Origin of the sequence: Streptomyces tyrfis, from assembly GCF_037034285.1 — a bacterium.
Taxonomy (GTDB): domain Bacteria; phylum Actinomycetota; class Actinomycetes; order Streptomycetales; family Streptomycetaceae; genus Streptomyces.
Window position 1 is genome coordinate 1 of the sequence record NZ_JBAGJZ010000030.1, and the last position, 56,539, is coordinate 56,539.

Consider the following 56,539-nt stretch of genomic DNA (forward strand, 5'->3'; position numbering starts at 1 on the left):
GTTCGGCAACGCCGCGAGCGTGCGTGCCGGACCCCGCGACGCCGCAGGTATTCGTCAGACACCCCCTAGGAGGTCCGGGTGTTGCGCGTGTTGCGGATGGTGCTCGCGGCCTGGTCGTAGATCTGTGCGTACCGCTCGTAGCGTTCGACCCGGCGGCGGTTGGCGCGGCGGAATCTGCGGGCCACCAGCCGGGCGAGGTCGGCCGCGCCGACCATGCCCGCCTCCGGGCCCAGCTGCGCCCTGGCGATCCGGGCCTCGGGGCGGTAGCCGCGGCCGGTGAGGTGCCGCTTGAAGGCGTCCCTGGCCGGGCCGATCAGCAGGTCGTCGGCGGCGCTGACGCCGCCCCCGATGACGAAGCAGGACGGGTCGAGGGCGGCGGCCAGGTTGGCGATGCCGACGCCCAGCCACTGGCCGATGTCCTGGAGGAGTTCGACGCACATCGCGTCGCCCTCGCGGGCCAGCTCGGTGATGAGCGGTCCGGTGATGTCGGGGATGTTCCCCTTGACCCGCTCGATGAGGCCGTGCGCCACCGGGGAGTCGGCGGCGGCCAGCTCCTTGGCCTCGCGGACCAGGGCGTTTCCGGAGCTGTACTGCTCCCAGCAGCCGCGGTTCCCGCACGGGCAGCGGTGTCCGCCGGGCACCACCTGCATATGGCCGAACTCCCCGGCGACCCCGTACTTGCCGCGCTTGACCCGGCCCTCCTCCAGGATCGCGCCGCCGATGCCGGTGCCCAGCGTGATCATGACGAGGTGGTCCTCGCCGCGGCCCGCGCCGAAGCGCCATTCCGCCCAGGCGGCGGTGTTGGCGTCGTTGTCGACCATGACGGGGACGACCAGGCGGGAGGCGAGGGCGTCGCGCAGCGGTTCGTCGCGCCAGGCCAGGTGCGGGGCGAACAGCACCTTGGAGCGGTCCGCGTCGACCCAGCCGGCCGCCCCGATGCCGACGGCATGGACGTCGTGCCGGTCGGAGAGGTCGAGGACCAGCTCGACGATGGTGTCCTCGACGACCTTGGGGCTCTTCGACTTGTCCGGCGTCTCCGCGCGCAGCTGCTCCAGGATGTTCCCGTCCGCGTCGACGACGCCGGCCATCACCTTGGTGCCGCCGATGTCGATGCCGACGGTGGGCACTCTCGGCGCGGTGAGGTGCGAGCGGCGCTCGCGGGTGCCCACGGTCCGCAGGACGGTGGCGCGGGCGGAGCCGCGGTGGGTGAAGTCGCGGTACGTGCTCATCGTCCCTGCGGGGTCGGGGAGCCGGGGGCGGGTGCTCCCGGCGGCGGACTGCGCCCGTCGGGCTCGATTCTGCCACTGTCCGGACCCCCCGGACGGCGCGCCCGCCGGCGGCCGGGCCGGTGGCGGGCGGGCGCCGGGCCGTGCCGGGACCGGCCTAGGGACGCTCCCCCGGCTCCGGGCGGTCCGGGCCCGGGGCCCGTTCCAGCTCGTGGCTGAGCTCCTCCAGCTCGCTCCCGCCCGCCATTTGGCGGGTCAGTTCGTCCAGCGTGATGCTCGCCCGGGTGTGGCTGCCGGCCATGGTGCCGCGCTTGAGCAGCACGAAACGGTCGCCGACCAGGTACGCGTGGTGCGGGTTGTGCGTGATGAGGACCACGCCGAGACCGGCGTCGCGGGCGGCGGCGACGTACTTGAGGACGACCCCGGACTGCTTGACGCCGAGCGCGGCGGTCGGCTCGTCCAGGACGAGGACCTTGGCGCCGAAGTGCACGGCCCGCGCGATGGCCACGCACTGGCGCTCGCCGCCGGACAGGGTGCCGATCGGCTGGTCCACGTCGCGCAGGTCGATGCCCATGCGCAGCAGGGCGGCGCGGGTCGTCTCGCGCATCAGCCGTACGTCGAGGCGCTTGAAGGGGCCCGCGCCGGTCGTCGGCTCGGAGCCGAGGAAGAAGTTGCGCCAGACCGGCATCAGAGGGACGACGGCGAGGTCCTGGTAGACGGTGGCGATGCCGCGGTCGAGGGCGTCGCGCGGGTTGACCAGGGCGGTCTCCTCGCCGTCGATCAGGAAGGAGCCCGCGTCGTGCCGGTGCAGCCCCGCGATGATCTTGATCAGGGTGGACTTGCCGGCGCCGTTGTCGCCGAGGACGCAGGAGATCTCCCCCGCGTGGACCTCCAGCGAGACGTCCGCGAGGGCCTTGATGTTGCCGTAGAACTTGCTGACGCGGTCCAGCTCGACGAGGGCCCGGCGGGAGGTCTCCGGGCCGGCCGGTGCCTGGGGGGCCGTCATTTCGTCGCCTCCGCGCGCTTGCGTACCCATGCGTTGAGCAGGGTGGCCAGCAGCAGCATGGCCCCCAGGAAGAACTTGAACCAGTCCGGGTTCCACTGCGCGTACACGATGCCCTTGCTGGTCATGCCGAAGATGACGGCCCCGACCGCGGAGCCGATCGCGGAGCCGTAGCCTCCGGTGATCAGGCAGCCCCCGATGACGGCGGCGATGATGTAGATCAGTTCGTTGCCGACGCCCTCGCCGGACTGGACCACGTCGTACGAGAACAGCAGGTGCTGCCCGGAGACCCAGGCGGCGAAGGCGACGCCGAGGTAGAGCCCGATCTTGGTGCGGATCACCGGGACGCCGACCGCGCGGGCCGCGTCGGCCTCGCCGCCGACGGCGTAGATCCAGTTGCCGAAGCGGGTGCGGAGCAGGATCCAGGTGGCGATCGCGACGAGCACGGCCCACCACAGGATGGTGACCTTGAACTCGACGCCGCCGATCGTCCACTGCGAGGCGAAGACCCGGCGGGCCGAGTCGAAGCCCTCCATGTCGCCGATGGTCTTGGTCGACACGGTTCCGCTGATCAGCTTGGTGAAGCCGAGGTTCAGGCCGGTCAGCATCAGGAACGTGCCGAGCGTGATGATGAAGCTGGGAAGTTTCGTCCGGGTCAGCATGAAGCCGTTGAACGCGCCGATGGCGAGCGTGACCAGCAGCGACACCAGGACGCCGACCCAGACGTTGGCGGTCATCTGGTAGCTGAACATCGAGGAGACCAGTGCGGAGCTGGTGACCAGCACCCCGGCGGAGAGGTCGAACTCGCCGCCGATCATCAGCAGCGCCACCGGGGCGGCCATGATCCCGATGGTGGAGGCCGCGTAGAGCACCGTGCCGAGGCTGGCGGGGCGCAGGAAGCTGTCCGCGACGAGCGCGAAGAAGACGAACACGGCCGCGGCGCCGACGACCGAGCCGAGCTCGGGGCGGCCGAGGAGCCTGCGCAGCGGGGAGGTGCGCAGCAGCCGTTCGTCGGTCCCCGCCGGGACCGCGGGATCCGCCGCCGCGCTCATCGGGTGCCCCGCTTCGTGTACGGGGCCAGCGCGGCGGCGTCCTTCTCGGTGACGATCTGCGGGCCGGTGAGTACCGGGCGGCCGCCGCCGAGCATGTCGCCGTTGTACCGGTAGAGCCAGAGCAGGTCCACGGCCTCGTAGCCCTGGAGGTAGGGCTGCTGGTCGACCGCGAAGCCGAGGGACTTGTCCTGGAGCGCGGCGGCGACCTTGGCGTTCAGGTCGAACGTGTCGATCTCGGCGCCGCTGCCCGCGCTCCGCTTGGCCTTCACGGCGGCGTCCGCGAAGGGCGCGCCGAGGGTGACGACCGCGTCGATGCTCTTGTCGGCCTGGAGCTTGGCCTCGATGGACGACTGGACGTCGGGCATGTTGGTGCCCTCGACGTACAGGTTCTCCATCTTCCCGTCGAAGGTCTTCCGCGCGCCGGCGCAGCGCTGTTCGTGGCCGACGTTGCCCTGCTCGTGCAGGATGCACAGGGCCTTCTTGCGGCCGCGCGCGTTGAGCTCGTCGCCGACGGCCTCGCCCGCGATGGACTCGTCCTGGCCGATGTGGCCGAGCGCGCCGAACCGCTCGGACTCGGCGGAGCCCGAGTTCACCGTGACCACCGGGATGCCGGCCCGGACGGCCTTGGTGACGACGTCCTTCATCGCGTCGGGCTTGGCGAGCGAGACGATCAGCCCGTCGACCTTCTGGTCGATGGCGGCCTGGACCAGCTGGGCCTGCTGCTGCGCCTCGTCGTGGTGCGAGTAGAGGAACTTGATGTTGTCCTTGACGGCCGCCTGCTCGGCGCCGCGCTGGACGATGTCCCAGAAGGTGTCGCCGTCGCCGGAGTGGGTGACCATGGCGAAGGTCCAGCGGGGCGTGTCCACCGCGGCGCGGCCTTCGGCGGCGGCGCGGGCCGCGCGTTCCTCCGCCCGCTTGCCACCGGTGCTGCTGCATCCCGCGAGGGAGGCCGCGAGCACCGCCGCAAGCACGGCGCCCATCGCACGTACCCCTGTCCGAACCCTTGCCACGACGCCGTGCCCTTCTTGTGCTGCTCGCTGTGCCCTGTGGTCGCCGGGGAGCTTTCCGCCCCGGCCCGGCTGGCCAAGTATCCCCGAGCCGACGACGGGGCCGCCCGGCAGGGCGGGGTGCCCGGGTCGACGCGGGGCGTGCCCGGCGGGGTGCGGGAGGGGCCGCGGGCGCGGCGCGGGGCGGGTGTCCCTCCCGCCGCGGTGCGTGGTTCCCGGGGCGGCGGACGGGCCGGAAGGTCCCGTGTCCGGCCGCCCCGACCGCAGTTGTAGCGGCGGGCGGCCCCGCCGTCAACGGTGCGCGTGACGGTCGTCGGCGTTCCGGCCGATGCCGGGCCGGACGCCCCGGCCGGCCGGTCCGCCGCCCGCGGCGGGGGTCCCGCACGTGACGGTCGTCACCGTACGAGGAGCTGGAAGTCGAAGGAGTAGCGGGAGGCCCGGTAGAGGTGGGACCCGAATTCGACCGCGCGCCCGGTGTCGTCGAAGGCGGTGCGTTCCATGGTCAGCAGGGCGGCCCCCTCGGTCTCCGCGAGCGGGACGGCCTCCTCGGCGGTCGCCGTCCGGGCGCCGATGGTCTGGCGGGCGCTGTGCAGGGCGACCCCGGCGCCGCGCAGCATCCGGTAGAGGCCGGTGGACTCCAGCCGCGCGGTGTCCAGGTCGACGACTCCCGGGGGCAGGTGGTTGCGCAGGAGCGCCAGCGGCTCGTCGTGCGCGTACCGGAGCCGTTCGACGAGGCGGACCTCGCTGCCCTCCGCCACGCCGAGCGCCTCGGCGATCCGGGGCCCGGCCGGCTCCACGGTGTTGCGCAGGACCCGGGTGGCGGGGCGCCCGCCAGCGGCCTCCAGGTCGTCGTAGAGGCTGCTCGGTTCGAGCGGCCGCCGGACCCTGCTGTGCACGACCTGGGTGCCGACGCCGCGGCGGCGGACCATCAGCCCCTTGTCGACCAGTGACTGGATGGCCTGGCGGACGGTGGGCCGGGACAGGCCGAGCCGGGCGGCGAGGTCGATCTCGTTGCCGAGCAGGCTGCCGGGGGCGAGTCGGCCCTGCTCCACGGCGGCCTCCAGCTGCCGGGCCAGTTGGTAGTACAGCGGGACCGGGCTGGAGCGGTCCACGCCGAGTTCGAGCGCGGCGGGGTCGGTGGCGGGTCTGGGCACGCGTGGAGCGTAACGCCGATGTCAGAACCTCCGGAAGTCATGATGCCCGATGGTCATGACGTCGGATTGCCGGGGCATCCGGTTGTCCGGACAGCATGACCACCGAACAAGCCGGAGTTTGTCCGGACATATAGTTGACAGTGCGGGTGCCGGGCGGCACGTTGAGTCCATGCGCATCGGACTCATCGGCACCGGCCGGATCGGCTCCTTCCACGCGGGCGTGCTGGCCCGCCATCCGGAGGTGGACGCCCTGGTGGTGACCGATCTCGACGGGGCGCGGGCCGCCCGGGTCGCCGGCCGCGTGGGCGCGACGCGCGCGGAGAGCGCGGACGAGGTGTTCGGGGCGGGGGTGGACGCCGTGGTGATCGCCTCGGCCACCTCGGCGCACGCGGATCTGATCGGGCGGGCGGCGCGGGCGGGGCTGCCCGCGTTCTGCGAGAAGCCGATCGCGCTGGGGCTGCCGGGGACGCTGGGCGCGCTGCGCGAGGTCGAGCAGGCGGGAAGCGTCCTCCAGATGGGTTTCATGCGCCGGTTCGACGCGGGGTACGGGACGGCGCGCGAGGCCGTGCGGTCCGGCTCGCTGGGCCGGCTGCACACGGTGCGGGCGATGACCATGGACCCGGCGCCGCCGCCCGCCGCGTATCTGCCGCTCTCCGGCGGGCTGTACCGGGACTGCCTGGTGCACGACTTCGACATGCTGCGATGGGTGACGGGCCGGGAGGTGACGGAGGTGTACGCGGCCGGATCGGATGCCGGGCCCGGCATGTTCCGGGCGGCCGGTGATGTGGACACGGCGGCGGCGCTGCTGACCCTGGACGACGGGACCCTGGCCACGGCGACGGCCACCCGATGCAACGGCGCCGGATACGACGTGCGCATGGAACTGGCGGGCGAGACCGGCCAGATCACCGTCGGCCTGGACGACCGCACGCCCGTCGCCTCGGCGGAGCCGGGCGGTCCGGCCGCGCCGTCCCGGCCCTGGCCGGGGTTCCTGGAGCGGTTCGCCCCGGCGTACGAGGCGGAGCTGGACGCGTTCCTGCGGCTGGTGCGGGGCGAACTGCCCAACCCCTGCGACGGCCGGGAGGCGTGGCGCGCGCTGCTGGTCGCGGAGGCGTGCGAGACGTCCCGCCGGGAGCGGCGCCCCGTGGAGATCGCGGAGGTCTCCGACGGGGCGGCCGGGCGGTCCGGGACGCGCGCCCCGGGGTGAACCGAGGTCCCCGGCACTCGCGACGGGACGTCAGTTCCGCGCGGCGGAGAGCACCGTGCCCTGGGCGACGGCGCAGAGCGTCCTCGCCCCCTCCTCCCCCGCCGCGAAGAGTTCGCAGCGGACCACGGCCTGGCGGCGGCCGCTGTGCGCCACCTCCGCGTGGGCGATCAGGGTGCGGCCGGTGGCGGGCCGGACGTACTGGATGGAGAAGCCGCCGGTCAGCACGGCCGGGCCCAGGGTCGTCCCGGCGGCGAAGGTGATCGCGTTGTCGGCCGCGTAGGCCAGCACGCCGCCGTGCAGAAAGCCGTTCTGCTGCCGGAGTTCCCGGCGCATGTCCACTTCGAGCGTGGCCGCGCCCGACCCGAAGGCGGTGATCCGTGCGCCGACGAGCCGGCTGAACGGCTGGTCGTCGAGGACCTTCCGCGCCGTGTCCAGGTCGAGTTCGGTCATGACGGACTCCCTTTCGTCACCAGCGGACGGGCAGGGCGCGCACCCCGCGGATCAGCATGCCCGGCAGCCAGTCCGGCCGCGCCGCCTCCTCGTCCGGCGCGAGCCCCGGACACCGCTCCAGCAGCGTACGGATCGCGATCCGGCCCTCCATCCGGGCCAGCGGCGCCCCCAGGCAGAAGTGCGTGCCGTGGCCGAAGGCCAGGTGCCCCTGGGTCTCGCGGCGGATGTCGAAGCGGTCCGGTTCGGGGTAGCGGGCGGGGTCGCGGTCCGCGCCCGCCAGGCAGACCAGCACCGGCTCCCCCGCCGGAATGACCCGCCGGCCGATCCGGACCGGTTCGCGGGGGAAGCGGAACGTGGCGGTCTCCACCGGGCCGTCGTACCGCAGCATCTCCTCGACCGCCCCGTCGATCAGGCCGAAGTCGGCGCGGAGCGCGGCCAGTTGGTCCGGATGGTCGAGAAGGGCCCGCACCCCGTTGGAGATCAGGTTGACGGTGGTCTCGTGTCCGGCGACGAGCAACAGGAACGCCATGCCGACGAGTTCCTCGGGCGACAGCGCGTCGCCCTCCTCGTCGCGGGTCCTGACCAGCGCGCTCATCAGGTCGTCACCGGGCGAGCGCCGCTTGTCCTCGATGAGTTCGCCGAGGTAGGCGCCCATGGCGGCGACGGCCTCGATCTCCTGATCGGGCGACGTCGGGGTGACGATGGCGTTCGACAGCCGGCGGAAGGCGTTGCGGTCCAGGTCCGGTACGCCGATCAGCTCGCAGATGACGGTCATCGGCAGCGGGAAGGCGAGCGCGTCCACGAGGTCGGCGCGCCCGGCGGGCACCATCGCGTCCAGGAGCTCGTCGGTGATCTGCTGGACGCGCGGGCGCAGCGACTCGACCCGGCGCGCGGTGAACTCGCGGGTGACCAGCTTGCGCAACCGGGTGTGACGCGGGGCGTCCAGTTCCAGCATGTTGGCGAAGATCGGGTCGTTTCCCTCGGGCCAGTCCATCCGGCCCTGCCACTCCTTGGAGAACCGCTGGTCGGCGAGGGCGGCGCGGGCCTCGTCGTACCCGACGACGAGCCAGACCCGTTCGAACTCGTCGGTGCGGACGGTGTGGACGGGCCCCTCGGCGCGCAGCTTCTCGTAGGACGGATAGGGGTTCGCGGTGAAGTCCCGGACCTCCCGCAGGTCGAGATCGACATGGCTGCTGACGTCGTGCATGGGATCGCCCCTCCCGGTCTGATCGGTCCGATCACTGGAGATCGACCGCTTCACCCTACGGCGGTTCCGTACCCGCACGGCCGTTTCCGATCACTTCGGTCCGCGGACCCGCCGCGCCGGGCGAACCGGGCGGCGCGGCAACGGGGTTGACCATGCCGCCCGGCGGCCCGGGCACGGCCGTCCGGGGAGGCTCAGTCCTCCAGGGCGAGCGATCCGTACCGGGGGCGGCCGACCGGCCGGTAGGTGTGGATGGCGATCCCGCTGGAGGTCGTGCGCGCCCCGGTCGGCTCGAAGGACGTCGGCGGGCCGCCGTCCGGGAAGAGCCGCCGCCCCCGGCCCAGCACCACCGGGTAGATCAGGAGGTTGTACTCGTCGATCAGGTCGTGCGCCATCAGGGAGCGGGCGAGCGCGCCGCTGCCGTGGATCTGGAGCTCGCCGCCCTCGGTCCGCTCCTTGAGCCGGGCGACCTCGGCGGGTACGTCGGCGGAGACGACGGTCGTGTGCCGCCAGTCCGGGTCCTTCAGCGTGGTCGACACGACGTACTTGGGGTGGGCGTTGAGGCGGGCGGCGACCGGGTCGCCGGGGTCGGTCACCTTGGGCCAGTGCGCGACGAAGATGTCATAGGTGCGGCGGCCCAGCAGGAACGCCGCGGAGCGGTCGAAGACCTCGGACATGAACCGCCCCATGTCCTCGTCCGCGAACGGCGCCAGCCAGCCCCCGTGGGCGAACCCGTCGCCGGGATCCTCGTCGGGTCCTCCGGGGCCCTGCATGACGCCGTCGAGGGTGAGGAAGGTGGTGAGGGTCAGTTTCCCCATGGCACTGCTCCTGGTCGTGGACCCGGTCCCGGCCCTGCCGCCGGCCCCGGCTGAAGAGATCATTGCCCTCTTCCGACCGGGCGGCCGGCCGAAACTCGTCGACTCGACGGGAACAAATTTTCGAACCATGACCGCTCCGGCGCGCGCGGACCACTCACTGGCCCGCGCCGCGCACGGGGTCGTCACGGGCGCCCGGTCAGACCACGACCGGGGTCACCGCGGGCGCGAGGTCATGCCGGGCGGGGTCACGCCGGGCGCGGGGTCACGCCCGGGCGCGGGTCACCGCGAGCGCGGAGCGACCTCCGCCATCCGGGACCAGCCCTGGCCCGGCACCTCGACGTTGATGATCTCCGGGACGTCCGCGACGAGGTCGGCCATCCGGTCCATCGCGGCCGTGAAGTGCGCCGACTTCACATGGGCCGCCCCCGCCTCCGGAGAGGCGAACGCCTCCAGCAGGACGAACTGGTCGGGGTTGTCGACGCTGGTCGACCACTCGAAGAACACGTTGCCGGGCTCGTCACGAGTGGCACGGGTGAAGTCCTCGACGGCCGGGAGCCAGTTGTCGCGCTCTTCGGGACGAACGGTGAACTTGACGGCGATGAAAATCATGACATCAGGGTCTCATGAGTGATCTGCTCCGACTCGTCGGGTATGCCCGTACGCCCGGCCCTCCAGCCCGCCCCGCACGCCCGCCTCTCCCGTACGGCCGAGTGGTCCGCTACCCGCGCGCCCTCTCGGCGCGGTTCCGTTCGAGGAGCCGGCCGGAGGGCTCGGTGAAGACGCCGTTCGCCGCGACCCGCACGCCGCGCAGCCAGGTCGACCGCACGACGCCGTACAGGGTCCTGCCCGCGTAGGCGGTGACCTGGTTGCGGTGGAAGAGCTCGGCGGGGTCGACGGTGAACGAGTCGTCCGGGTCCAGCACCGCGAAGTCGGCGTCGCGTCCGGCCTCGACGGCGCCCTTGCTGGTCAGCCCGGCCAGTGCGGCGGGGGCGGACGACATCCAGCGGGCCACGTCGTCGAGCGAGTGCCCCCGCTTCCGGGCCTCGGTCCAGATGGCGGGAAGACCCAGCTGGAGGGAGGAGATCCCGCCCCAGGCGGAGGCGAAGTCCGGCGTCTTGAGGTCGGCGGTGCACGGCGAGTGGTCGGACACGATGCAGTCGATCGTCCCGTCGGCCAGTCCCGCCCAGAGCGCGTCCCGGTTGGCGGCCTCCCGGATCGGCGGGCAGCACTTGAACTCCGTCGCCCCGTCCGGGACCTCCTCGGCGGTGAGCGTGAGGAAGTGCGGGCAGGACTCGACGGTGACCCGGACCCCCTCCCGCCGGGCGGCGGCGATCATCGGCAGCGCGTCGGCCGAGGAGAGGTGAAGGACGTGGACCCGGGCGTCGAGCCGCCGGGCGTGTGCGATGAGTCCCTCGATCGCGACGTTCTCCGCGTCACGGGGCCGCGAGGCCAGGAAGTCGGCGTACGCGGGGCCGCCGCGCCCCGGGGCGGCGGCCAGGTGGCTCGGATCCTCGGCGTGCACGATCAGCAGACCGCCGAACCCGGCGATCTCGGCCATGGAACGGGCCAGCTGCTCCTGGTCCAGCTCGGGGAACTCGTCGACGCCGGAGGGCGAGAGGAAGCACTTGAAGCCGAACACCCCGGCCTCGTGCAACGACCGCAGGTCCTTCACGTTGGACGGCACGGCCCCGCCCCAGAAACCGGTGTCGACGTGCACCCGGACCGCGGCCACCTGCCGCTTGGTCCGCAGATGGCCGACGGTGGTGGTCGGCGGGAGGGAGTTGAGCGGCATGTCGATCAGGGTGGTGACGCCGCCCGCCGCCGCGGCCCGGGTGGCGGTGCGGAAGCCCTCCCACTCGGTGCGCCCGGGATCGTTCACATGGACATGGGTGTCGACGAGTCCGGGCAGCAGCACGTCGTCGCCGAAGTCCTCCAGCCGGGCGCCGGCCGGCGCCTCGGCGTCATGGGGCAGAACGGCGTCGATGATCCCGCCGGCGACGGCGACCGACGCGGGACGCGTCCCGTCCGGGGTGACGACGCGCGTCGAGCGCAGTACCAGATTCACGTCCGCACCGGACACGCCGTGCTCCTCACTCCGGACCCTTGGCCATCGAGAAATTCAACGAACTGTTGAAGGAGTTTTCACGCGGGGCGCGACCCCGTCAAGACCCCGCCCGCCGCGTTCCACCCGCCCGCCGCACCCCTCCGCCGCACTCACGTAATTTCCATAACTCGGAAGGATGATTTCGACCTTCGGAACGTACGATGGGCTCAGCACCCCCTCCCGAGACCCTCCGCACCGACCCGCGACGCCCTGGCGAACGGGCCCTGACCGGCCAGGACGCCCCACCCGGAGCGGTGGGCCGATCGGGGACCGCCCGGTAGGCTGCGGGGTGCCTCGCCCGGGCGAGGCGCCCGCTCTTCCGCCCCGAAAGGACCGTTGACGTGCCGCCGTCCCACGCCAGCACATCCGACTCCAAGCCCGCCGCCTCCAGCGGCGGAGTGCAGTCCCTCGAGCGTGCCTTCGATCTGCTGGAGAGGATGGCCGACGCCGGGGGCGAGGTCGGGCTGAGCGAGCTCTCCGCGAGCAGCGGGCTTCCGCTGCCCACGATCCACCGGCTGATGCGCACCCTGGTGCTCTGCGGCTATGTGCGCCAGCAGCCGAACCGGCGTTACGCGCTCGGCCCCCGGCTGATCCGCCTCGGCGAGTCCGCGTCCCGGCTGCTCGGCACGTGGGCCCGCCCGTACCTCGCCCGGCTGGTCGAGGAGACCGGCGAGACCGCGAACATGGCGCTGCTCGACGGCGACGAGGTGGTGTACGTGGCGCAGGTGCCGTCCAAGCACTCGATGCGCATGTTCACCGAGGTCGGCCGACGCGTGCTGCCGCATACCACGGGCGTCGGCAAGGCGCTGCTGGCGCACACCCCGCCGGAGGAGGTGCGGGCGCTGCTCGGCCGTACCGGGATGCCCGCCGCCACCGAGAAGACGATCACCTCGCCGGACGGCTTCCTGGAGGCGCTGGAGCAGGTCCGCCGGGTCGGCTACGCGGTGGACGACAACGAGCAGGAGGTCGGGGTGCGGTGTCTCGCGGTCCCGGTCCCCGACTCCCCCACCGCCGCGGCGATCTCGATCTCCGGTCCGGCGGGCCGGGTCACGGAGGCGGCGACGGAGCGGATCGTGCCGATCCTCCAGCAGGCCGCGAAGGAGCTGTCCGAGTCCCTGGCCGGCAACGGCATGGCGGGCTGAGCCCGGCGGGCATGGCGGGCTGAGCCCGGCGTGCACGGACGCGTGGCGCCTCGCGGCGCGCCGAGACGTGCCGCGAGGTGCCACGACCTGCCGCGCCGCCCCCGACGGCGGGGTCGCGGGGGCACGCCGCGGCGGCGGCACGGCGAGGCCGTGGCTCCCCGGCGAAGGGGCCCACGGCCACCCGTGCGGCCGGCCCCCGCACGGCCCGCGTCCGGGCGGCAGGCCTCCCGCGCCGGCCTGCCTCCCGCGCATGCCGGGCGGCCGGGCCGCTCAGGCCGGTGCGGGGGCCGTCAGCCGTCCGTCGTGCATGGTGACGGTGCGGTCCACCCGGTCCAGATGCGTCCGGTCGTGCGTGACCAGCACGGTCGCCGTGGACCGCTGCCGGGTCAGCGTGATCAGCAGGTCCAGCACGGCGGCCCCGCGCTCGTGGTCGAGCGCGCTGGTCGGCTCGTCGACGAGCAGAAGCGCCGGTTCGTTCATCAGGGCACGGGCGATGTTCACCCGCTGACGCTGTCCGCCCGACAACTGGTGGGGCCTGTTCCCGGCCCGGTCCGCGAGGCCGACCGCGTCCAGCAGCTCCATCGCCCGTTCCCGCGCGCCGCGTGCGGAGCCGCCCGACAGATGGGTCATCACCTGGAGCTGCTCGACCGCGGTGAGCGACGGCAGCAGGTTCGGCTGCTGGAAGACGATGCCGACGTGCTCGCGCCGCAGCTCCGCCTGCCGCGCCCGGCCGAGTCCGGTGACGTCCGCGCCTGCGACGACGACCCGTCCCTCGTCGGGGGTGACCAGGGTCGCGGCCACCGCCAGCAGGCTGGACTTTCCGGAACCGGACGGTCCGACGACGGCCGTCAGGCAGCCGGCGGGCACGTCCAGCGACACCCGGTCCAGGGCGGTGAGCCTGCCGTCGCCGTCCGGGTAGGTGAGGGTGACATCGGTGAGGGCGAGGGTCATCGGGCACTCCCGAGCGCGGTGAGCGGGTCGACGGCGGTGATCCGCCGGATGGAAAGGGCCGCACCGGCGGCCCCGAGGACGGTCATGACGGCGGCCGGGACCAGGACGGTCGCCGCGTCCAGGACGAACGGCACGTCCCCGCCGCCGATCAGCACGCCGACGCCCGCGGCGAGCGCCGTGCCCGCCCCCGTCCCGGCGACGAGCATCACGACGGCCTGTCCGAGCGCGTCGCGCAGCAGATAAGGCGTGGAGGCGCCGAGCGCCTTGAGCACGGCGACGTCGCCGCTGCGCTGGATCGTCCAGACGGTGAAGAAGGCGCCGACGACCAGGGCGGAGATGGCGAAGAGGAAGCCGCGCATCAGCTGGAGCGAGCCGTTCTCGGCCTGGTAGGAGCCGATGGCGGTGAGTGAGTCCGCCAGGGTGAGCGTGCGGGTGCCCGCGGCCCGGTCGCCCGCGGCGATGTCCGCGTCGCCGGTGGTCGTCAGGGCGATCACCGTGGCCCCGCGTGCCCGGTCGGCGCCGCCGGTCCCGAGGCGCTGCCAGTCCTGGAGCGAGGTCCACACGACCGGGGTGTGGCTGTACGAGGCGTCCCCGGCGACTGCGGCCACGGTGACCTCGGTGCCGGCCAGCCGCAACCGGTCCCCGACGCCCGCTCCCAGGTCGTCGGCGGCCCCTTCGGACAGCACCACCGCGCCCGCTCCGACGCGCCCCGCGCCGCCGGGGGCCAGGCCGCCGTCCGGTTCGACCCCGAACGCCGACACCGCGGCCGTGCGCCCGCCCGTCCCGGCGGACGCCTCCAGTGTGCGGATGCCGAGCGGCTCGGCGCGGCGCACCCCGGGCCGCTCCGCCCAGCCGCGCCAGGCACTCTCGGGGACGACCGAATCGGTGAAGGACACCGATCGGCCGTCGGGCGGCGCGGCGAACGCCAGACGGTCGGCGTCCAGCCCCGTCACGGCCGAGGTGTTCTCCCTGGCCAGTCCGGCCGTGAGCCCCGACAACAGGCCCACGAGCAACGTGATCAGCACCACGACGGCGCCCATGAGCGCGAACCTTCCCCGGGCGAACCGGAGATCTCTCCATGCGACGAACATGCCCCCAGCCTCGGCGCACGGGCCGCCGGGGGCATCGCTCGCCGGTGGGCTTCGGCATCAACCTTTCGATTGACCGCGCCCGGTCCGCTCCCGTCTACGCTGGACGCGTCATGGATTCCCGCACCCACCCCCCGGTCACCGCCGCGCTGCGGTTCTGTCTGCACGCGCTGCTGGTGGGCCTGCTCGCGCTCGTGGCGGTGCGGGCGCTCGGCGACGGCTCCCCGCGCACCGCCGCGATCGTCGCGGTGAGTGCCGTGATGGCCGCCGGGTACGCGGCGGGCGCCCTGGCTCCGCCCGTACGACCGCGCTCGCCCGCCGCCGCGCTCTGGCTGGCGCTGCTGGGCGCGGTCTGGCTGACCCTGCTGGTCCTGTCGCCGGACGCCCTGTGGGTGGCCTTCCCGCTGTACTTCCTCGAACTGCATCTGCTGCGGATCCGCTGGGCGCTGCCGACCGTGGTGGTCACCGCGGGCGCCGCCATCGCCGGTTTCCTGCTGCACAGCCCGACCGCGACGCCCGGCACGTTCCTCGGTCCGCTGCTGGGCGCGGCGGTGGCCGTCGCCACGGTCCTCGGCTACGAGGCGCTGTTCCGGGAGAGCGAACGGCGCCGGGCGCTGATCGAGGAGCTGGTGGCGACCCGGGCGGAGCTGGCCGAGGCGGAACGGGCGGCGGGCACGCTGGCCGAGCGGGAGCGGCTGGCCCGCGAGATCCACGACACCCTGGCGCAGGGCCTGTCCAGCATCCAGTTGCTGCTGCGGGCCGCCGAGCGCGGCCTGTCCGCCGATTCCCCCGCCGCCGCGCACGTCCGCCGGGCCAGGGAGGCCGCCCAGGACAATCTCGCCGAGGCCCGCCGCTTCGTCCGCGCCCTGTCGCCGCCCGATCTGGAGAACGGCTCGCTGGCGGCGGCCCTGGAACGCCTGTCGTCGCGCACCACGGCCCCCGGTCTCACGGTGCAGTTCGCGGTCAGCGGCTCCCCGGTGGAACTGCCCACCCCGTACGAGGTGGCGCTGCTGCGCACCGCCCAGTCGGCGCTGGCGAACACGGTGCGGCACGCCGGGGCGCGGCGCGCCGAGATCACCCTCAGCTTCATGGACACATCGGTGTCGCTGGACGTCGTCGACGACGGCCGGGGGTTCGTGCCCGGGAGCGCCGGCGCGGTGGCGGACGACGCCGGGCCGGGCGGTTTCGGGCTGCCCGCGATGCGCTCCCGGGCCCGTTCGCTGGGCGGCACGCTGAGTGTCGAGTCGGCGCCGGGTGAGGGCACCGCCGTCGCCCTCACCCTCCCGTTGCCGCTCCCCGACGGCCGTACCGGACAGGAGGACGCCGCATGACCGACCCCAGCGACATGACCGCTCCCGGCGGCATGACCGGCCCCATCAGGCTGCTGCTCGCCGACGATCATCCGGTGGTACGGGCGGGGCTGCGGGCCGTGCTCGACGCCGAGCCCGATTTCCGGGTGGTCGACGAGGCGGCCACCGCCGAGCGGGCCGTGGCGCTCGCCGCGACCGGCGGTTTCGACGTCGTCCTGATGGACCTTCAGTTCGGTGCGGGCATGCACGGTTCGCAGGCGACCGCGGCGATCACGGCGCGGCCGGACGCGCCACGGGTGCTGATCCTCACCACGTACGACTCGGACGCCGACATCCTGGCGGCGGTGGAGGCGGGCGCCGCCGGCTATCTGCTGAAGGACGCGCCGCCGGAGGAGCTCGCGGCGGGGGTCCGCACCGCCGCGGCCGGCCGGTCGGCGCTCGCGCCGGCCGTCGCCCACCGGCTGATGGACCGCATGCGGACCCCGGCGCAGGCCCTGACCAGGCGCGAGCTCGAAGTGCTGCACCTGGTCGGGGAGGGTCTGTCGAACCTCCAGATCAGCAAGAGGCTCTTTCTCAGCCAGGCGACGGTGAAGTCCCACCTGGTGCACATCTACGCGAAACTGGGCGTGGACTCCCGCACCTCGGCGGTCGCCGCGGCCACGGCGCGCCGGCTCATCCGCCGCTGACCGGCGTCCCGGCGCCGTCGGCTCCGCCGCGTCCGCCGGCCGGTCAGCCGCGGGGCGGCTCGCCGAAGAGGTCCACGGCCACCCGCACGTCTCTGAGCGCGGCGGCCAGCGCGCTCATCGAACCGATCGCCCCGGCGATCAGCAGGAGCGAACGCCGGAGCCGCGGGATCTCCGGCTCGCCGCTGATCGCCATCGCGTCCAGGGCCGCCAGCTCGTCCTCGGCGATGCCGCGGTCGGGGAACTCCGAGGGGTGTCCCGCCAGTTCCCTGCGGAGCCGGGAGACGGCCGTGCGCAGCTCCGTCACCCTCGGGTCTTCACCGCTGCTCGTCACCCGCGTCTGTCCCACGCTTCGCAACAAAGCACTCCCCCTCGCACGTCCGTGTGCCAGTGTTCCGACCGGGTCCCGGATCGCTGCCAAGTGTCCGGGGGTTCCCGCAAGTTAACGCCATCGCGGGTGCCGTGCGCCACTCCGCGGACAGAATTCGGCGGTCCCGTACGAGTGATCCGCGCGGCGCGTTGTGGACCCCGCCGTCCCAGGTCATCGCCCCTCCCGGCACCGCCGTCCCAGGCCGCGCTCCGCTCGCGCGGCCGGGACGCCCGGACCCTCGTACGCCGTTCGAGGGCCCTGCCGGGAACGCCGTTCGAGGCCGCCGTTCGGGTGGGATCCGCACAAGCGTTCCGGGTGGGCAGCGGGTATGCAGTCCGCATGACTCGAACGGATCGGATTCCGGTGGTCGCGGGCCTGCTGCTCGCGGCGGGCGGCGGGCGGCGGCTCGGCGGACGCCCCAAGGCCCTTCTCGCGCACGGCGGCCGCCCGCTGGTGGAGCACGCGGCGGGGGCGCTTCGGGCGGGCGGCTGCGACCGCGTCCAGGTGGTGCTGGGCGCCGCCGCCGAGGAGGTACGGGCCCGGGCGGACCTCGCCGGGTGCGCGGTGACCGTCAACCCCGGCTGGGCGGAGGGCATGGGCTCGTCGCTGCGGGCGGGGCTCGGCGCGCTCGCCGGCACGGACGCGGACGCGGCGCTCGTGTTCCTGGTCGACCAGCCGGGCATCGGCCCGGAGGCGGTGGCACGGGTGCGGTCGGCATGCCGTTCCCGCGCCTCGCTCGCGGCGGCCTCGTACGACGGCCGGCGCGGCCATCCCGTGCTGATCGGGGCCGACCGGTGGGCGGAGGCCGCGGCACGGGCGACGGGCGACCGGGGGGCCCGCGCCTACCTGCGGGCGCACCACGACGCGCTCACCCTCGTGGAGTGCTCGGACGTGGCCCGGCCGTACGACATCGACCGCCCCGAGGACCTGCGGCGCCTCGCGTGAGGCCGGCAGCGCCGGAACCGGGGACGCCGCACGCGCGAACGACGGCCCGGCGGCGCCCCCTCCCGGAGGCGGCGGGCGCAACGCCCCTTCCGGGAGGGGCGGCACTCCGCGCCACCGGCGCCCCGTCGCCGTCCCACTTCTGTCGACTCGGAGCATCTCGACGTCAACAGACGATTGAACTTCCACCATAAGGAAACTAATATCCACTGATCAGAAGCCCTCTGCGCCCCAGACGGCGTCCGCGCCCCTTTCCCCGGAGCCGTGGCACCCCGTGCCGTTCCGGGCGGCCGGCGGTCGTGGGGCGCCGACCGCACCGCCCGCTGAAGGAGTGACAGCTCATGTCCGCACCAGCGCCGTCCCCGCTGGCCATCGTCGATGCCGAGCCCCTGCCCCGGCAGGAGGAGGTCCTGACCGGCCCGGCCCTCGCGTTCGTGGCCGAGCTGCACCGCCGGTTCACGCCCCGCCGTGACGAGCTGCTGGCCCGCCGCGCCGAGCGCCGCGCGGAGATCGCCCGCACCTCCACGCTGGACTTCCTGCCCGAGACGGCGGCGATCCGCGCGGACGACTCCTGGCGGGTCGCGCCGGCCCCGGCCGCGCTGAACGACCGCCGGGTGGAGATCACAGGCCCCACCGACCGGAAGATGACCGTCAACGCGCTGAACTCCGGCGCCCGGGTCTGGCTCGCCGACTTCGAGGACGCGTCCGCCCCCACGTGGGAGAACGTGATCCTCGGCCAGCTCAACCTGATCGACGCCTACACCCGCGCCATCGACTTCACGGACGCGAGGACCGGGAAGTCGTACGCGCTGAAGCCCGCCGAGGAACTCGCCACGGTCGTCACCCGCCCGCGCGGCTGGCACCTGAATGAGCGTCACCTCCAGCTCGACGGCGCCCCGGTGCCGGGCGCGCTGGTCGACTTCGGCCTCTACTTCTTCCACAACGCCCAGCGCCTCATCGACCTCGGCAAGGGCCCGTACTTCTACCTCCCGAAGACGGAGTCGCACCTGGAGGCCCGGCTCTGGAACGACGTCTTCGTCTTCGCCCAGGACTACGTCGGCATCCCGCAGGGCACGGTCCGCGCCACCGTCCTCATCGAGACGATCAGCGCCGCGTACGAGATGGAGGAGATCCTCTACGAGCTGCGCGACCACGCCTCCGGGCTGAACGCGGGCCGTTGGGACTATCTCTTCTCCATCGTCAAGAACTTCCGTGACGGCGGCGCCAGGTTCGTCCTCCCGGACCGCAACGCGGTGACGATGACCGCCCCGTTCATGCGCGCGTACACCGAACTGCTCGTCCGCACCTGCCACAAGCGGGGGGCGCACGCCATCGGCGGCATGGCGGCGTTCATCCCGTCGCGCCGGGACGCGGAGGTCAACAAGGTGGCCTTCGAAAAGGTCAGGGCGGACAAGGACCGGGAGGCCCGCGACGGCTTCGACGGTTCCTGGGTCGCCCACCCGGACCTGGTCCCGATCGCCCTGGCCTCGTTCGACGCGGTCCTCGGCGAGAGGCCGAACCAGAAGGACCGGCTGCGCGAGGACGTGTCGGTGGCCGCGGGCGACCTGATCGCCGTCGACAGCCTGGACGCCAGGCCCACGTACGAGGGACTGCGCAACGCGGTGGCGGTCGGCATCCGCTACATCGAGGCGTGGCTGCGCGGCCTGGGCGCGGTCGCCATCTTCAACCTGATGGAGGACGCGGCCACGGCGGAGATCTCGCGCTCGCAGATCTGGCAGTGGATCAACGCGGGCGTCGTCTTCGAGAACGGCGAGCGCGCCACGGCGGAGCTGGCCCGCGAGATCGCCGCCGAGGAACTCGCCGCGATCCGTGCCGAGACCGGCGACGAGGCGTTCGCCGCCGGGCAGTGGCAGCAGGCCCACGACCTGCTGCTCCAGGTCTCCCTGGACGAGGACTACGCGGACTTCCTGACCCTGCCCGCGTACGAGCGGCTGCGCTGACCCGCCGCGTCGACGACGTGCCCCGCCGCGGGACGCCTCGCGGCTCCGGGCCGGGGCACGTCATGGCCGGGGCACGTCATGGCCGGTCACGTCATGGCCGGTCGCGTCACGGGCGGGACGGTCACCGGGGCGGGGCCCCGGTGAGCGCGTCGACCACCCGGGCCGGTCATGGCGTCGTCGGCGTCCATCGTCGTCGGCGTGCAGACGAGCACGAAGCGGCGCCGCCGGTCGCGGGTGGAGAACATCCGGGTGCGGCAACCGTGCCACTCACCGGTCTTGCCCCAGAAGGTCACGCCGTTCACCGTGGCCGTCTGCAGCCCCATGCTGTAGCGGGCCGGACCGCCGTCCAGCATCCGCACGTCCCCGGGCGGCAGGGTGAACAGCCGCTCCGTCATCCGCGCCGGCAGCAGCTCACCGCCGAACAGCGCGTCGAGGAACCGGTCCAGGTCGTCGACGGTCGAGACGAGTTCGCCCTCGCCCCAGCTGGACGACGGGTCGTACACGGTGACGTCCCGCAGGGAGCCGTCGGTCATCCGCAGGTAGTTGTGCACATGCGGGCCGTGCAGCCGCGGGTCGTCCCCCGGGAACAGCGTCCGCTCCAGCCCCAGCGGGCGCAGCAGCCGGTCCCGGATCGCCGCCCCGTAGGGCTGCCCCGTCACCTCCTCGACGAGCAGGGCGAGCAGGACGTAGTTGACGCCGCGGTACTCCTGGGCGGTGCCCGGTGCGAACTTGAGCGGATCCCCCGTCACCGTGGCCACGATCTCCCGGGGCGTCCACCGGTCGAACCGGTGGCGGACGACGTCCTCCGGCGTGCGGATCACGGGAACGCCCCGGTGGTCGGGGAGTCCGCTGGTGTGGTCGAGCAGTTGGGCCACGGTGATGCGGCCGAACGCCGGCGGCAGCAGGCCGGGCAGCTGACCGCCGACGGGTGCGTCGAGCTCCACGCGTCCGTGCGCGGCCAGGCGCAGGACGAGTGTCGCGACGAACGCCTTGGTGACGCTGGCCGCGCGGAACCGGTCGCCGGGCCGGACGGGACGGCCGCTGCCGAGGTCGGCCGCGCCCGCGGCTCCGTACCAGCGCCCGGCCGGTCCGGCGACGCGCAGTTGTGCGGAGGTGGCCGCCGGGTGGTCGAGGTCCGCCACGCAGGCGCGCAGCGTCGACGGGTCGAGCGGGGGAAGCGGGGTGAGCGGCGGGGCGTCCGCCGACCGGACGGGCGGGGCGAGGGGCGCCGCGACGGCCCGCGCCGCGCCCCCTCCCGTCAGGACCGGCGCCGCCCCGGCCAGGGCGTCGCCGATGAGGGAGCGGCGGGCGAGAGGGTGAGGTGTCATGCCGCCATGCTGTCGACGCCACGGCGGCCGCTCATCGGGGATGCCCCCGATCTCCGTCCGGGGAGCCCCCTCCCCCGTGGCTCGGGAGGCGGGAGGGGACTCCGAACGGGCCGGAACGGACGGCGAACGGAAGGGAACGGACGGAGAGTTGGCGGGAGACGACGGTCCGTCAGCCTCCCAGTCCGGTGTCGACGGCCTTGAGCAGGGTGCCCTGCGGGGTGTCGCCGGACATCTCCCAGATCATCATGCCCAGCAGGCCCTTGTCCTTGACGTAGGCGGTCTTCCTGCCGATGGACCAGGCGTCGTCGAAGGACCACCACTGGCTGCCGGTGAAGCCGTACGTGGAGACCGACTGCTCGTCATGACGAATCGTCATCGTCGGGAAGGCGCCGATGAGGTTGGCATACCCGCGGGTGCCGGCCTCCTCCGCGAACTGGCCGGGGGCCGCGCCCTGCGCCGACTGCCATTCACCGGCGACGCCGCCGTCGGTGACGCCCTGCCAGCCGCGCCCGTAGAAGGGGACGCCGAGGGTCAGCTTGCGGGGTTCGACGCCCGCGTCGGTGTACGCCTTGATGGCGGCGTCCGCGCTGAAGTGGAAGTCGTAGGGGTCCTGGTCGTCGACGTAGAGGTTGGCCTGGTGGCCGGTGCGGTCCGGTTCCCAGGAGTTGTCGCTGCCGGAGCCGTGGAAGTCGTAGCCCTGGACGTTGGCGACGTCGAGCGAGTCGAAGACCTTGTCCAGCTCCCAGCCCTCGCCGATCTTCTGCGGGTCGGCGGGGGTGAAGGCGGTGAGCAGCCGGTGGCCGCCGCCGAGGGCGTCCATCTGCTTGCGGAACTCGGCGAGCAGCAGGGTCAGGTTGGCCTTGTCGTCGGGCGAGTAGTGGTTGCCGGGGTGCCCGGTGCCGGTGCCCGGCCATTCCCAGTCGACGTCGAAGCCGTCGAAGATCCCGGCGGCCGTGCCCGGTCCGCCCGCGCCGTTGTACTGGGGCAGGTTGCCCTTGAGGTACATGTCGACGCAGGAGGCGACGAACTTCTTCCGGGAGGCGTCGGTGGCCGCCACGTCGGAGAAGTACTTCGAGTACGTCCAGCCGCCGAGCGAGACCACGATCTTCAGGTTCGGGTGGAGCTGCTTCAGCTTCTTCAACTGGTTGAAGTTGCCCCGGAGTCTGCCCCAGCCGTCGTCCGCGACGCCGTCGACGGACTGGGCGGCGCTGAACGGGCGGGCGTAGTCGGCGTCGGCGTCACCGGCCCCGGTGCCCTGGTCGGGGTCCTGGGGGTCCTGGGTGGTGGCCTTGGTGACGCCGTTCAGGCAGGTGAGGTTGGTGGGGTCGATGTTGGCGAAGGAGTAGTTGACGATGTCGAGCTTGTCCGCGGCGCCGGAGTCGTGGAGGTTCTTGACGAAGTACTGGCGGCCGTAGATGCCCCACTGGACGAAGTAGCCGACCTTGGCGTACTTCCCCTTGCCGACGATGTCGTCGGTCTTCACCGTGAGCGTGTTGCTGGCCGGGGAGGCGTTGTCCGCCGCGTCCCGCGCCTTGACGGTGAAGGTGTACGAGGTCGAGGGCGAGAGGCCGCCGACGGTGGCGGTGGTCGTGGCGCCGGAGACGGTGGCGGCGAGCCCGCCGCCCCGGTACACGTCGTAGGCGGCGACCCGCTGATCGTCCGTGGAGGCGGTCCACGCCAGGGTGACGGAGGAGGAGTCGGTCGCCGTGGCGTGCAGCGAGCCCGGTGCGGTCGGCGGGGAGGTGTCGGTCGCCGGGTCGACGGTGGTGACGGTCAGCGGGGCGCTCTCGGCGGAGGTGTTGCCGCGGGTGTCCCGGGCCCGGACGGTGAAGGAGTACGCGGTGGCCGGGGTCAGCCCGGTGACGGTGGTGCTGGTCGTCGCGGTGGCGGTGCCGACCACCTCGCCGCCGGCCAGCACGTCGTACGACGCCACGGGGAAGTCGCCCGCCGCGGCCGCCGTCCAGGACAGCGAGGCGGTGCGGGCGGTGACGTCGGTCTGCTTCAGCCCGCCGGGCGCCCCCGGCGGCGCGTCCGGCGAGCCGTCGCACTTGTCGCCGTTGATCCGGCAGCCGGTCGGCTCGGCGACGGGCCCCTTGGCGACGAACCAGAAGCTGTACGGCTCGGTCGTGCTGTGCGCGGCGACCGTGCCGTTGTAGTGGGCGTTGACCGCGGTGACATGGCTGCCCTGCGTGGTGACCGTGCCGTTGTACGAGGTGTCGATGGTGACCCCGGCCGGCAGGTCGAATTCGAGGCTCCAGCCGGTGACGGCGCTGTCGGTGTCGTTGCGCAGGACGTAGGTCCCCTTCCACCACGACCCGTTGTCGGCGGTGGCGAAGGTGGCCGTCAGCTTGCCCGCCGCGTGCGCGGGCGCGGATTGGAGCGACAGCAGCGCGAGGAGGAGTCCGAGAACGGCGACGACGGCGGTCGCGGTTCTCCTTCTGAGGGGCAGGTGCTCGGACATGGTGTTTCTCCCATGAGGCAGGGACCGGTGAGGCGGTCCTGAAGGGGAGCTGGGGCGTTGCCTGGTGCCATGGAGCACAGGGGAACCTAAAAGGTCTGGACCAACTCGTCAATAGGTACAGACCAATTGGGGCGCCATTCGTCCCGTTCGGCCTTCACGCAGGGCCGAGCCGGGCGTCGATGCGGCTGATCAGTTCGGCACGGAGAGCTCGCAGTTCGGTGGGTGCGCAGACCACGGCGATCCGGTGGGCCTCGATCAAGGGACCGAGTTCCGGCGAAGGCTCCACCACCCCGTTGAAGAGCGGCGCCGCCCATGAGGCTGCCTGTGCCCCGCTCCCGGTCCCGCTCGGCAGGACGGCCGGAGCGGGCGGGGTGTGGCCCGCCTGCCCATGCAGCATGCGGGCCGTGAGGATGGCCGCCTCCCAGGCGCGCATGCTCTCCAGGCGTACGTGCGAGGCGAGTTCGTCGCGCAGCGCACAGAGGTCGCTCCAGGCCCGCTCGTGTTCGCGCAGGGCACGACCGACCCGCCGCACGAGCCAGGCGTACGTCAGCGTGGCCCGCAGTAGGGTGCGGCGAGCCGCAGCGGCACTGTCGGCATAGGGGTTGTGGGCGATCACCTTCATCGCCACGGCAGTGATCGCGAGTACCAGCATCAGCACCGCGACCCAGCCGGGCGCGTAGCGGGCGCCCTCGACCTCGTCCACTCCGGTGTCACGGGCCCGCAGGACCGCCCACACGGTGACGGTGGACAGCACGGCGGTCAGATAGAGGACGGGCAGGGTGAGCGAACCGAGCAACGACAGCACGGGGCGGCGGTCCCGCAGGGCGTGCAGCCCCTCGCGCACCCGGTGCAACGGAGCCGCGATCGCGTGCCCGGACAGCATGAGCGCCAGGGCGAGAACGACCCCCGGCAGGAAGGAGACCGTCTGTTCGAAGAACGAGACTTCCTCCTCGCTGGTGGTGAGGTACTGGAAGACCCGCATGAAGTACCACGCGTCGAACATGGCCATGGCGGCGACGACGGGCCACCGCAGCACCCGTATCCACATGTCACGACGGCGCCGGTCGTGGGCCCCGTCCCCCGCATGCCGCGACTCGACCGCGTCCTGGGCCTCCCGGCTCGCCCGGAGAGAAGCGGCGGCCTCGAAACGAGCCAGAGACTGGACCGCTTCCTCGGTCCGCGCGTGCGCGTCGATCGTTCGAGCACGCGCCGCGGCGAGCCGGTCGCGGTTGTGGCTGACGAGTTCGGCGACCTCGCGGGCCGCGCGGAGCAGCATCCGCATCTCACCGTTGTCCAGGTGCTCCGGGTCGCGTTCGGGGCCGTATTCGGCGCTCTTCACCAGGCGTCTGATGTCGCATCCGCAGCCGTGGTGGCACGGGATGCCTCGGTGGTTCTGGGACATGGTCGTCGTCCTCTTTCGCGATGAACTTCTCGAAACAGCCAAGGGATTCCCCGCGTCGATCAGCGGCGGACGGTCACGGCGATCTCCACCCGACGGTTGCACGCCATGGCCGCGTAGTCGGGCACCCCGCCGCGGTACTCGGGGGTGCACCGGGGCCGGGAGTCGGAGTAGCCGCGGGCCGAGGCCACCGCGATCCCGCGCTCCGCGAGACCGGTCCGGACCGCTCGTGCGCGGGCCAGCGACAGCTGCCGGCCTCGCTGCTCGCTGCCGCGCGAGTCGGTGTGCCCGGTGACGGCCACCGTGACGGGGCCGAGGTCCTGGATACGGCGCGCCGCTTCGTCCAATGTGCTCCGTGCCGCCGGGGACAACTCGGCCCGGTCGGTCGCGAACAGCACGGAGCCGGGCAGGACGATCGTGGTGACCCGGTCGGCCGAGCGCTCCGTCACGGCCGGGAAGGTTACTTCAGGTTCGCCCTTCCCCGTGTCGGTGGTCTCTCCCGCCGCGCGGACGCGGGTGGTGGTGGCCACCTCGCAGGGGGAGGCGCCGGTCGCCTCGCACAGCCGGGTCCAGAAAGCGGCCAGCCAGGCGGTCTGCTGGGAGGACGGCGTCGCGCCCCGGGCAGCGCGCCCTATGCCGACGAGATCGACCTCGGCACCCGCCAGGTCCGGCAGTTCGCCGGCCTTCCGGCAGCGCTCCACCGCCTCCTCGATCTCCGCCGTGCCGTCGAACCCGGCGGAGCGCAGGTCCGCGCAGCCGGTGTTGGACAGTCCGTCGGTGGCCACGACGATCCGGCGGCGCCCATCCCCGCTGCCGAGTTGTTCGCCGGCCGCGGCAAGCGCTCCCAGCACGTCCGTACGAGCGGTGCTCGACGCCTCGGCGGACAACTGCCGCAGTCGCCCCTCCAGACAACCGAGCCGGCCCGCCCGCCGATCCTTCTTCAATGTGTCGTTGCCTTTCACAGGCGCGACGAACGCGCGATTCACCTCCCAGTCGACCGTGGCCCTCGTACCGTCGAATCCGGCCATCGAAAGGACCCCGCCCTCCAGCACCGGCAATGTCAGCCCCCGAGTGCCCAGCAGGGTGGCCACCCAGTCCGGGACCCGGTCGCCCGGCGGGGCGGCTTCGTCCGGTCTGGTGGACGAACTCCGGTCCATGAGAACGACAGTCCTCTGCCGTGTGTCGTCCGCTCCGTCGGAGCTGTGGTCCATCCAGGCGCAGGGCCGGGCTGCGGGCGCGTCGAACGCGCCGCAGCCACTGCACGCCGCCACGGCGATCAGCGAAAGCGCCCACGCCAGGAGTCGGCCAGCGCGTGCTTGGTCCAAGAGTCTCACCGAGCTCTCCAAACTAGGGAAATCCGCATTTGTGCCTTTTCTTCGGCCCCGTCAAAGGGGTTACTGGGAGTCCTCGACCACTCGGTGCCAGGAGGTCTTCCGTGTCCCGTTCCGCCCCCGTCCCCGCGACCGTCCCCGCGGGAGACGAGAAAGCCGCCGGCCTCCGGTCCGGTCTGACCGTCTACACATCGCTCCAGGCGTCCGCCCAGTTCGCCGACACCAAGGTCGGCGTCCTCGGCGCCGTTCAAGCCGGACTGATGGCCACGGCCATCCCGCAGGGCGGCGTCGTGCACGAGGCGTGGGAGCGCGGCGGGCCCGCCGCCTGGGCCGCGGGCGGCCTGCTGTTGCTCCACGTCGCGGCGTTTCTGCCCGCGGTGTACTGCGTGGTCCAGGCGCTGCGGCCCCGCCTGGGGCCGCCGCCCCTCCCGAACAGGTTCAGCCTCCCGTTGCTGGCCATGGCCGACGGCACCCCTCCGTCACGGGACGAGGACGGCGAGCTTAAGGAGATCTGGCAGTTGATACCGGTGCTCGCCCAGGTGGTGATGACCAAGCACCGCTATGTCGCCAGGGGGGTCGTCTGGACGGGGCTGATGGCCGCGGCCGTCGGGCTCTTCCTCCTCGCCGGTCCGCTGCTGACCTGAACCGGGCCCGTTGCCTCAGTCCCGGACCGGCCGGGTCCGGGGCAACGGCTCCGAGAAACCGCCCGCGGAGCCCGATTCGCCCGGCAGGGGAAGACCGAACAGGCGCATAGCATGTCCGAGCTGCCGCTCATTGGTGACGACGAAGTCGAACAGGTCCTGTGTCTGATACGCCTTCACCTGCTTCTCCAGAAACTTAGCGAACTCCTCGACCTGCTTCTGCCGTTGTCGAAACATGTCGCCGATCTCGATCGCCGCCGTATGCGGTTGCTCCGCCAGCAGTACCGCCCACGGCGTGAGCCAGGAGAGCGCGTCGCGGTCCTGTCCCATTCCCGCCATCCCGGAAGCGAGAAACGCCCGCCACTTCTCGGCCACCTCGTTCAGCAGCTTCACCTGGAGCGCCGACTTCGCGTACCGGTGCTCGATGTCCTGGAGCTCCAGAGCCGCCTTGCGCTGCTGATCCAGTACCTCCGCCGCGGGCCGGAGGCAGGCGGTGGTACGACAGCTCACCAGCCCGCTCTCGTAGCACTCCCCTTCCCCCAGAGCCTCGTTGACGGCACGCTCCGCCTCCTCGGCCCGGAAAGGCTCGTATCGGCGGGCGACACCGCGGACCCGCTCGGCGAGTCGCTGAGGCATGGCCGCCTGATAGCCGTCGATGGCAAAGCCCAGTTGCTCCTCGTCGAGGCGACCCTCGGCGCACCAGTCGCAGCGAATCTCGACCTGGAATCCGAATCCGTCGCCCCTGGCGGGCGTCTCGAACGCGACGGTGGAGCTGCGGTGCACCGAGACGACCTCCGGCACCTCGACCGTCACGGGCGTGAAAGGCACCCCGGCGGCAGGCCCTGGCCCACCGCGGAACAGAGCACGCAACCAGGCGAACGAACCGCGACGCGATGTGCTGTTCACATCGACCACTCCTCCTGCACATGGGAACGGATGCTTTCGGCAGTGCTGCCGTCACGCTCAGCGGCGCTGCCGTCGGTGAGCTGATGACTCCAAAGCCGCAGGTAGAACAGGAACCGCGTCCGCAGGGCGTCGCCCTCGACGCCCGGCTCCGGGAGTTCGGCGAAGAAGTCGGCCACCAACGTGTCCAGGCCCGGCTCGTCCGCGGCCCGCTCCACCCACAGCCGCATGGCGTTCCAACCGTGCTGGTGGTGCACACGACTGAGCAGGACGTGCCGGCTCAGCACCAACAGGTGGTCACGTGGGCCCGGTTCCTTCAGGAAGGCGGTGACCGCCCGCTCTCCACGGAACCTGCTCAGCCCCTGAAGGCACTTCGCCGCGTCCTCGCGCAGCCAGTGGCGCGAGGAGGCCGACCAGGACGCCAGCCGTTCCAGAACCTGGACACGGGATCCCGCCGCGTAGATCTCGCGGACTGCGGCCCACACGCTCTTCATCCCCGACGCCGCGATCCGTTCCAGACTGCTCAGCGCCTCGGTCGGGAACTTCGCACCGATCTGGGTGCCGTAGGCGAGCTGGGCGCATGCCCGGAAATCGCGTTGCTGGGACCAGCGCCACAGCAAGCGCTGCACCCTGGGGACGAGCAGCGGGTCGGTCACCGCCCTTTCCAGTGCCCAGGCCGCCGCGAACCTCCGTCGGTCGGCGTGCTCCCCCTTGTCGGATGCCCACCGCACGAGCAGTTCCTCGTGCACATAGGCCCAGTCGAGCGTGGCCAGCAGGCCGACCGTCTGAGCGGCCGACACCCTGATGTCCTCCTCACGCCGCAGGACGAGGCCGTCCAGCCACTCCAGCAGAGCGCCCCGCGCACCGGTGTGGTCGTGCCACAGCACTTCCATGACCGCCTCCCCGAGGCCATGCCGCTTGATCCGCACGAGGCACTCGGGGTGCCGGGACTCGACGGGATTCCCAGCCTGGTCGGTGAACTCCACGTCGGAGTGGCCCGACCAGTCCCGCACGCTCTTCTCGAACAGGGGAATCTCCGGTACCGAGGAAGGTGAGCGCACCCCGTGCAGCAGCTCGGCAAGCCTGTGCGACTCCCGGCTCACCCGGCTCAGGGTGATGCCGTCAAGCACTGCGCAGGCCAGCAGGAACGCCCGGGACCAAAGAGACACCTCCTGTGCCTTGGCACCGTCGGCTCCAGCCTTCTGCGGGGGTCCGAGGAGCTTCACCGCCTCGGCCCGCAGCTCGGCTCCGAGTCCTTGGACGATCTGATCGATGTCATCGTCGGCATGCACACGCCGCACCAGTTGACCCGCCAGGCCGGCGACCTCCGCCATGGACCTGCGCCCACGCAGGTCCTCCTGAAGACGCGCGTGCTCCAGCAGTTTGAGCCGATCCGACGGCCGGTCGTCCAGCAGCACCGTCAGGTGCCGTTCCAGCACCTTGAACCGCATCCCGTCCGCTGCCTCGTGCTCGACGACGTGTCCGGTCAGCCCCCCGACCGGCGTCTGGTCGTCCAAGACGATCACCAGCGGTGAGCGGCGGTACGTCGCCTCGCGCAGCCGCATGAGCATCTGCGGACGCAAGTCGTTCACCCACTCCGCGCCGTCGCTCTCGATGACATGGCCTCGGCTCGCCTGAAGCCCTCCCCCTTCCCGCACCAGCCGACGGACACCGGCCTGCGCGTCCAGGACGACTACATCGGTGTCCATGACCTTCTGCACGGCGAGCAATGCCGTGGTGTATCGCCCCGAACCGGGAGCCCCGCGCAGAACCGCGACTCCATGCTTGGTCAGGTGTTTGGCCAGGCTGGAATACGAGCCGGGGTCCACGTACAGCTCTCGCAGGCGGTCCAGGTCCTCGGGCGGTACCCGGCCATCCACGGGGTCGACGGCCGGGGTGGCGTTGCCGTAGTAGTTCTTGTAGATGGTCCCGGCCGCGTCACCGCCGCCGAAACCGACGGCCCCTCCCTCGATGCCTCCTTCGATGAAGGTCTGGGAAAGACCACGCTCTCGCAACCGTCTGATGTGGTCGGCCCGTTCCTCGTCCGCCTCGGCGCCGACGGACGCGGACTCGGCGTCCTCCTCGGCGGAGGTCCCCTCCGAGGGCTGGGGTTCGGCCGGGTCCACCGGCTCGGTCGTGTCGTCCATGGGCTGGAGCGCCATCACCCGTAGTACTTCTTGTGCATGGTCCTGGCGGCATCGCCGCTGCCGAAGTGGAAGACACCGTCCTTGTTCTGCCGCACCACGGGGGTGGGCCCGGGGTCCGGGGCGCGGTCCGGCTCCGGGGCGTCCATGAGCGGCTCCAACTCCTCCGGGCCGTGCTCGGGCACGTGGATCCAGCCGTAGCCGCTGAATTCCTTCTCCCTGACGTGCACCTTGACATAGCGGCTCGGGTCCAGACCCTGGCCCTCGCCCCGGAGCCGGACGACGTCCTGGTAGACCCGGTCCGAGACGATCACGGCGAGATCGGTCGAATCGAGCGACCCGAGTACGCGCTTGAGCTGGTCCGCGTTGAGGTACCGGGCGACGGAGACCGGGGCGGGCCCGCTGTAGCCGAGAGCGGCCGTGCGGGCCACGCCGAAGTCGATGGCGAGCCGGAGCCTCATGCGCTCGCTCTCGGCGAGGTTGGCGTTGCGCTCGCCAAGCCGGATGGCCAGATTCCGCACGTAGCTCCCCACCACCACCGACTCCTGGGCGTCGAGCGGCAGAACGGCGAACTCCTGGTCGCCCTGCGGCTGACGCTCCCAGGTCGTGCGGTCCAGGCCGCTGAGGGCCGCCGCGTCCTCGAGCACCCGTACCAGATCGGCCTGGAAGGCCTCCTGGCCCGGAGTGTCGAGACGGCTGTACTTCTCCACGTCGGCGGCCATGCAGAGATGGCGCGTAATGATCTCCTGCGAGTCGGCATGCGGTTTCATGAATGGGTCCCCCATCCGCCTTGGTTCGAGCGAGGTCGGGCTCAACTGTGCGTCAGGGGGTGGAGAACACCGAGTGGGTCGTAGAAATACGGTTTTCGGTGGGTGGGGCGGGTGACGCCCGCGTCAGGGACCGATCTCGCCCAGGCGGGCGATTCCCCGGAGCCGCTTCACGTCCAGGACGGTGGTGCGCCGGTATCCGGTGGTGATGAGCCCCTCCCTGCGCAGTTCGGCGAGCGCCTTGTGGATGGTGACCTCCGCCGAGCCGGTGAGCGCGGCCAGTTCCGGCTGGGTGAGGTCCACACCTATGACCAGCCCACGCGGCACCGGTTGTCCGTGCGAGGCCGCCAGCTCCGCGAGCACGCGGGCGAGCCGTATCTTGACCGGATAGCCTCCGAACTCCACCCGTCTCTGGTTCGACCAGCGCAGCCGCTGGACGACGATCCGGTTGACTGCGCGCGCCGCCTCGGGGTGAGACTCGAGGAAGTGTCGGAGGTCGGATTCCCGGACGATGCTGGCGGCTATCTCGCCGCAGGCCGTGACCGTGGCCGACCTCGGCGCACCGTCGTCGATGGCGGCCATCTCGCCGACCACGTCCCCTCCGACCCGGATGGCGAGCAGCGCTTCATGACCGTTGTCCAGGCGCGCGGTGACCTTGACGAATCCCGATCGCAGGAGCACCACGTGGTTGGAACGGTCGCCTTCGCGAATCAGGATCTCTTCGGGCAGGTAGCGACAGCGGGTACCGATCGCCAGGAGCTTGGCGCGGACGGGCTCTGACATGTCGCCGAGGAAACTGCGAGCGGGCCACCTCTCCTGGCCCTGCGTTCTGGATTGCGACATCGAGGACACTGCTCTCCTTCCCTTTCTCCGCTCCATCTCTGATCCATGTCTGATCCGTGGGCATCAGCCGTTCCAGAAAAGCAGTCGCCACGACACCAGGGCAGAGTGCGCATGCGGTCCGCTGGATGCGCCGAGCGCGCGCTGAGGGCGCACGCCGGGCTGACGGGCACCGAGGAACCGGGCAGTCCAAGTGCCCTGAGCAGGGCGAACGTTGCGCGCCTCCGGTCCGGTGGGCCGTGCGGGCGGGGCCGGGGCGGCGGGTGCGCGGGAACGATGTGGCACTGATGTGCGAATCAGGCTCGGTGGTGGCTATGATCGGCCGTGGCAAGGCTGTAGCGCAGAGGTCGTCGCGCCCTAGCATCGAGCTGGAGGACGTCGGTTCGAATCCGACCGGTCTTGCCACCTTTTCGTGGAGCGGAGTCGATGGCGTCGGTTCGTCCCGAGCGGGCGAGGAATGCGGTCGTCCCTCTCCGGGCCGGGTGCCGACGGGGACCTGGGAGTAGTGATGTTGCAGCCGATGCCCGTGCGCTGTCCCGCGATCGAGCACCCGGACATTCCGCTCGCCGACCCGGCTCTGCTGGATCCGCTGCTGGAGCGGCTGGACGCGGGGCACTCCGTCGAGGCCGATGAGACCTTCGCGCTCGGCTCCCTGCGGGCGGACGGCCGGGTCGATCTGTGCAAGCAGGGGCTCGGAGTGGCGGGCGCGGCACGGGTGATGCCCGTCGCCGCGCGTTCTCCGCACGCCGCGCACGTGCTGCTGGGCACCAACTCGCTGGGGGACGAGGGCGCGCGGGCCGTGGCCGACGCGCTCGCGCCCGGCGGGCACGGCCTGCGCACGGTCTACCTCGGCTGCAACCGCATCGGGGCCGACGGCGTTTCGGCGCTGGCCGGCGCGCTGGCCGGGGACGACACCGTGCGGTCGCTGTGGCTGAAGCGCAACCCGGTGGGCGACGCCGGCGTCCGGGCGCTCGCGGCGGTGCTGCGCGCCAACACCGTGCTGCGCACCCTCGACCTGGTGAACACCGGGCTCACCGCCGACGGTCTCGGCGCGCTGCTCGCCGTGCTCACCGAGCGGTCGCGGCCGGTCGAGCGCCTGTTCCTCGGCGGCAACGGGCTCGGCCCCGACGCCGCGCCGCTGCTGGCCGCGCTGATCCGGGACGCGGGTGTGCGGGAGCTGTATCTGCCGTCCAACCACCTCGGCGACGCCGGGGCCGCCGTGCTCGCGGCCGCCGCCGACCCCGCCCGGCCGGTCCGACTGGGCCTCGGCGGCAACGGGATCGGCCCCGAGGGGGCACGCGCCCTGGCCGACGCGCTCGACGGGATCGAGGCGCTCGACCTGGGCCGCCCGCTGTCCGAGCGGACCCTCGGGGCCCCGTCCAACGCCACCGGCGACGCCGGGGCCGACGCCCTGGCCGCGGCGCTGCGCGGCAGTCCGCTGCGACGGCTGGAGCTGCGCCACACCGGGCTCACCGGGCGGGGCGCGAAGAACCTGCTGGCCGCCGTCGGCCCCGGTTCGCGCCTGGAGTACGTGGGGCTGGGGCCGGGTCTGCCGCGCCGGGTGAAGCGGTGCTTCGCGGAGCGGCTGCGCCCGGACCGCGGCGCGCACGCGGACCTGCTCGCGGTCAGGAGCGTCTACCGGTGAGCCTGGACGCGACGGCGGCGGCCCTCGACCCTGAGCTGCTGGCGAGCTGGCGGCAGGTGCGCCGGTACGCGGTGCCCCGCTCGATGATCGAGGAGTCCGCCGGTCGGCGGGCCGTCGGCGACTGGCGGGGAGCCTGCGCGGCGGCCCGGTTCGACATCGGCTTCGAGCTGCCGGAGGCCGCCGCGCGGTATGGGCCCGAGGTCGCCGGGGCGCTGGAGGACGACCTCCGGCACCTGGTCCCGGACCTGGTGCGCTGGCACCTGCCGCGGGTGCTGGGCGGGCGTTCCACGCTCTCCGCCGGGCTCACCGTGGTCCTGGCGGGCTACGGCGCCGCGGACGCGCCCGGAGCCGGGGCGTCCGCGCCGTATCTGTATCTGCGCACCCCGGTGCTGACCGAGGGTCCGCAGCGGCTCTCGCTCCGGTTCGGCACGCTGCGGCGGACCGGTTCCCCCGCCGTCTTCCGCGCGGGCGTCACGGACTGGCGGGAGTGCCGTGCCCTGTGGGACGCACGGCGCACCGACGAGCTGCGCGCCCGCGCGGGCGGCGCGGACCGGCTGCCGTTCCTGCGCGCCGACGGCGTCCCGCTCGCGCCGGACGAACTGCCCGCCGACGATCCGGGCCCCGGCGATCCGGTGGCCCGCGCCGAGTGGGTGACGCTGCTGTACCGGCGGGGGCGGGTGTCCGACGCCCTGGCGGCGGCCGGCATCGAGCTCGATCCGACCGTGCCGGCCACGCCGCGCTGGTACCAGGCGGAGCCGGAGAAGGCCGTGGGAGAGCTGGGGCTGGACGTGCCCCGACTGGCGGCGGAGGCCCGGCGGTTCGCGGCCCTGTACCCGACGGCCTGCCTGCGGATCGGCAAGAGCTGGCGCACCGGCGTCCTGCTGCACCTCACGGGCCGGGGCGACGGCGGCGGGCCCCTGATCAGGGTCGTGTCCGAAGCGCCCCAGGACGTGGTCGACCTGCCCGACTGCCTCTCGCGGGAGCTGCCGGACCTCGGCCTGCTGCGGGCCGGCGCCCTGACCCCGGACCAGCTGCATCCGCTGGTCGCCGGCGCCCTGTTCCCCGGCGGACGGACGGCGTACGGCCCTCCCCCGCCGCCGCGCCCCGAGCCCGTACGGGTGAGGTGTGGCGGGTCCTGGCACGAGGTCGCCTTCCGCGACGGACGGCTCGGCATGCCGCACAGCGATCAGGAACGGCAGCGCGAGAACGCGCTGCGGGCTTTCGGCGGCGCGGTCACCGGCTGCTTCGCGGTGGAGCATTCCTGCGTCACGGGAACCGGCCGGCTGCCCAGGGCCCTGCGGGCGCAGCGGCGGGACTTCTTCCTGCGCGCCGAGCACGGCGACACGGCCGGCGTGCTGGAACTGCTGGACGCGGGGGTGGATCCGCGGATCCTGGACGGCGGGCGGCGCAGCCTGCTCCATGTGCTGCACCTGCTGGACCACGAGGAGCTGCTGCCCCGGCTGCTGGCCGCCGGTCTCGGTCTGGAGGCCCTGGACCACCGGGGGCGCACTCCGCTCTGCGCAGCGGTCGCCGACCGCGGATCGGCGGAACTCGTGACGGCGCTGATCGAGGCCGGGGCCCGGATCGACGTCACCGACCAGATGGAGCTGTCGCTGGCCCAGCTGATCCGCATGTACCGCCGTACGGATCTGGAGTTCCTGCGGGAACGGGTGGAGAAGGAGCACCCGGGCGTCGGCGCCGAGTGGTGGGACGAGTGGCAGGAGGAGCGGGAGGAGCAGCGGGAAGAGCAGGAGAGCGAGGACGAGGAAGAGTGAGCACCGTCGCCCGTGGCCCGGCCGCGCAGCCGCCCGTCGCTCCGTCCCCGGTCGCCGGACCGGAGCAGGCGCCCCGGCCGTCCTCGTCGACCGCCGCGCCCGGCCGGTCGCCCGTCACACCGCCCACGTCCGCCGCTCCGGGGCCGCTGGCCGCCGCCGACGAGCTCAACCGCAGACTGCGGGCGACCCGTACCGAGCCGGCCACGAACCCTCAACTGGAGGCTCTCGCACTGGCGGTGACGGCCAATCAGCCGGTGCTGCTGTGGGGCGAGCCGGGCATCGGCAAGTCGGCCGGTCTGGAGCAGCTCGCGGCCGGTCTCGGCCTCGGGCTGGAGACGGTCATCGCCAGTGTGCACGAGCCGTCGGACTTCGCCGGGCTGCCGGTCGTCGGCGACGACCCGGCCGCCACCGGTGTGCCGATGGCCCCGCCGGACTGGGCGGTGCGCCTGGCCCGGGCGGGTCGGGGGCTGCTGTTCTTCGACGAGTTGTCGTCCGCTCCCCCGGCCGTGCAGGCGGCGCTGCTGCGGGTCGTGCTGGAACGGCGGGTGGGCAGCCTGGCGCTCCCCGAGTCCGTACGCGTCGTGGCCGCGGCGAACCCGCCGTCGAGCGCGGCGGACGGCTGGCATCTGAGCCCGCCGCTCGCCAACCGCTTCGTGCATCTGCAGTGGACGCACGATCCGCGCACCGTGGCACGCGGCATGGCCGGCACCTGGCCGGAGGTGACGGTCCCGGTCGTCGAGGCCGCGCGGGTGCCGGGAGCGGCGGCGCGGGCCCGCGGCGCGGTCTCCGGGTTCCTCACCGCACGCCCCGGACTCGTCCATCACATCCCGGAGGACGCGGAGAGCCGGGGCCGGGCCTGGCCGTCGCCCCGGACCTGGGACATGGCGCTGCGCCTGCTCGCCACCGGATACGCGACGGGCGCCGAGCGCGAGGCGCTCGCCGCCGCGCTGGCCGGGGCGGTGGGCGACGGCGCGGGCATCGAGCTGCTGTCGTACCTGGAGAACCTCGACCTGCCCGACCCGGACCGGGTGCTGGCGAATCCCGACGCGTTCGCCCTGCCGGAGCGCGGCGACCGCCAGCTCGCGTTCCTCATCGCGATCGTGGCGGCCGTGCAGGGCGATCTCACCCGGCAGCGCTGGGAGGCGGGCTGGGCGGTGCTGGCGAAGGCCGTGGACGCGGGTGTGCCCGACGTGGCGGCCAGGGCGGCGGTCGACCTGGCGTCGATGCGGGACGCGGACTGGCCGGTGCCCGAGGGCATCGACGCGTTCCTGGAACTGCTCCAGCTGTCCGGCGCGCTGCCGCAGAGCGGCTGAGACGGGGACGGCGTGCCGAAGCCGGAACCGGCCCCGGAACGGGCCTCGTTGGACATGACCAAGCTGCTCGCCGCCCGCTACCGGGCGGCGACCGACCGGCCGTATCTGGCGTCGGCGCTGTACGCGCTGACGGTGGTGCCGAGCACCGGGGTGCCGACGATGGGCGTGGACCGGCACTGGCGCTGCTATGTGTCGCCCGCGTTCGTGGCGGCGACGCCGGTGGCGGAGCTCGCCGGGGTGTGGCTGCACGAGGTGGCGCATCTGCTGCGCGACCATCACGGCCGGTCCGGACGGCTCCCCGCCGCCGACCAGCGCGACCACCAGCGGCTCAACGTGGCGCAGGACTGCGAGATCAACGACGACCTGATCGCCGACGGGCTGCCGCTGCCGGAAGGCCGGCTGGAGCCCCGGCTCTTCGGCCTGCCGCCCGGGCGGATGTTCGAGGAGTACCTGCCCTCGCTGCCGCCGGGGCCGCCCGCGCACGACTGCGGTTCGGGCGCGCACGGGCGGCCCTCGCCCTGGGAGCTGCCCGGCGACCGGGGTCCGACGAGCCTCGGGCCGGTGGAGGCGCAGGCGCTGCGCCGGCACGCCGCGGAGGCGATGCGCGCGCACCGGCGCACCCGGGGCACGCTCCCGGCGGGCTGGGAGCGCTGGGCGGACCAGATCCTGGAGCCGAGCGTCGACTGGCGGCAGGTACTGGCGGGCGCCGTCCGCGAGGCCGCGGCCTGGGCGGCGGGGGCGATGGACTACACCTATCGGCGGCCGTCCCGGCGCAGCGCGGCGCTGCGCGGCGTGGTCCTGCCCAGCCTGCGCCGCCCGCTGCCCCGGGTCGCCGTGGTCATCGACACCTCGGGGTCCATGGGCGACGACGAACTGGGCACGGCGCTGGGCGAGGTCACCGGGGTGCTGCGGGAGGTGGGCGTCCGGGGCAACCGGGTCACGGTGCTGGCCTGCGACGCGGACGTGCACGCCGTGTCCCGGGTGACGTCCGCCGACCAGGTCGAGCTGGGCGGGGGCGGCGGCACCGACATGCGGGTGGGCATCGCCGCCGCGCTCGCGGCCCGGGACCGGCCGAACATCGTCGTCGTCCTCACCGACGGCTTCACCCCCTGGCCGGACGAGGCGCCCTCCTGCCGGCTGGTCGCGGCGCTCATCGGCGCGAACGCCCCGCAGCCGCCGCGATGGGTGGAGACCGTGCGCGTCACGAACTGATTACTCGTCACCTCCCTTGGCGGCGGACCGAATCGGCCGCCGGCCCGCACGCGTGGTCCGTCCAGTACATGTGCTCCGCGCCGCACGCGCGCCCCGCCCCGCACGCGCGCCCCGCCCCGCACGCGCGCCCCGCCCCGCACGCGCGCCCCGCCCCGCACGCGCGCTCCGCCCCGCACGTGCGTCCCGCGCCGCACGCGCGCGCTCGGCTCACTCGCCCAGGACGACGGTGCGCTGGGCGGAGAAGTCCCCCCATTTCCCGTCCGGCAGCTTGGCGCGGATCTTGAGGGAGTAGCGGGTGCCGCGCGGGTCCGTGACGGTGAGCCGGTAGTGCGCCCGGCCCGCGGGCGGGGTGGAGCCCCACACGATGGTGGTGGTCAGCCTGCCGTCCATGAAGAGCTGGTACGCGGGAATCTCGCCGCCCGTCCTCGGCTGTTCCCAGTCCAGGTCGATGGCGTACTCCTTGCCCTGTGCCCGGTTGGTGACCCGCAGGTCGGCGGGGGCGGCGGAGGCCGGCGCGCCGGGTTCGGACGCGGTGGTGAGGTCGACGGCGTCGCTGTCCGGCGAGGAGTTGTCGGCGGCGTCCCGGGCCCGGACGGTGAAGGTGTAGACGGTGCCGGGGCGCAGCCCGGTCACATGGGCCGTGGTCTCGGCGCCCGGCACGCTGTGGATGCGGGAGTCCTCCTGGTAGATGTCGTACGCGGTGACGCCGACGTCGTCCGTGGCGCGGCTCCAGGACAGGTCGACCGCCCGGGCGCCGCCGACGCTGCCGCGCACCTTCGTCGGGCGGGTCGGCGGCGCGTGGTCGGCGGGGGTCGCGGCGCGTGTGGTGACGGTCGCGGCGGCGCTCGGCGCGGAGAGATTCCCGGCGGCGTCGCGGGCCCGGACGGTGAAGGTGTAGGACGTCGAGGCGGTCAGCCCCTCGACGTCGGTCATCACCTTCGTCGCGGGGAGGGAACGCACCTTCTCCGGTGCGCCGCTCGCACCCTTCCGGTACACCTCGTAACCGGTGACCGCCCTGTCGTCGGAGGACGCCTCCCACATGACGTGCGCGGAGGTGGCGCTGCCGGACTGGGCCGTCACATGGCGCGGCGCCGTGGGCGCTTCGGTATCCGCCTCGGGAGCGGAGCCGCAGGCGGTGAGCGCGGCGAGCAGCAGGGCGGCGGAGCAGGACAACGCGGCGGCTGTGTGAGGGCGTTGCACGGTCGTGCCTTCCATCCGGCAGCAATGGTCCAGACCTATATCGCATGGTGCCGGGGGCCTCGACAAGAGGGTGGATCGGAACGTTCCGCAATATGCCGGTGTGTACGAGCTGCCGCCCGGCGGTCCGTCGGCCGCGCCCGCCGACGTGGCATACGGTCGGTCCATGCTGTGCATACGTGGAATCGTGCTGCCGGAACGCGAGGAGCGGGTCTTCCTGGTCGTCGACGGGGTGCTGCGCGCGGGCGGCCCGCCGGGCGGGCTCGCGGACATGGACACGGAGATGGTCGTCGACGGCGGCTGGCTGCTGCCCGGGCTCGTGGACGTGCACACGCATCCGGGCGCGCTAGGCCCTGTCTTCAAACTGCCGTCGTTCGGCCGGAGACCGGGCCGTGCGGCGTCTGGTGCGTGCGATCGCAAGGCGGAGGATCGTCCTCGTACCGGACGTACGAGGACGACTCCGACAACGCCGCGAGCGCGCGTGCCAGGCGTCGCACGGCAGGCGGCAGTTTGAAGACAGGGCCTGGAGGCGGACGACCCGTTCGACGAGGAGCTGCTGCGCCGGCAGTTGGGCGAGCACCGGGACGCCGGGGTGCTCGCGGTGCGCACGCCCGGCACCGCGGCGCGGATGCCCGCGTGGGTGGCGGAGGACCCCGGGCTGCCGCATGTGACGTCGGCGGGGCGGTGGCTGGCCACGCCCGGCCGGTTCTTCCCCGGCTTGGGGCGCGATGTGACCGAGGACGAACTGGTGCGGGCGGCCGTGGAGGAGGCCACCGCCTCGTCCGGCTGGTGCAAGGTGATCGGCGACTGGGCTGCCGACGAACCGGCCGTGCCGCTGCCGTTGCTGACCTCGGTGGCGGAGGCGGTGCACGCGGCGGGCGGGAAGGTCGCGGTGCACTGCCAGACCGCGGAGGGCACGCGCAACGCCGTGCTGGCGGGCGCCGACAGCCTGGAGCACGGGATGCACCTGGACCCGGCGCTGCTGGACCGGATGGCCGCCCAGGGCACGGCGTTCGTCCCGACGCTGAGCGCCTTCGGCGCGCGGGAGGACGAGATGCGGGCCCGGGAGCCGGGCGCGCGCCGTGATCTGTGGCTGGCCGGCTGGGACGGCATGCTCGCCAATGTGCGCGCCGCCCACGAGGCGGGCGTGACGGTCCTGGCGGGCACCGACACCTTCCCCTGCGGAACGGTCGCCGGCGAGATGTCCTGGCTGCTGCGGGCCGGGCTGCCGGCCGAGGCGGCGCTGGGCGCGGCGTCCTGGACGGCACGGGACTGGCTGGGGCTGCCGGGCCTGGTGGACGGCGCGCCCGCCGACGTCGTCGCGTACGCCACCGATCCCATGCTGGACCCGGCCGTCCTGGAGCACCCGAGCCGGATCGTGCTGCGGGGACGCGTGGTGCGCTGAACGCGGGGTCCCGGGCGCGTGCGCGCGGCGCGCGCGTGCGCCTGAGCGACGGCGTGTGCGGGCCTGCGGGGCGTACACGGGCGGCGCGCGTACGGGCGTCTGCCGGAGCGTGCGCGGGCCGAGAGGCGGAACGCGTGGCGGCGGGCGGGCGCGAGAGGCGTGCGCGACCGGCGATTCGCGGGGCGCGGTCCGTGCGGGGTGGCCGGCGGACGGCGGGCATCCGGCCGCGCGTACGCCCATGGGGGCGTCGAGGCGGGCGCCCTGCGGCGCCGGGGCGTGGTGACGGCGGCGGCGGCCGCCGGGCGGGGCTCCGCCCGTCAAACCTCCGTCCGCCGGGCGCGGGAAGCGCGCGCGGGCCGGCCGCGCACGCCGGTGCGTACGTCGTGGGACCTGCGCTTTCGCTCCTCCTCAAAGGCTCTCCCGAAGCCGTGACCCGATGGCCGGCGGCTCCGTTGAGGCCGGTGAACGGCACACCCGACGTGTGCCGGAGAACGGAGGGAAGAACCACATGATGAAGAGGATGATGGTGGCCGCGGCGGCCCTGGCCGCCGGTCTGGGAATGGCCCTGGGACCCGCCGCGCAGGCCGCGCAGAGCCCGGCCGCCGGCCAGACGGCGAAGGCGCCGGCCGGAGTCTGCACCGTCAACGACAACGGGGTCAACTACCGCGGCGGTCCGGGCACGGACTACCCGGTCCTGGGCCAGGTGAACAAGGGGCAGAACCTCAACGCGCGCGGACAGCAGGGCAACTGGATCATGGGTGACCTGTGGGGCGGCCGCACCGGCGTCTGGATCCACACGGCCTACCTCAACTGCTGAGCCCGCGACCGCCGACGCCCACGCGTCGAGGCCCCGCATCGCGCCCGCCGCGCGGTGCGGGGCCTCGACGCCGCAGGACGCGCCCGAGCGGCGTACGGTCCTCCACCGCCGTCCACCGCGTGGCTCGGCGCACGCCGGCGAGGCCGCCCCGAGAGAACCGGCGGCCACGCTGGTAGAACTGACGGTTCGACGAACCCCTTCCTGGAGGACCGGTGTCCGCTCCCCGCCCACGTACCCCGCGCCCCGGCCCCCGCACCGCGCGCCTCGCGGTCGTCGCGGCCGGGGTGGTCCTCGCGGCGCTTCCGGTCGCGGCCTGGGCCGGCGCCTTCTCTCACCCGGCGGCGGAGCCGCGGACCGCCCCGTCCGCCGGGCGGTCCCGGGCCGGGCTGGACGATCCCGCGAAGAAGGAGATCGCCATGCGGCTGGTCTCCAGCGCGGAGAACTCCTCGCTCGACTGGAAGGATCAGTACAAGTACATCGAGGACATCGAGGACGGCCGGGGCTACACCGCCGGAATCATCGGCTTCTGCTCCGGCACCGGTGACATGCTCGGCCTCGTCGAGCTGTACACCGCCCGTGAGCCGGGCAACGTCCTCGCCAAGTACCTTCCCGCGCTGCGGAAGGCCGTCGGCACCGACTCGCACGCGGGCCTGGACCCGGACTTCACGAAGGACTGGGCGACCGCCGCGGCCGACCCGGCGTTCCGGAGGGCCCAGAACGACGAGCGGGACCGGCTGTACTTCGATCCGGCCGTCGCGCGGGGCAAGGCCGACGGCCTCGGCGCGCTGGGGCAGTTCGCGTACTACGACGCCTTCGTCATGCACGGCGGCGGCGACGCCCGCACCGGTTTCGGCGCGATTCGCGAGCAGGCCCTGGCCCGGGCGGAGCCGCCGGCCCGGGGCGGCGACCAGGCCGCCTACCTCGAAGCCTTCCTGGACGCCCGGGTGCGGGCGATGAAGTGGGAGGAGGCCCACTCCGACACCAGCCGGGTGGACACCGCCCAGCGGGTCTTCCTCAGGGAGGGCAATCTGAACCTCGACCCGCCGCTCGACTGGAAGGTGTACGGCGACAGCTACCACATCGGCTGACGCACGACCGCGGGGACCATGCACCGCACGACCGCGGGGACCGTACACCACACGACCGCGGGGACCGCACGACCACACGACCGCGGCGGGCATGGCGGGCGCGGCCGTGCCTCGGAGGGCCGACGCACCCGCCGCCGCCCCGGCCCGCCGGGTCAGTGCGCGGCCGCCGGGGAGGCCGCGGCCGTGGTCTGCTCCCGCGCCTCCGCCGCGCCCCGGTCCGGCTGCTCCCGGTCCGCCGTCCCGGCGCCGAGGTGGTTGAAGGCCAGGTTCAGCAGGACCGCCACCACGCAGCCGGTCGAGATGCCGGAGTCGAGGACGACCAGGAGGTCCTTGGGCAGGGCGTGGTAGAACTCCGGCGCGGCGATCGGGATGAGGCCGACTCCCAGGGCCGCGGCCACGATCAGCGCGTTCTCGCCCTTCTCCAGCGCGGCGGTAGCCAGGGTCTGGATGCCGCTCGAGGCGACCGTGCCGAAGAGGACGATCCCGGCGCCGCCGAGGACGGGCAGCGGGACGAGGGCGATGACGGACGCGGCGACGGGCACCAGCCCGAGCACGATCAGGATGCCGCCGCCCGCGGCCACCACGAAGCGGCTGCGCACCTTGGTCATCGCGACCAGTCCGATGTTCTGGGCGAACGCGCTGCACATGAAGCCGTTGAAGAGCGGGCTGAGGGCGCTGCCCAGGGTGTCGGCGCGCAGCCCGCCCTCGATGGTCCTCTCGTCCGCCGGGCGGCCGACGATCCGGCCGAGTGCCAGCATGTCGGCGGTGGACTCGGTCATGCTGACCAGCATCACCACGCACATGGAGACGATCGCGGCGACCTCGAACCGCGGCGCGCCGAAGTGGAACGGGGTGGGGAAGCCGACCAGTCCGGCGTCCCCCAGGGCGCTGAAGTCGGTGATGCCGACCGGGATCGCGATCAGGGTGCCGGCGACCAGGCCGAGCAGGATGGCGATCTGCTGGAGGAAGCCGCGCAGCAGTTTGCGCAGGGCGAGGACGATCACCATCGTGACGGCGCCCATGGTGATGTTGGTCGCCGAGCCGTAGTCGGACGCCTTGGCGTTGCCGCCCTGGGCCCAGTTGAAGGCGACCGGCAGCAGCGAGACGCCGATCAGGGTGATCACGGTACCGGTGACGACGGGTGGGAAGAACCGGATCAGCTTGCAGAAGTAGGGGGCGAGCAGGAAGCCGAGCAGTCCGGCCACGATGATCGCGCCGAGGATGACGGCGATGCCGTCGTGCCCCCGGTCCTTGCCGATCGCCACCATCGGGGTGACCCCGGCGAACGAGACGCCGTTGACGAACGGCAGCCGGGCGCCGATGCGCCAGATGCCGAGGGTCTGCAGCAGGGTGGCCAGGCCCGCGGTGAAGAGGCTCGCCCCCATCAGGAAGGCGGTCTCCTTCGCGCTGAGCCCCACGGCGGCGCCCACGATCATCGGCGGGGCGACGACGCCCGCGTACATCGCGGCCACGTGCTGGAGGCCGCTGGTGAACAGCTTCAGCGGGGGGAGCGTCTCGTCGACCGGGTGTTTCCGGTCTGCCGGGTCCGTTGTGGGGGCGGCGGTGGAATCTGGTGCGGCGTCGGACGCTGCGACTGCGTCGTTGTGAAACCTGGGCTTGGCTGCCACGGCGGTTCCTCCGGTCGGTTACACGTCTGCGGTGACGTATCTGTCAGGGAGGTGGTGCGAGTGGTGCGTCGTGCGGATGAGGCAGGTCGTGCGGCAGCTGGTGCGGGCAGCTCTGTCTGCCGGTGCGGGGGCGCGCGGGGGTGGGTACGCGCCGCGGGCGCCGGTGGGCCGTGGACCCGTTCCGGGTGCACGGCGACCGGCCGAGGGCCGTCCCCCTCGGCCGGCCGGTACGGGGTGTTCCGGGGCGTCAGGCCCCGGCGGTGATCCGCGCGAGGCGGCGGGCCTCGTCGCGGGTGGCGCGGGCGATGGCGTCCTCGTCCGCGGTGATCAGGCGGCCGTCCTCGACGACCGGTCCCCCGTCGACGAGGGAGAGGGTGACCGGGGCGGGGGCGCCGAGGACGAGCGCGGTGACCGGGTCGGCGATGGAGGCGTGGGCGAGGGTGTCCATCCGCCAGAGCACCAGGTCGGCGAGCTTCCCGGCCTCCAGGGAGCCGATCTGGTCGGCGCGGCCCAGCACCCGGGCGCCGCCGTGGGTGCCAAGGCGCAGGGCCTGACGGGCAGTCAGGGCCCGTTCGCGATGGGTCCCGAGGCGGTTGACGAGGAGGGCGTTGCGCAGTTCGGTGTGGAGTTCGCCGGATTCGTTGGAGGCGGTGCCGTCGACGCCGAGGCCGACCGGGGCCCCGGCCGCCAGCAGGTCGGGGACGCGGGCGATGCCCGCGGCCAGCCGCGCGTTGGACGAGGGGCAGTGGGCTACGCCGGTGCCGGTGCGTGCGAAGGCTGCGATGTCGGCGTCGTTCATGTGCACGCAGTGCGCCATCCACACGTCGTCGCCGAGCCAGCCGGTCGACGCGAAGTAGTCGGTGGGTCCCATGCCGAAGAGCTCGCGGCAGAACTTCTCCTCCTCCACCGTCTCCGAACCGTGGGTGTGCAGGCGCACTCCCTTGCGGCGGGCCAGTTCGGCGGCCTCCCGGAGGAGTGCGGTGGAGACGGAGAACGGGGAGCAGGGGGCGACGGCGATCTGGGTCATGGCGTCGAACGACGGGTCGTGGTGGGCGTCGACGGTCGCCTCGGTGGCGGCGAGCGCGCCGTCGAGGGTCTCCACGGCGAAGTCCGGCGGCAGTCCGCCGTCCGACTCGCCCCGGTCCATCGATCCCCGGGCGAGGGTGAACCGCACGCCCATCTCGCGGGCGGCCCCGATGACCGCGCCGGACAGGTCGCCGGCGCCGCGCGGGTACACGTAGTGGTGGTCCATGGCGGTGGTGACGCCGCCCCGGGCCATCATGGCGAGCGAGCCCCGGGCGGCGGCGCGGACCATCTGTTCGTCGATGCGCGCCCAGGTCGGGTACAGGGCGACCAGCCAGTCGAACAGGTTGTGGTCGGTGGCGAGGCCGCGGGTGATCCACTGGTAGAAGTGGTGGTGCGTGTTGACCAGGCCCGGGGTGGCCAGGTGTCCGGCGCCGTCGACGCGGCGCACCACGTTCGCCAGGCCGGCGGGCGCCCGGCCGGCGCCGACGGACTCGATGCGGTTGCCCGCGACGACGACGTGCCCGGAGGCGTACTCGGTGTCGTCGGCGTCGACGGTCGCGATCGCGCAGTTCTCGATGACGGTGCGTTCCACGTGCTCGGGGGTCGCCTTCGCGGCCATGGCGCTTCCTTGTCTCCGGGGATACGGGCACGGACCGGGCCGCGTCGTCGAACCGGCGTCGTCCGGCCACCGCGGATGACGGTTCGACGGCACGGCCCGGGAGGATTCGAGTGCCACGGCCGGGCGGCCATGGGTGCCGAGGTGGCGGAAGAACGGGTTCCCTCCGGTCCGGCCGGTCCCCGCCCGGGTGGATACGGGCGGGGACCGGCGCGGCGCCGCGTCAGAGGTTGGTCATGTCGACCGGGATCTGCGGCTCGGCGCCGTCCCGCAGCACGGTGGCCTCGATCAGGCCGTACGGGCGGTCCGCCGCGAAGTAGACCTCGTTGTCGTTCTTGAGGCCGAACGGCTCCAGGTCCACGAGGAAGTGGTGCTTGTTCGGCAGCGAGAAGCGGACCTCGTCGATCTCGCCGCGGCTGTTGATGATGCGCGAGCCCATCTGGTACAGGGTCTGCTGGAGGGAGAGGGAGTAGGTCTCGGCGAAGGCGTCGAGCATGTGCCTGCGGGTCCGCTCGTAGGACTTCTCCCAGTCGGGCATCCGCTTCTCGTCGTCCGTCCAGTTGAACCGCCACCTGGCGGACACCTCGGTGGCGAGGATGCGGTCGTACGCCTCCTGGAGGGTGGTGTACTCGTCCTTGACGTAGCCCCAGAACTCGGAGTGGGTGGAGTTGAGCACCACGAGGTCCTTGAGCCCCGAGATGATCTGCCACTTCTCGCCGTCGTAGGTGATCTCGGCGGTGCGCGTCTCCTGGCCCCGGCGGACGAAGGAGTGCTTGACGTCGTCGGCGCCGATGAACCGGGAGTTGGCGTCCGAGGCGGCGATGCGCTCCCAGGCGTACTCCTCGATCCGGATCCGTGCCCTCTTGATCGGTTCCTGGGAGGTGACGAAGTGGCGGGCGAGGTGGATGCCGAACTGCTCGGCCGACTCGATGCCGTGCTTCTTGGCGAAGGCGAACACCGTGTTCTTGGTGGTGTCGGTCGGCAGGACGTGGGCGTTGGACCCGGAGTAGTGGACGTCCTCCATGTCGCCGGAGAGCGCGACCGAGACGTTCAGGTCCTTGATGTGGTGGGTGTCGCCGTCCCGGGTGATCCTGACGACGCGGTTCTCCGCCTTGCCGTACTGGTTCTGACCGAGAATCACAGGGCGGGGGCGGGAGGAATCGGCGGTCATGTCGGTGCTAGCTCCCTCGGTAAACGGAGTAGCCGAACGGGTTGAGCAGCAGCGGTACGTGGTAGTGCTCCCCCGGGGCGACGGCGAAGGTGATCGCCACCTCGGGGAAGAACGCGCCGCTGTCCCTTGCGCGGGGGGCGTCCTGCTGTGCCTCGGCCGGCCTCGTGCTGGCGAAGTTCGTCTCGAAGTACGTCTCGGTGTCGAAGTCGAGCCGTACCTGGGTGGTGCCCTCCGGCAGTGCCGGCAGGTCCTGGCAGCGCCCGTCCGCGTCGGTGGTGGAGCCGCCGAGCGCGGTCCACGGGGCGTCCTTCCCGCCGCGGGCGGCGAGCCGGACGGCGACGGCCGCGGCGGGGCGGCCGATGCTGGTGTCCAGGATGTGGGTGGACACCGATGCGGTGGCGGGGGTGCTCAAGACCTTCACTCTCTTTCCATGACGGTGTGCTGCGCGTCTTCCGTGACGAGACGGGTGAGCCTGATGCGGTTGATCTTGCCGAGTTCGGTGCGTACGTGTCCGCGCTCCCGCTCCGGCGAGTTCCCGATCCGGGACTTCACGGCGTCGCGCATCTGTTCACCGGTGGCTCCGGTGGCGCAGATCAGGAAGACGTGTCCGAACCGTTCCTGGTAGGCCAGGTTCAGTGCGAGCATCTCGGCCCTGAGTTCCCCGGAGGCGCCGGCCATGCCCCGCTGTTCACGGGAGGAGACCGGGTCCCCGGGCTTCGGGCGGCCGATCGGCGGGTGACCGGCCATGGCCTCGGCCAGGTCCTCCGCGGTCAGCGCGGCCGTGGCGGCGTCGCTCGCGGAGAGCAGGGCTTCGGCGGTGGCGTAGGGGCGTCGGGAGAGGATCGCTCTTCCCCAGGCCGCGCTGGCGCACACCTCGTGCAACGCGTCGGCCGCCTCGTCGTCCGCCAGGGTGTTGAACCGGGTGAGGCCCGGTGTGGAGCTCGAAGTCACGGGAGCCTCCGTGGCTGTTCTCGCGGTGCGACTCGTCGCTTCGCGTCGGTCGGGCTGCGGATAGCTAACGCCCTCCGCAACACCACGTCAACACTTTGTTGAAATTACGGGAACGCAGAAGGCCGCCGCCCGGTGGTCCCGGGCGGCGGCCCGCGCGGCCGTCGGCCGCCTTTGTCAGCCGATCGCCCCAACTACCGTCCCTTGGCGGCGTTTTCCCTGTTGAGGTAGTTGTAGACGGTGAACCGGCTGACGCCCAGCGCGCTCGCCACCGTCTCCACGCCGTGGCGTACGGAGAAGGCGCCGCGCGCCTCCAGTCCGCGCACCACCGCCTGCTTGGCCTTGCGGTCGAGTTCGGCGAGCGGCATGCCGTGCCGGCGCTCCAGGGCGGCCAGGATGTGGTCGAGCGACTCCGAGAGCTGCGGCAGCCGGACCGCGACGACCTCCTCGCCCTCCCAGGTCAGCACCACGTCGTCGCCCCGCGCCCGGTCGGGCGCGAGCAGTTCCGCGCCCATGGCGTCGACGAGCGGCTTGACCGCCGCGACGAGGGGGTGGTCCGCCCGTCCGGTCACTTCGCGCCCTCCCCGAGGACGTTGACCTGGAGCGACACCCGGGTCGCGCCGGAGGCCAGGGCGCGGCGGAGCAGGGTGTCCACCGCGGTGAGCACGGCGTCCGCGCCGCCCTCCGCCGTGTTGCCGAAGGGCCCGACGTCCACGGCCTCCAGCTCGGCCGTCTGGATGACCTCGCGGGCCACGACCGCGTGGGCGGGCGCCTCGTCGAGATCGAACGGCTCGGTGGTGAACTCCACTCTCAGGCGCACTGTGCCTCCCACGTGCGTTCGCCGCGTCCGGGTGAACACGCGGTCAGGGGCCCGACCCTAACGGAAGGCCCCCGGACCGCCCCGGTGACCGCCACCGGACCGCCCCGGCGGCCCGCGGTCATCGCCGCGACGGACCGCCGGTGCGGTACGGGAGCACGCAGGCGGCGGCCGGGAAGGGGAAGTCGCCGCCGGTGCGGGTCAGGCTCCCGTCGTGGGAGCCGACCCGGAAGACCGTCACCGTGCCCGACCGCTGGTTGGCGGCGAACAGCAGCCCGCCGTCCGGGGAGAAGGCGGTGTGCCGGGGGAAGTCGCCGCCCGTCGGCACGGTGCCGAGCAGGCGCAGGGCGGCCCCGTCGTCCTCGACGGCGTAGCGGGCCAGACTGTCGTGCCCCCGGTTGGCCAGGAAGGCGAACCGGCCGTCGGCAGTGACCAGGAACTGCGCGGGGTGGTTGGCGCCCTCGCTCCCGGTGGGCTGGGGGGCGCCCGGGGAGAGGACGCCCGTGGCGGGGTCGTAGCCGCAGACGACGGCGGTGTCGTCGGCTTCGCAGGCCAGGTACGCGTACCGCCCGCCGGGGTGGAAGGCGAGGTGGCGGGGCCCGGCCCCCGGCCGCAGCGCGGCGCGGGAGACCTCGGCGAGCCTGCCGCGTTCCTCGTCGAGCCGGTAGGTGTAGACGGTGTCGGTGCCGAGGTCCACGGCGAGGACGTGGCCGCCGTCGGGGCTGGTGAGGATCTGGTGGGCGTGCGGTCCGTCCTGGCCGGGGCCGGGCGGCGGGGCGCCGTGGACGACCAGGTCCGTGCGCTCGCCCGGCGCGCCGTCGGCGCCGAGGGGGTGCACCGCGACGCTGCCCGAGGTGTAGTTCGCGGTGAGCAGCCAGCGCCCGGTGGGATGGACCGAGAGATGGGCGGGTCCCGCCCCGCCGGTGCCGCGGGCGCCGAGCACCCGGTGCCCGCCGTCCGGCGTCAGGGCGACGGCCGTCACCTCGCCCCGCCGCCGTTCGTCGACCGCGTAGACGGTGTGCCCGTCGGGGTGCGCGGCCAGGTACGAGGGGTCGGCGACCCCGGTGATCGCGGGCCCGGCGGCGATCGCCCCGGTGCCGGCGTCGTAGACGGCTGTGCCGATGCCCGGGCCGCCGCCCTCGACCGAGGTGTACGTGCCCAGCAGCAGCCGGTCCGTGGTCCGGCCCGCAGTCCGGCCCGCTTCCGGGGGCGCGGCTCCGGTGTCCGCGGCGGGCCCGGCGGTCCGGGCGCGGCCGGGCGGGGCGGGGGCCGCGGTCAGGGCGGCGCCGGCGAGCAGGGCTCCGAGGACGGTGCGCCGGCTGGTGGCGTGGTTCATGCGAGGCACCTCGTGGGGCGTGGGGGGACAGCCGTGCCGGGCGGGCGCGCCGGACCCGGCGCGGCCAGCCTGACCCCTCGCACGCCCCGTCGGCAACCGGCGCGATCGCGGCTCCGGCCCGCCCGGGACGTGCGCGGGCGGCCGGGACGCGGGGCCCGAATTCCGGTCGGCCCCTTGACACTTCTTCCCACCCCGGGGCAGTCTTCCGTTCAGCAGAAACTTACTTCCGCAATACGGAAGGAGCACCGAACCCTCATGGGCTTTCCGGACCAGCGCTTCGATGTGAACCTCTCGATCCTCTTCACCGAACTCCCGCTCCTGGAGCGTCCCGCGGCCGCCGCGGCCGCCGGCTTCACGGCGGTCGAGCTGTGGTGGCCCTGGACCGGGACCCCCACGCCGCCGCGGGCCGAGCTCGACGCCCTGAAGAAGGCGCTCGACGACGCGGGCACCCGGCTGGTGGGCCTGAACTTCTACGCCGGCCGGCTGCCCGGCCCCGACCGCGGCGCGCTCTCGCTGCCCGGTCCGGAGTCGGACCGCTTCCGCGCCAACGTGGAGGTGGCGGCGGAGTTCGCCGCCTCGGCCGGCTGCACGGCGCTCAACGCGCTGTACGGCAACCGCGTCGACGGGGCCGACCCGGCCGCGCAGGACGAACTCGCCCTGGAGAACCTGGTCCTGGCCGCCCGCGCGGCCGACCGGATCGGGGCGGTGCTGCTGATCGAGGCCCTCAACGCGCCGGAGTCGCCGCGTTATCCCCTGGTGAGCGCCCCGGCCGCGATCGAGGTCGTCGACCGGGTCAACGCGGCGACCGGGCTCGGGAACGCGAGGTTCCTGCTGGACCTCTACCACCTGTCGATGAACGGCGAGGACCTGAGCGGGGTGATCGCGGCGTACGCCGCGACGACCGGCCATGTCCAGATCGCCGACAATCCGGGGCGCGGCGCGCCCGGCACCGGTTCGCTGCCGCTGGAACGGCTCCTGGACGAGCTGACCGCGGCCGGTTACGACGGCTGGGTCGGCCTGGAGTACAAGCCGGGCGACCGGCCGAGCGCCGAGGCGTTCGACTGGCTGCCGCCCTCCGCGCGGGCCGCCGGACTCCCCTCGTACACACGCTGATCGGAAGGCATCCTCATGAGCGACGACCTCCCCAAGGTCGCATGGATCGGCCTCGGAATCATGGGCTCCCCCATGTCAGAGAACCTGATCAGGGCCGGGTACGACGTCACCGGCCACACCCTGGAGCAGGAGAAGATCGACCGGCTGGTGGCGGCCGGCGGCCGGGGCGCCGGCTCGATCGCCGAGGCGGTCCGGGACGCCGACGTCGTCATCACGATGGTGCCCGCCTCCCCGCAGGTCGAGGCGGTCGCGTACGGCCCCGGCGGCGTCCTCGCGAACGCGCGGCCCGGCGCGCTGCTGATCGACATGTCGTCGATCACCCCGCAGACCTCCGTGGACCTCGCGAAGAGGGCGGCGGAGAAGGGCGTCCGGGTGCTGGACGCCCCGGTGTCCGGCGGCGAGGCCGGGGCGGTCGAGGCCGTGCTGTCCATCATGGTCGGCGGAGAGCGGGACGACTTCGAGGCGGCGCGCCCCCTTTTCGAGGCGCTCGGGAAGACCATCGTGCTGTGCGGCCCGCACGGCTCGGGCCAGACGGTGAAGGCCGCCAACCAGCTGATCGTCGCGGTGAACATCCAGGCGTGCGCCGAGGCGGTCGTCTTCCTGGAGAAGTCCGGCGTCGACCTGTCCGCGGCGCTCGACGTCCTGAACGGCGGGCTGGCCGGCTCGACGGTGCTGACCCGCAAGAAGGACAACTTCCTGAAGCGGGACTTCGCCCCGGGTTTCCGGATCGACCTGCACCACAAGGACATGGGCATCGTCACCGACGCCGCCCGTGCCGTCGGCGCCGCGCTGCCCGTCGGCGCGGTGGTCGCCCAGCTCGTGGCCTCGCTGCGCGCCCAGGGCGACGGCGGCCTGGACCACTCGGCGCTGCTGCGCTCGGTCGAACGCCTCTCGGGACAGCCCGTACGCGACTGACCGGCCCGGCCGCGCCGCTCGGCCGCCCGGTCTCGACACCCCTCGGCCGCGCGCCCCCCGGCCGCCCCGGTCCCACCGGCGGCCGGGCGGCGGCCCGGCCGTCACGGACTTCCGGACGGCGCCGGCGCTGACACCTGTCCTGTCGCGCCCAGGCGCCGGCGCCGTCCGGAACACCAGACACCCCAGTTTCAACAAACTGTTGACGCCCGGTTCGGGGCGTACCTACGCTCCTGGAGCCTCACACCGTCGCAGTTCGGCAGCTCAGCAGATCCCGTACGGAAGGTCGCCCCGACACCATGACGCAGCGCGTGCTCACGACCGAGTCCGGCGCCCCGGTCGCCGACAACCAGAACTCCGCCACCGCCGGCGCCGGAGGCCCGCTCCTGCTCCAGGACCAGCACCTGCTGGAGAAGCTGGCCCGCTTCAACCGCGAACGCATCCCCGAGCGCGTGGTCCACGCCCGCGGCTCCGGCGCGTACGGCTACTTCGAAGTCACCGACGACGTCACGGCGTTCACCCGGGCCGATTTCCTCTCCGAGATCGGCAGGCGCACCGAGACGTTCATCCGCTTCTCGACCGTGGCCGACTCGCTGGGCGGCGCGGACGCGGTGCGCGACCCGCGCGGCTTCGCCCTCAAGTTCTACACGGACGAGGGCAATTACGACCTGGTCGGCAACAACACCCCGGTGTTCTTCATCAAGGACCCGCTCAAGTTCCCCGACTTCATCCACTCGCAGAAGCGCGACCCGTTCACGGGCCGTCAGGAGCCCGACAACGTATGGGACTTCTGGGCACACTCCCCCGAAGCCACGCATCAGGTCACCTGGCTGATGGGTGACCGGGGCATCCCCGCCTCGTACCGGCACATGAACGGGTACGGCTCGCACACCTACCAGTGGACCAACGCCGACGGCGAGGCGTTCTTCGTCAAGTACCACTTCAAGACCAACCAGGGGATCCGCTGCCTGTCCAGCGAGCAGGCCGCCGAGCTCGCGGGCAAGGACCCCGCCTCGCACCAGACGGACCTGCTCCAGGCCATCGAGCGCGGCGTCAACCCGTCCTGGACGCTGTACGCGCAGATCATGCCGGCCGCCGAGGCGGCGGACTACCGCTTCAACCCGTTCGACCTGACCAAGGTCTGGCCGCACGCGGATCACCCGCTCCGGCGGGTGGGCCGGCTGGTCCTGGACCGCAACCCGGACAACGTGTTCGCGGAGGTGGAGCAGGCGGCGTTCTCCCCGAACAACTTCGTGCCGGGCATCGGCCCGTCGCCGGACAAGATGCTCCAGGGCCGGCTGTTCGCCTACGCGGACGCGCACCGCTACCGGCTGGGCGTCAACCACACCCGGCTGCCGGTGAACGCGCCGCGCACCGCGGTCGTCGACAACTACGGCCGGGACGGGCTGCACGCCACCCGCAACGGAAGCCGCCACGACAAGAACTACGAGCCCAACTCGTACGCGGGCCCGGCGCAGACCGGCGAGGCGCTCTCCGCCCCGCTCGCGGTGCACGGCTGGACCGGCGCCCACGCGGCGCCCGCCCACGCCAAGGACGACGACTTCTTCCAGGCGGGCGAGCTGTACCGGCTGATGTCCGAGGAGGAGAAGGGCCGTCTGGTCGCGAACATCGCGGGGGGTCTGTCCCAGGTCTCCCGTGACGACGTGATCGAGAAGAACCTCGCGCACTTCCGCGCCGCCGACGCCGACTACGGGCGGCGCGTGGAGGAGGCCGTCCGCGCCCTGCGCGAGGACTGAGAGGGGCGCCCACTGTGTGGGCTCCTCCGAGGGCAGCCGGGGCGGCGATCGGCGGGCGAGGCGAAGCCCCTGCCCGCCGCCCCGGTCCTCCTCTCCCCGACCCCTGTTCGTGCCGCGTACCCGGATGAGGGGTGGTGCGCGGCGCGGACAGGAGCAGTGCCATGACCGGCGGAACCCGCCGGGAGCGGCACCGGGTCGCGGCGGCCGCGCGACGCCAGTGCGGTGGCGGGCCGGTGGGTTCCGTCCCCAGACCTGAAGGGGACGGGACGCGCCGTCCGGGCGCCGCCGCCGCGACTCCCGAACCACCGTGCCGGGGCGCGGAGTACGACAGGGACACGGAAACGGTCCCGCGTACTCCGCGCCCTGCGGCGTGTCCGGCCCCGGCGGGCACGGCGGTCCGCGGCGGACCGGGCCGGCCGACGACGCATGCTCGCCCCGGAGATCGTCGGCTCCCGCACCGGTCCGCCGCCCACGCCTGCGACCTCCGCCCGCGCCGGCGGCCTCCGCGCCCTCCGTGACGTCCTCCCGGCCGGAGACGCCGCACGCGAACGGTCCCCGCCCCGGGCTCTTCGCCGGAAACGGGGACCGCTGGCCGACGGCCGAACAACCGTCGGTCGACGCATAGTTGACGTGACGTCAGGAGTCCTTGAGCGGGCGGATCGCGGTGGGCGCGTGGCCCGGCTCGGTCGCGATCTCCTCGAACTCGTGGACGGACGCGATGTCCGTACCGCTCATCGCGATGTTCGTGACGCGCTCCAGGACGGCCTCGACCACCACCGGCACCCGGAACTCGGCCGCCAGCTTCTTCGCCTCCTCGAACGCCGGCAGCAGCCGGTCCGGCTCGGTGACCCGGATCGCCTTGCAGCCCAGCCCCTCGACGACCTTGACGTGGTCGACGCCGTAGACGCCGATCTCGGGCGAGTTGATGTTCTCGAACTCCAGGTTGACCTGGAAGTCGATGTCGAAGTTGCGCTGCGCCTGGCGGATCAGCCCCAGATAGGAGTTGTTCACCAGGACGTGGACGTACGGGATGCGGTGCTGCGCCCCGACGGCCAGTTCCTCCAGCATGAACTGGAAGTCGTAGTCGCCGGAGAGCGCGACGACGGAGCCGTCCGGGTCGGCCGTGGCGACGCCCAGCGCGGCCGGAACGGTCCAGCCGAGCGGGCCCGCCTGACCGCAGTTGATCCAGTGGCGCGGCCGGTAGACGTGCAGCATCTGGGCGCCGGCGATCTGGGAGAGGCCGATCGTGGTGACGTACCGGGTCTCGGGGCCGAAGGCCCGGTTCATCTCCTCGTACACCCGCTGCGGCTTCAGCGGCACGTCGTCGAAGTGCGTACGGCGCTGGAGAGCGGCCCGGCGCTCCTGGGTGGAGGCCGCCCACCGGGAGCGGTCCTTGAGCCTGCCGGCCGCCTCGCGCTCCCTGGCCACGTCGACGAACAGCGCCAGCGCGGCCCCGGCGTCGGAGACGATGCCGAGGTCGGGGGCGAAGATCCGGCCGAGCTGGGTGGGCTCGATGTCGACGTGCACGAAGGTACGGCCCCTGGTGTAGACGTCGAGCTTCCCCGTGTGGCGGTTGGCCCAGCGGTTGCCGATGCCGAGGACGAAGTCGGACTCCAGGAAGTTGGCGTTGCCGTAGCGGTGCGAGGTCTGGAGGCCGACCAGCCCGGCGTTCAGCGCGTGGTCGTCGGGGAGGGCGCCCCAGCCCATCAGCGTCGGCACCACCGGAACACCCGTCAGTTCCGCGAATTCCACGAGGAGTTCGGAGGCGTCGGCGTTGATGACGCCGCCGCCGGCGACGATCAGCGGGCGCTCGGAGGCGTCCAGCATCTCCAGGGCCCGTTCGATCTGTCTGCGGGACGCGGCGGGCCGCTGCACCGGCAGCGGCTCGTACAGCTCGGGGTCGAACTCGATCTCGGTGAGCTGGACGTCGATGGGGAGGTCGATCAGGACCGGTCCGGGCCGGCCGCCGCGCATCAGCTGGAAGGCGCGCTGGAACACGCCCGGGATCTGGGCGGCTTCGAGGACGGTCGTCGCGGCCTTGGTGACGGGCGCCGCGATCGAGGCGATGTCGACCGCCTGGAAGTCCTCCTTGTGGAGCACGGCGGTCGGGGCCTGCCCGGTGACGCAGAGGATGGGGATGGAGTCGGCGGAGGCGGAGTAGAGACCGGTGATCATGTCGGTGCCGGCCGGTCCCGACGTGCCGATGCAGACGCCGATGTTGCCCGGCCGGGCCCGGGTGTAGCCCTCCGCCATGTGGGAGGCGCCCTCGACGTGACGGGCGAGCGTGTGGTGGACCCCGCCGGACGCCTTGAGGGCCGCGTAGAAGGGGTTGATCGCCGCGCCCGGCACACCGAACGCATGGCTGACGCCTTCGCGCTTGAGGATTTCGACTGCCGCTCGGGCAGCGGTCATTCGAGGCATTGAGTGCTCCTGCTCGGACCTGGTGGAGTCGGGCTCTGTCGCGCCACCTGAGAGCACCAATTCCGCATCATGGAAGCCTTATTCTGTTATGCGGAAACGAATGTACGGGCGCGGCCGGATCGCCGTCAAGAGAGCCCGCGCGGGAGTCCGGCACCCGGGCCCGGCGTCCGGCTCCGGTGCTCCGAGACCGGTGTCCGGCGGGGCTTCCGGGCCCGGGGCCGCACCACTGCCCGGGGGCCGGGCGGCGGCCGTCCCGTTCCGGACGCCATACTGGCGGGATGCTCATCCGTACCGCCCATCACCGCGACCTCCCGCTGCTCCAGGACATGGAACGCGCCGCCGGCGAACCGTTCCGCGCGTTCGGCATGGCCGCCATCGCGGACGACGACCCGCTGCCGCTGGACGTGCTGGACGACTACCGCCGGGCCGGCCGCGCCTGGGTCACCGCGGACGGCGACGACCGCCCGGTCGCCTACCTGATCGCCGATCCGGTCGACGGCGCGGCCCATGTCGAACAGGTCACCGTCCACCCCTCCGCCGCCCGGCGCGGACTGGGCCGCGGGCTCATCGACCACCTCGCCGCGTGGGCGGCCGGCCAGGGCCTGGAGGCGCTCACGCTGACGACGTTCCGCGATGTCCCGTGGAACGCCCCGTACTACGCGAGGCTCGGCTTCCGGATCCTCGACGACGCCGAACTCACCGACGGACTGCGCAAGATCAGGACCGCCGAGGCCGAACACGGTCTGGACCGCTGGCCGCGGGTCTGCATGCGGCGGGGGCTCCCGGCCGCCTGACGGGCTTCGTCGACCCGGTGGAACCGGCCGGCCACACTGAGTGCGATCGGTCACGTTCAGGC

Annotated in this window: 50 protein-coding genes and 1 tRNA gene; 20 read left to right on the forward strand and 31 right to left on the reverse strand. The window is 73.1% G+C overall.

The window, feature by feature from the left end:
* Window positions 1-65: 65 nt before the first annotated feature.
* From WA762_RS22290 to WA762_RS22310, 5 genes are all read right to left on the reverse strand, one after another.
* Complete coding sequence (locus WA762_RS22290) at window positions 66-1,229, reverse strand: ROK family glucokinase (RefSeq protein ID WP_335937791.1); 1,164 nt, start codon at window positions 1,227-1,229, stop codon at window positions 66-68.
* Between the two features lie 154 nt (window positions 1,230-1,383).
* Window positions 1,384-2,232 (reverse strand): ATP-binding cassette domain-containing protein, encoded by an 849-nt coding sequence (locus tag WA762_RS22295; protein ID WP_335937793.1) that lies wholly within the window; start codon window positions 2,230-2,232, stop codon window positions 1,384-1,386.
* Window positions 2,229-3,281: an ABC transporter permease gene (locus WA762_RS22300; protein ID WP_335937794.1), complete on the reverse strand. Its 1,053-nt coding sequence runs from the start codon at window positions 3,279-3,281 to the stop codon at window positions 2,229-2,231. The genes WA762_RS22295 and WA762_RS22300 overlap by 4 nt, the downstream gene beginning before the upstream one ends.
* On the reverse strand, window positions 3,278-4,291 hold the full coding sequence (locus tag WA762_RS22305; protein ID WP_443080650.1) for a sugar ABC transporter substrate-binding protein: 1,014 nt from the start codon (window positions 4,289-4,291) through the stop codon (window positions 3,278-3,280). The genes WA762_RS22300 and WA762_RS22305 overlap by 4 nt, the downstream gene beginning before the upstream one ends.
* Before the next feature lie 392 nt (window positions 4,292-4,683).
* On the reverse strand, window positions 4,684-5,442 hold the full coding sequence (locus tag WA762_RS22310) for a GntR family transcriptional regulator (RefSeq protein ID WP_335937796.1): 759 nt from the start codon (window positions 5,440-5,442) through the stop codon (window positions 4,684-4,686).
* Window positions 5,443-5,611: 169 nt separating this feature from the next.
* Between WA762_RS22310 and WA762_RS22315 the strand changes: the two genes are divergently transcribed.
* Window positions 5,612-6,649, forward strand: coding sequence for a Gfo/Idh/MocA family protein (locus tag WA762_RS22315; protein ID WP_335937798.1), 1,038 nt, complete (start codon window positions 5,612-5,614; stop codon window positions 6,647-6,649).
* A 30-nt stretch (window positions 6,650-6,679) separates the two neighbouring features.
* Here the strand turns inward: WA762_RS22315 and WA762_RS22320 are convergent, their stop codons facing one another.
* The 5 genes from WA762_RS22320 to allB all read right to left on the reverse strand — a co-directional run bounded on the left by WA762_RS22320 (window position 6,680) and on the right by allB (window position 11,201).
* Entirely contained in the window at window positions 6,680-7,099 is a 420-nt protein-coding gene (locus WA762_RS22320; protein WP_335937800.1) for a PaaI family thioesterase, read from the reverse strand.
* 16 nt (window positions 7,100-7,115) lie between these two features.
* Window positions 7,116-8,306, reverse strand: coding sequence for a cytochrome P450 family protein (locus tag WA762_RS22325; RefSeq protein WP_335937802.1), 1,191 nt, complete (start codon window positions 8,304-8,306; stop codon window positions 7,116-7,118).
* Window positions 8,307-8,497: 191 nt separating this feature from the next.
* On the reverse strand, window positions 8,498-9,121 hold the full coding sequence (locus WA762_RS22330) for a dihydrofolate reductase family protein (RefSeq protein WP_335937804.1): 624 nt from the start codon (window positions 9,119-9,121) through the stop codon (window positions 8,498-8,500).
* Between the two features lie 279 nt (window positions 9,122-9,400).
* Window positions 9,401-9,730, reverse strand: coding sequence for a putative quinol monooxygenase (locus tag WA762_RS22335; RefSeq protein ID WP_335937806.1), 330 nt, complete (start codon window positions 9,728-9,730; stop codon window positions 9,401-9,403).
* 109 nt (window positions 9,731-9,839) lie between these two features.
* Window positions 9,840-11,201 carry an allantoinase AllB gene (gene allB / locus WA762_RS22340; protein ID WP_335937808.1) on the reverse strand — a complete coding sequence of 454 codons (1,362 nt, stop codon included), beginning with the start codon at window positions 11,199-11,201 and terminating at the stop codon, window positions 9,840-9,842.
* 365 nt (window positions 11,202-11,566) lie between these two features.
* On the opposite strand from allB, the gene WA762_RS22345 reads away from it, so the two are divergent.
* Window positions 11,567-12,367, forward strand: a complete 801-nt coding sequence (locus tag WA762_RS22345; protein ID WP_335937810.1) for an IclR family transcriptional regulator — start codon at window positions 11,567-11,569, stop codon at window positions 12,365-12,367.
* A gap of 270 nt (window positions 12,368-12,637) precedes the next feature.
* Here WA762_RS22345 and WA762_RS22350 read toward each other — a convergent pair whose 3' ends face one another.
* Complete coding sequence (locus WA762_RS22350) at window positions 12,638-13,318, reverse strand: ABC transporter ATP-binding protein (RefSeq protein ID WP_335937811.1); 681 nt, start codon at window positions 13,316-13,318, stop codon at window positions 12,638-12,640.
* On the reverse strand, window positions 13,315-14,409 hold the full coding sequence (locus WA762_RS22355; protein ID WP_335937812.1) for an ABC transporter permease: 1,095 nt from the start codon (window positions 14,407-14,409) through the stop codon (window positions 13,315-13,317). Before WA762_RS22355 ends, WA762_RS22350 begins: the two co-directional genes overlap by 4 nt.
* Before the next feature lie 110 nt (window positions 14,410-14,519).
* Between WA762_RS22355 and WA762_RS22360 the strand changes: the two genes are divergently transcribed.
* Entirely contained in the window at window positions 14,520-15,737 is a 1,218-nt protein-coding gene (locus tag WA762_RS22360; protein WP_335937814.1) for a sensor histidine kinase, read from the forward strand.
* 32 nt (window positions 15,738-15,769) lie between these two features.
* Entirely contained in the window at window positions 15,770-16,402 is a 633-nt protein-coding gene (locus tag WA762_RS22365; protein ID WP_335937913.1) for a response regulator transcription factor, read from the forward strand.
* 43 nt (window positions 16,403-16,445) lie between these two features.
* On the opposite strand, the gene WA762_RS22370 is transcribed toward WA762_RS22365, so the two are convergent.
* Window positions 16,446-16,748 (reverse strand): DUF5955 family protein, encoded by a 303-nt coding sequence (locus WA762_RS22370; RefSeq protein WP_335937815.1) that lies wholly within the window; start codon window positions 16,746-16,748, stop codon window positions 16,446-16,448.
* Window positions 16,749-17,108: 360 nt separating this feature from the next.
* On the opposite strand from WA762_RS22370, the gene WA762_RS22375 reads away from it, so the two are divergent.
* Both WA762_RS22375 and aceB read left to right on the forward strand, forming a co-directional pair.
* A complete protein-coding gene (locus WA762_RS22375) occupies window positions 17,109-17,714 on the forward strand; it encodes a nucleotidyltransferase family protein (protein ID WP_335937816.1) in 606 nt (201 codons plus the stop codon).
* A 338-nt stretch (window positions 17,715-18,052) separates the two neighbouring features.
* On the forward strand, window positions 18,053-19,672 hold the full coding sequence (aceB, locus tag WA762_RS22380; RefSeq protein ID WP_335937817.1) for a malate synthase A: 1,620 nt from the start codon (window positions 18,053-18,055) through the stop codon (window positions 19,670-19,672).
* A gap of 86 nt (window positions 19,673-19,758) precedes the next feature.
* Here aceB and WA762_RS22385 read toward each other — a convergent pair whose 3' ends face one another.
* The 4 genes from WA762_RS22385 to WA762_RS22400 form a co-directional block, all read right to left on the reverse strand.
* Complete coding sequence (locus tag WA762_RS22385) at window positions 19,759-21,000, reverse strand: serine hydrolase domain-containing protein (RefSeq protein WP_335937818.1); 1,242 nt, start codon at window positions 20,998-21,000, stop codon at window positions 19,759-19,761.
* A gap of 169 nt (window positions 21,001-21,169) precedes the next feature.
* A complete protein-coding gene (locus WA762_RS22390) occupies window positions 21,170-23,461 on the reverse strand; it encodes a glycosyl hydrolase family 18 protein (RefSeq protein ID WP_335937819.1) in 2,292 nt (763 codons plus the stop codon).
* 154 nt (window positions 23,462-23,615) lie between these two features.
* The gene (locus WA762_RS22395) at window positions 23,616-24,863 is read right to left on the reverse strand and encodes a hypothetical protein (protein ID WP_335937821.1); all 1,248 of its coding nucleotides are present in this window, start codon (window positions 24,861-24,863) and stop codon (window positions 23,616-23,618) included.
* 59 nt (window positions 24,864-24,922) lie between these two features.
* Window positions 24,923-26,017, reverse strand: coding sequence for an OmpA family protein (locus tag WA762_RS22400; protein WP_335937822.1), 1,095 nt, complete (start codon window positions 26,015-26,017; stop codon window positions 24,923-24,925).
* 278 nt (window positions 26,018-26,295) lie between these two features.
* On the opposite strand from WA762_RS22400, the gene WA762_RS22405 reads away from it, so the two are divergent.
* Window positions 26,296-26,835, forward strand: coding sequence for a Pycsar system effector family protein (locus WA762_RS22405; RefSeq protein ID WP_335937823.1), 540 nt, complete (start codon window positions 26,296-26,298; stop codon window positions 26,833-26,835).
* Between the two features lie 15 nt (window positions 26,836-26,850).
* Here WA762_RS22405 and WA762_RS22410 read toward each other — a convergent pair whose 3' ends face one another.
* The 4 genes from WA762_RS22410 to WA762_RS22425 all read right to left on the reverse strand — a co-directional run bounded on the left by WA762_RS22410 (window position 26,851) and on the right by WA762_RS22425 (window position 31,429).
* Entirely contained in the window at window positions 26,851-27,738 is an 888-nt protein-coding gene (locus WA762_RS22410) for a hypothetical protein (RefSeq protein ID WP_335937824.1), read from the reverse strand.
* Window positions 27,735-29,897, reverse strand: a complete 2,163-nt coding sequence (locus tag WA762_RS22415; protein WP_335937825.1) for a hypothetical protein — start codon at window positions 29,895-29,897, stop codon at window positions 27,735-27,737. The genes WA762_RS22410 and WA762_RS22415 overlap by 4 nt, the downstream gene beginning before the upstream one ends.
* Window positions 29,897-30,649, reverse strand: coding sequence for a hypothetical protein (locus WA762_RS22420; protein ID WP_335937826.1), 753 nt, complete (start codon window positions 30,647-30,649; stop codon window positions 29,897-29,899). Before WA762_RS22420 ends, WA762_RS22415 begins: the two co-directional genes overlap by 1 nt.
* Before the next feature lie 123 nt (window positions 30,650-30,772).
* Window positions 30,773-31,429: a Crp/Fnr family transcriptional regulator gene (locus tag WA762_RS22425; protein ID WP_335937827.1), complete on the reverse strand. Its 657-nt coding sequence runs from the start codon at window positions 31,427-31,429 to the stop codon at window positions 30,773-30,775.
* Between the two features lie 386 nt (window positions 31,430-31,815).
* Between WA762_RS22425 and WA762_RS22430 the strand changes: the two genes are divergently transcribed.
* The 5 genes from WA762_RS22430 to WA762_RS22450 all read left to right on the forward strand — a co-directional run bounded on the left by WA762_RS22430 (window position 31,816) and on the right by WA762_RS22450 (window position 37,431).
* Window positions 31,816-31,891 (forward strand) — tRNA-Arg (locus WA762_RS22430).
* A 103-nt stretch (window positions 31,892-31,994) separates the two neighbouring features.
* Complete coding sequence (locus WA762_RS22435; RefSeq protein ID WP_335937828.1) at window positions 31,995-33,131, forward strand: leucine-rich repeat domain-containing protein; 1,137 nt, start codon at window positions 31,995-31,997, stop codon at window positions 33,129-33,131.
* Window positions 33,128-34,906, forward strand: coding sequence for an ankyrin repeat domain-containing protein (locus tag WA762_RS22440; protein ID WP_335937829.1), 1,779 nt, complete (start codon window positions 33,128-33,130; stop codon window positions 34,904-34,906). Before WA762_RS22435 ends, WA762_RS22440 begins: the two co-directional genes overlap by 4 nt.
* Before the next feature lie 146 nt (window positions 34,907-35,052).
* Window positions 35,053-36,219: a sigma 54-interacting transcriptional regulator gene (locus tag WA762_RS22445; RefSeq protein WP_335937914.1), complete on the forward strand. Its 1,167-nt coding sequence runs from the start codon at window positions 35,053-35,055 to the stop codon at window positions 36,217-36,219.
* Between the two features lie 54 nt (window positions 36,220-36,273).
* Window positions 36,274-37,431, forward strand: a complete 1,158-nt coding sequence (locus tag WA762_RS22450) for a vWA domain-containing protein (protein WP_335937915.1) — start codon at window positions 36,274-36,276, stop codon at window positions 37,429-37,431.
* Window positions 37,432-37,638: 207 nt separating this feature from the next.
* Here WA762_RS22450 and WA762_RS22455 read toward each other — a convergent pair whose 3' ends face one another.
* Window positions 37,639-38,646 carry a fibronectin type III domain-containing protein gene (locus WA762_RS22455; RefSeq protein WP_335937831.1) on the reverse strand — a complete coding sequence of 336 codons (1,008 nt, stop codon included), beginning with the start codon at window positions 38,644-38,646 and terminating at the stop codon, window positions 37,639-37,641.
* Between the two features lie 148 nt (window positions 38,647-38,794).
* Here WA762_RS22455 and WA762_RS22460 point away from each other — a divergent pair, with 148 nt between their 5' ends.
* From WA762_RS22460 to WA762_RS22475, 4 genes are all read left to right on the forward strand, one after another.
* Complete coding sequence (locus tag WA762_RS22460) at window positions 38,795-39,142, forward strand: hypothetical protein (protein ID WP_335937833.1); 348 nt, start codon at window positions 38,795-38,797, stop codon at window positions 39,140-39,142.
* 54 nt (window positions 39,143-39,196) lie between these two features.
* Complete coding sequence (locus WA762_RS22465; protein ID WP_335937834.1) at window positions 39,197-40,033, forward strand: amidohydrolase family protein; 837 nt, start codon at window positions 39,197-39,199, stop codon at window positions 40,031-40,033.
* 508 nt (window positions 40,034-40,541) lie between these two features.
* Window positions 40,542-40,850: an SH3 domain-containing protein gene (locus WA762_RS22470; RefSeq protein WP_335937835.1), complete on the forward strand. Its 309-nt coding sequence runs from the start codon at window positions 40,542-40,544 to the stop codon at window positions 40,848-40,850.
* 212 nt (window positions 40,851-41,062) lie between these two features.
* Complete coding sequence (locus tag WA762_RS22475; RefSeq protein ID WP_335937836.1) at window positions 41,063-41,938, forward strand: chitosanase; 876 nt, start codon at window positions 41,063-41,065, stop codon at window positions 41,936-41,938.
* A gap of 152 nt (window positions 41,939-42,090) precedes the next feature.
* Here WA762_RS22475 and WA762_RS22480 read toward each other — a convergent pair whose 3' ends face one another.
* From WA762_RS22480 to WA762_RS22515, 8 genes are all read right to left on the reverse strand, one after another.
* Window positions 42,091-43,566, reverse strand: a complete 1,476-nt coding sequence (locus tag WA762_RS22480) for a nucleobase:cation symporter-2 family protein (RefSeq protein ID WP_335937837.1) — start codon at window positions 43,564-43,566, stop codon at window positions 42,091-42,093.
* Between the two features lie 247 nt (window positions 43,567-43,813).
* On the reverse strand, window positions 43,814-45,211 hold the full coding sequence (locus tag WA762_RS22485; protein WP_335937838.1) for an 8-oxoguanine deaminase: 1,398 nt from the start codon (window positions 45,209-45,211) through the stop codon (window positions 43,814-43,816).
* Between the two features lie 220 nt (window positions 45,212-45,431).
* Complete coding sequence (pucL, locus tag WA762_RS22490) at window positions 45,432-46,379, reverse strand: factor-independent urate hydroxylase (RefSeq protein WP_335937840.1); 948 nt, start codon at window positions 46,377-46,379, stop codon at window positions 45,432-45,434.
* Window positions 46,380-46,386: 7 nt separating this feature from the next.
* Window positions 46,387-46,791 (reverse strand): hydroxyisourate hydrolase, encoded by a 405-nt coding sequence (gene uraH / locus WA762_RS22495; protein WP_335937841.1) that lies wholly within the window; start codon window positions 46,789-46,791, stop codon window positions 46,387-46,389.
* Window positions 46,792-46,796: 5 nt separating this feature from the next.
* Window positions 46,797-47,330, reverse strand: coding sequence for a 2-oxo-4-hydroxy-4-carboxy-5-ureidoimidazoline decarboxylase (gene uraD / locus WA762_RS22500; RefSeq protein ID WP_335937842.1), 534 nt, complete (start codon window positions 47,328-47,330; stop codon window positions 46,797-46,799).
* Between the two features lie 191 nt (window positions 47,331-47,521).
* The gene (locus WA762_RS22505; RefSeq protein WP_335937843.1) at window positions 47,522-47,899 is read right to left on the reverse strand and encodes a helix-turn-helix domain-containing protein; all 378 of its coding nucleotides are present in this window, start codon (window positions 47,897-47,899) and stop codon (window positions 47,522-47,524) included.
* Window positions 47,896-48,147 carry a YkoF family thiamine-binding protein gene (locus WA762_RS22510; RefSeq protein ID WP_335937845.1) on the reverse strand — a complete coding sequence of 84 codons (252 nt, stop codon included), beginning with the start codon at window positions 48,145-48,147 and terminating at the stop codon, window positions 47,896-47,898. The genes WA762_RS22505 and WA762_RS22510 overlap by 4 nt, the downstream gene beginning before the upstream one ends.
* 118 nt (window positions 48,148-48,265) lie before the next feature.
* Entirely contained in the window at window positions 48,266-49,480 is a 1,215-nt protein-coding gene (locus WA762_RS22515) for a lactonase family protein (RefSeq protein ID WP_335937846.1), read from the reverse strand.
* A 255-nt stretch (window positions 49,481-49,735) separates the two neighbouring features.
* Between WA762_RS22515 and WA762_RS22520 the strand changes: the two genes are divergently transcribed.
* The 3 genes from WA762_RS22520 to WA762_RS22530 all read left to right on the forward strand — a co-directional run bounded on the left by WA762_RS22520 (window position 49,736) and on the right by WA762_RS22530 (window position 53,262).
* Window positions 49,736-50,593 (forward strand): TIM barrel protein, encoded by an 858-nt coding sequence (locus WA762_RS22520; RefSeq protein ID WP_335937848.1) that lies wholly within the window; start codon window positions 49,736-49,738, stop codon window positions 50,591-50,593.
* A gap of 15 nt (window positions 50,594-50,608) precedes the next feature.
* Window positions 50,609-51,508, forward strand: a complete 900-nt coding sequence (locus WA762_RS22525; RefSeq protein ID WP_335937851.1) for a 2-hydroxy-3-oxopropionate reductase — start codon at window positions 50,609-50,611, stop codon at window positions 51,506-51,508.
* A 296-nt stretch (window positions 51,509-51,804) separates the two neighbouring features.
* Window positions 51,805-53,262 carry a catalase gene (locus WA762_RS22530; protein WP_335937852.1) on the forward strand — a complete coding sequence of 486 codons (1,458 nt, stop codon included), beginning with the start codon at window positions 51,805-51,807 and terminating at the stop codon, window positions 53,260-53,262.
* A gap of 636 nt (window positions 53,263-53,898) precedes the next feature.
* Here WA762_RS22530 and gcl read toward each other — a convergent pair.
* Entirely contained in the window at window positions 53,899-55,683 is a 1,785-nt protein-coding gene (gcl, locus tag WA762_RS22535) for a glyoxylate carboligase (protein ID WP_335937854.1), read from the reverse strand.
* 278 nt (window positions 55,684-55,961) lie between these two features.
* On the opposite strand from gcl, the gene WA762_RS22540 reads away from it, so the two are divergent.
* Window positions 55,962-56,477, forward strand: a complete 516-nt coding sequence (locus tag WA762_RS22540; protein WP_335937856.1) for a GNAT family N-acetyltransferase — start codon at window positions 55,962-55,964, stop codon at window positions 56,475-56,477.
* Window positions 56,478-56,539: the final 62 nt, after the last annotated feature.

Excerpts from the sequence above, each read along its gene's own strand:
- WA762_RS22290 (WP_335937791.1), bottom strand. The coding sequence starts at position 1,229 with ATGAGCACGTACCGCGACTTCACCCACCGCGGCTCCGCCCGCGCCACC.
- WA762_RS22295 (WP_335937793.1), bottom strand. The coding sequence starts at position 2,232 with ATGACGGCCCCCCAGGCACCGGCCGGCCCGGAGACCTCCCGCCGGGCC.
- WA762_RS22300 (WP_335937794.1), bottom strand. The coding sequence starts at position 3,281 with ATGAGCGCGGCGGCGGATCCCGCGGTCCCGGCGGGGACCGACGAACGG.
- WA762_RS22315 (WP_335937798.1), top strand. The coding sequence starts at position 5,612 with ATGCGCATCGGACTCATCGGCACCGGCCGGATCGGCTCCTTCCACGCG.
- WA762_RS22320 (WP_335937800.1), bottom strand. The coding sequence starts at position 7,099 with ATGACCGAACTCGACCTGGACACGGCGCGGAAGGTCCTCGACGACCAG.
- WA762_RS22325 (WP_335937802.1), bottom strand. The coding sequence starts at position 8,306 with ATGCACGACGTCAGCAGCCATGTCGATCTCGACCTGCGGGAGGTCCGG.
- WA762_RS22330 (WP_335937804.1), bottom strand. The coding sequence starts at position 9,121 with ATGGGGAAACTGACCCTCACCACCTTCCTCACCCTCGACGGCGTCATG.
- WA762_RS22335 (WP_335937806.1), bottom strand. The coding sequence starts at position 9,730 with ATGATTTTCATCGCCGTCAAGTTCACCGTTCGTCCCGAAGAGCGCGAC.
- WA762_RS22350 (WP_335937811.1), bottom strand. The coding sequence starts at position 13,318 with ATGACCCTCGCCCTCACCGATGTCACCCTCACCTACCCGGACGGCGAC.
- WA762_RS22355 (WP_335937812.1), bottom strand. The coding sequence starts at position 14,409 with ATGTTCGTCGCATGGAGAGATCTCCGGTTCGCCCGGGGAAGGTTCGCG.
- WA762_RS22360 (WP_335937814.1), top strand. The coding sequence starts at position 14,520 with ATGGATTCCCGCACCCACCCCCCGGTCACCGCCGCGCTGCGGTTCTGT.
- WA762_RS22365 (WP_335937913.1), top strand. The coding sequence starts at position 15,770 with ATGACCGGCCCCATCAGGCTGCTGCTCGCCGACGATCATCCGGTGGTA.
- WA762_RS22375 (WP_335937816.1), top strand. The coding sequence starts at position 17,109 with ATGACTCGAACGGATCGGATTCCGGTGGTCGCGGGCCTGCTGCTCGCG.
- aceB (WP_335937817.1), top strand. The coding sequence starts at position 18,053 with ATGTCCGCACCAGCGCCGTCCCCGCTGGCCATCGTCGATGCCGAGCCC.
- WA762_RS22385 (WP_335937818.1), bottom strand. The coding sequence starts at position 21,000 with ATGACACCTCACCCTCTCGCCCGCCGCTCCCTCATCGGCGACGCCCTG.
- WA762_RS22390 (WP_335937819.1), bottom strand. The coding sequence starts at position 23,461 with ATGTCCGAGCACCTGCCCCTCAGAAGGAGAACCGCGACCGCCGTCGTC.
- WA762_RS22395 (WP_335937821.1), bottom strand. The coding sequence starts at position 24,863 with ATGTCCCAGAACCACCGAGGCATCCCGTGCCACCACGGCTGCGGATGC.
- WA762_RS22400 (WP_335937822.1), bottom strand. The coding sequence starts at position 26,017 with ATGGACCGGAGTTCGTCCACCAGACCGGACGAAGCCGCCCCGCCGGGC.
- WA762_RS22415 (WP_335937825.1), bottom strand. The coding sequence starts at position 29,897 with ATGGCGCTCCAGCCCATGGACGACACGACCGAGCCGGTGGACCCGGCC.
- WA762_RS22420 (WP_335937826.1), bottom strand. The coding sequence starts at position 30,649 with ATGAAACCGCATGCCGACTCGCAGGAGATCATTACGCGCCATCTCTGC.
- WA762_RS22425 (WP_335937827.1), bottom strand. The coding sequence starts at position 31,429 with ATGTCAGAGCCCGTCCGCGCCAAGCTCCTGGCGATCGGTACCCGCTGT.
- WA762_RS22435 (WP_335937828.1), top strand. The coding sequence starts at position 31,995 with ATGTTGCAGCCGATGCCCGTGCGCTGTCCCGCGATCGAGCACCCGGAC.
- WA762_RS22450 (WP_335937915.1), top strand. The coding sequence starts at position 36,274 with ATGACCAAGCTGCTCGCCGCCCGCTACCGGGCGGCGACCGACCGGCCG.
- WA762_RS22455 (WP_335937831.1), bottom strand. The coding sequence starts at position 38,646 with ATGGAAGGCACGACCGTGCAACGCCCTCACACAGCCGCCGCGTTGTCC.
- WA762_RS22460 (WP_335937833.1), top strand. The coding sequence starts at position 38,795 with ATGCTGTGCATACGTGGAATCGTGCTGCCGGAACGCGAGGAGCGGGTC.
- WA762_RS22470 (WP_335937835.1), top strand. The coding sequence starts at position 40,542 with ATGATGAAGAGGATGATGGTGGCCGCGGCGGCCCTGGCCGCCGGTCTG.
- WA762_RS22485 (WP_335937838.1), bottom strand. The coding sequence starts at position 45,211 with ATGGCCGCGAAGGCGACCCCCGAGCACGTGGAACGCACCGTCATCGAG.
- pucL (WP_335937840.1), bottom strand. The coding sequence starts at position 46,379 with ATGACCGCCGATTCCTCCCGCCCCCGCCCTGTGATTCTCGGTCAGAAC.
- WA762_RS22515 (WP_335937846.1), bottom strand. The coding sequence starts at position 49,480 with ATGAACCACGCCACCAGCCGGCGCACCGTCCTCGGAGCCCTGCTCGCC.
- WA762_RS22520 (WP_335937848.1), top strand. The coding sequence starts at position 49,736 with ATGGGCTTTCCGGACCAGCGCTTCGATGTGAACCTCTCGATCCTCTTC.
- WA762_RS22525 (WP_335937851.1), top strand. The coding sequence starts at position 50,609 with ATGAGCGACGACCTCCCCAAGGTCGCATGGATCGGCCTCGGAATCATG.
- WA762_RS22530 (WP_335937852.1), top strand. The coding sequence starts at position 51,805 with ATGACGCAGCGCGTGCTCACGACCGAGTCCGGCGCCCCGGTCGCCGAC.
- gcl (WP_335937854.1), bottom strand. The coding sequence starts at position 55,683 with ATGCCTCGAATGACCGCTGCCCGAGCGGCAGTCGAAATCCTCAAGCGC.
- WA762_RS22540 (WP_335937856.1), top strand. The coding sequence starts at position 55,962 with ATGCTCATCCGTACCGCCCATCACCGCGACCTCCCGCTGCTCCAGGAC.